Consider the following 54747-nt stretch of genomic DNA (forward strand, 5'->3'; position numbering starts at 1 on the left):
TTTCAGGCTCCGCTACGACGACACGAACGCGACGGCGTCGCGATGGGGTCCGGGAGGACTACGACTCGGTGACCCCGTCTGCGGACGGCGGAACGACGCCGAGTCGTCCCTCCACGAACGCGGCGACGTCGGCGGCGAACGCCTCGACTTCGTCCCAGTCGGTGAACTCGACGTCCTCGGAGCCGTCCACCTCCGGCATCGTCTTCTTCACGATCTGACGCATCAGGAGGCGCTTGAAGAACCCGTACTCGGAGTAGCGCAACGCGCCGCCGAACAGGCCGATTCGGTCCGGATGCCACCCCGTGGCGTCGACGAACTCCTCGACGTACGTCGCCGCCTGTGCCGCCGCCTCCTCGTCGTCGCGGGAGGAGGTCAGCGACACCTGGAAGAACGCGGTCGGTCGCGCCGCCAGCGTGTCGCGAGCGGACTCGACGAAGGTCCGGACCGCCTCCTGGTGTTTGCCGGCGTGGATGGACGCCCCGACGAGGACGGCGTCGTACGCCGACACGTCGAGGTCGGCGGGTGGGTCCCCGGCGTTCACCGTGGTCGCGTCGTGGCCGCGTTCGCGAAGCACCTCGGCGATTCGCGACGCCACTTTCTCCGTCTGTCCTTCACCGGTTCCGTAGACGACGAGGAGGGATATCATGTTTCGAGCGTTCTTCGTTCGGGCGGCTAAAGAAGCTATACTCGCCGTGCCGAGACTGTAACGCGTGACGACGTGTGCGTTCCTCCTCGCGTCGGTGTGTTTAACTCGCCCTGCGAACAACCCGAACTCATGCCGAGCAGTGACGACGGCGTCGGTCGTCCCCGAACGGACGCCCGGCGTCTCGACCGGAGAGGTGGTCTCGTATGAAGGCAGTCGCCGTGACGCGCGAGGGGTCCGGCCCCGAACTCATCGAGGTACCGGACCCGACCCCCGAAGCGGGGGAGGCCCTCTTGCGAACGCTCAGAGTCGGCATCGACGGCACCGACCACGAGGTAATCGCGGGCAATCACGGCGGGTATCCCGAGGGCGACGACCACCAGATTCTGGGTCACGAGGCCGTCGCCGTGGTCGAAGACGCGAACGGGACGGGTCTGGAGGAGGGGTCGCTCGTCGTCCCGACCGTTCGGCGACCCAGCGGTGCCGACGGCGGCCACTTCGAACGCGGCGAACCCGACATGGCGCCCGACGGCGCGTACGTCGAACGCGGTATCGTCGGCGCGCACGGCTACATGTCGGAGTTGTTCACCAGTCCCCCCGAGTTTCTGGTTCCCGTCCCGGACTCGTTCGCCGAGTACGGCTTCCTCGTGGAGCCGATATCGAACTCCGAGAAGGCGTTCGAACACGCGTTCGCCGCCCGGTCGGCGTTCGACTGGCGACCCGAGAGCGCACTCGTCCTCGGCAACGGACCGCTCGGGCTGCTCACCCTCGCGATGCTGGAGACGGAGCGCTCGCCGTTCGACCGGACCTACTGTCTGGGGCGGCGGGACAGACCCGACCCGACCGTCGACATCGTCGACCGTCTCGGCAGCACCTACGTGGACTCCCGACAGACGCCCGTCGACGAGATACCCGAGGCGCACGAGGCGGTCGACTTCGTCTACGAGGCGACGGGGTACGCGAAGCACGCCTTCGAGACGGTGGACGCCCTCGCGCCGAACGGCGTCGGTGCGCTCCTCGGCATCCCCGAGGACTGGACGTTCGAGATCGACGGCGGCCGACTGCACCGCGAACTCGTGCTGGAGAACAAGGCGCTGTTCGGGAGCGTCAACTCCAACGTGGGGCAGTACGAGGCCGCCAAAGACCGCCTCACGGCGTTCCCCGACTGGTTCACCGACGCGTTGGTCACCGGCGTCTACGACCCCGACGACGCCGACGCGGCGTTCGAGACGGGCGACGACGTCATCAAGACGGTGGTCGAGTTCGACACGCCCTGAGTTGCGCTCGCGTCGCGGCGGACGCCGAACGGAGCCGAGCGATTAAGATGCTGGGCGCTGAACCCGGAGTCGATGGACCAGCGTCGCCACTTTAGAGCCTTCTACTTCCTCTACTTCGCGGCGTGGAGCGGGTTCGTCGTGTTCCGGAACGCCTACTTCGAGACCGTCGGCTTGACCGGCGTCCAGATGGGGACCATCGGCTTCCTGCTCAAGGTGGCCGGCATCGCCGCGCTCCCGGGGTGGGGGCTGTTGAGCGACCGGTTCGGCGCGCAGAAGCGAATCCTGCTGTCGAGCGTCGCCGTCTCGGGGGCGCTGGGGCTCCTCTATCCGCAGACTGCGGCCGTGTTCCCGCTTCTGGCGGCCGTCACCGTCGCGTTCGCGGCGTTCCGCGCCCCGGTGAAGCCCGTCGCCAACTCGATGCTGCTCTCGACGGGGTTGTCGTACGGCGGCGTCCGCGCGTTCGGCAGTATCGCGTTCGGCGTCGCAGCGCTCGGAACCGGGCTACTCAGTTCCCGCGTCGGTTCGGTCGTCGTCTTCTACGCCTTCGCCGCCGGGATGGCCGTCCTCGCCGTCATCGTCCTGCGCATCCCCGTCGCGAGTCGGCCGCCGACCGAGAGCGTCGGTCTCCGGGCCGCGTCGCTCGTGAGAGACCGGAACTTCGCCGCCCTGCTGGTCGCCGCGTTCCTCATGGGGACGATGTTCCCCGCCGGGAGCGCGTACCTGTCGGTGTACGTCCGCAGCATCGGCGGGACCGACGCGATAACCGGGCTCTCGGTCGCCGCGAAGACGCTCGCGGAGGCCGTCGTCTTCCTCACCGCCGCGCGGTTCACGACGACGTACCGCAGTTTGCTGGTCGCGGGTGCCGGCTGTCACATCGTCGCGTTCGGGTTCTACGCGTCGGCCCCGGCGCCGGCGTTCGTCGTCGCGATGCAGTTGCTACTCGGCGTCGGCTACGCGGCGTTCATGCTCGCGGCGGTGAACCTCGCGCACGAACTCGCGCCCGCGGCCATCGGTTCGACGGCGCAGACGTTTCTCACCGGGTTCGGCTTCGCCGCCGGCACGGGCGTCGGCGAACTCGCCGCGGGACGCCTGCTCGACGTCGTCGGCGTCCAGTCGATGTACGCGTACGCCGCCGCCGTGGGCTTCGCCGTCGTCGCGGTGAGCGCCCTCCTCGACGGGTCGCTCGGTGCCGACGGCTTCGTTCCCGCCGATGGCTGAGCGTGGTGGGGTGAGCGTCCCGACGCGGTAGCCGTCGCCCGTCGCCGGTGCGGTCGGTCACCCTCCGACCGTCTACGGCGACCACGTCACGTCCTCGTCCAGCGGGTAGCAGGGGCGCGGGACGCGTTCGTACGGGAGCGACGCGAGTCGCTGGTCGGTCTCCCCTCGCGTCAAGGCGAACAGACGCTTGGCGGCGAGGTCCTTCCACGCCGGACTCAGGTAGCCGCTCTTGAGGGCGACGACCCGCCGCGCGGACGGGTCGACGCCGAGGCGACGGAGGAACGCCGGGTCGCGGTGGACGTTGGTCCGGCGGTCCGCGACGACGACGTCGACGCCCTCGTCGAGCGAGACGAGCGCCGTCCTCGCGTCGTCGGTGTCGTGATGCGCGAGGACGGTTCCGGAGACGTCGAGCGGCGTCCCCTCGGGGTAGGCGCGGCCGAGCGAGAGCGAGACGGCGGTACCGCGCTCCGCGGCCCGGCACGTCGCGTGACTGTCGGCGTCGGCGACGACGGCGACGACGGGCCGCCCGAGGTCCGACCGCTCCAGCAGCATCGCGAGGAGGTTCGTCGCGTTCTCGCCCGCCCCCGCGCCGGGGATGTCGCCCGTGTCGGCGACGACGACGGGCCGCGCGTCCGCGGCGGCGGCCTCGTCCAGCGCGGCCGCCGGGTCGTGCGCCTCCGTCGTGAAGTCGAACTCGTCGCGCCGTCGCCAGAACGCCGCCGCGAGGTCCGTCGCCGTCTCTTCGACCGTCGCGGACGCCGAGGCGTCGCCGGTGACGAGCGCGTGACAGCCCGCGTGCGGCGAGTCGGCCCACGGGAACCCGAGGAAGTAGTTGGCGTCGTAGACGCCGTCCGTCTCGTCGGCCTCGCGCAACCGCTCCAGCAGGGTGCGCATCGGTTCGGCCTCCGACTCGGACCGCTCGCCGGCCAACAGCATCGGGAACGGCTCCCACCCGAGTGCGAGCGACGCCTCGCCGGACAGCGACGCGAGCAACAGGTCCGCCGCTCGCGCGCCCGTCTCCTCGACGTCCGTGTGCGGGGCGGTGCGATAGCCCGCGACGCCGTCGAGGTGGGCGACCATGCGCTCGGTAACCGTCGCGTGCATGTCCAGCGCGGCGGTGACGGGCACCTCGGGACCGACCGCCTCGCGAACGGACGCGAGGAGCGCACCTTCGGGGTCCGGTTCGCCCTCGACGGACATCGACCCGTGGAGGTCGAGACAGACGCCGTCGACCGTCTCGCCGTCCAGACGGGCGCGGAACTCCGCTCGGACCCACTCGAACGCCTCGCGCTCGACGGTCGGTCCCGGGAGCGCGCTCGCCCCGGCCGTGGGCAGTATCTCGGCGTCGGCGTCCGCCAGCGTCTCGACGATACCGCCGAGCGACCGGCCGACGCCGTCGGCGTCCGGCAGGTCCGTCCCCGTCGCCGTCGCGAACGACTCGATTCCGGTCGTGCCGTCCGCGAACGTGTTCGTCTCGTGGCTCATCGCGCCGACTGCGACTCTCATGGGGACGACCACGCGACCGACTCACATGAATGGTTCCCCGGCGGCAGTCCGTCCGACGGCCGCCCGGGCGAGCGGTCGCCGAGCGTCGGACTACGGCAGCGAGAGCGCGCGCCGACCCATCGTGGACCGGCGGAGCAGGTAGGCGAACGCGACGGGGGGAAGCAGGGCCGCACTCAGGTAGAGATACCGCGTCGGGCCCCAGTCGAGGCCGTAGTCGCGGAGCGCCTCGACGTCGAGGTGGACCATCGGGAGGAGCGCGAGACCGAACGGGAGCCACAGGAGCGCCGCCAGTCGCCACAGGCCGACCGAGAGGAGGCCCGGCGTGCCGCCGAGGACGACGAACAGCAGGAAGTAGGCGGCCGTCGCGAGGGCGATGCGGCGGTACCACGGCGAGGGGACGGGCTCGACGGGTTCCGCCTCGACGCCGCGGAGTTCGACGGTGTCGGGGTCGCTCGTCTCCGCGAACTCGGCGCGCCGGCGGAGCAGGTACGCTCCGCCGACGAAGACGTTCACCACCGGGACGCTGACGCCGGCCAACCAGAACCGCTTCGACGGGGACCAGTGCGTGTGTCCGCGGACGTGTTCGACGTCGAGATAACAGGCCAACGGGAGGCCGGCGAGGGCGACGAGGACGAGGGGGCCCGCGAAGACGGCGCCGACGACGCCCGTCTCGACCACCGCCGAGAGGAGGTTGACGAGGACGAGAGCGACCCAGAACGCGACGCCGGCGGCGACGCCGTACGCCCACCGTCCGGACGGGACCGTGTTCCGAAGCGCGCTCTCGCGGCGGACGCAGTACGCGGTTCCGGCGGCGACGTTCGCCAACCAGACGACCGAGACGAGGAGCCACGGACCGAGTGCGAGGTCCCAGGCGGCGTCCTCGCGGACGGCGCGCCAGTCGAGGGCGACGAAGACGGGCAACAGGAACCAGAGGGCGAACAGGCCGACGCGGAGTCCGAGACCGACCCCCGCCGTCGAGAGGAGTGCCACGAGGTCCGCAGACCGACCGAGGAAGAGGTAGACGGCCCACGCAACGGCCGTCGTCGCGGCGCCGTACCACCATCGTGCGCTCATGCCAGTCGTGTAGGAGAGAGGGAGATAAAATACCCCGTGAAAGAGTCAGTGCGGCCAGGGGCGACTCGGCCAGAAGTACGACAGGAGCGTCAGGACGAACAGCAGCACCGTCCCGGCCTTCAGCACGATGCCGGCGCCGAACTCCCGTCTGACGAACGAGAGGTAGCCGAGCGCGAGCGTGACGAAGCCGAAGACGAGCACGCCGGCCCACACGCGTTGGTCGAGTCCGGCCGTGCCGATTCGCAGGGGGACGGCCGCGAATGCGGCGAGTGTGGCGAGTGTGGTCATCCTTTCGACCCCGTGAGGGCGATGCCCTCCATGAACGTCTTCTGCGCCAGCAGGTAGGCGGTGATGACCGGGAGCGCGGCGATGATGGCCGCGGCCATCAGCTGCCCCCACTGGGAGCCGTACTGTCCGGTGAGGCCGGCGAGACCGACCTGTAGCGGGTACATCGACGAGTCCGAGAGGACGATGAGCGGCCAGAGGAACGCCCCCCAGATGAACGTGAACGTGAACACGGCCAGCGACGACAGCGCCGGCTTCGCCATGGGGAGCATGATGCGGGTGTATATCTGCAGGGTGCTGCAGCCGTCCATCCGTGCCGCCTCCAGGTAGGAGTCGGGCACCGAGAGGAAGAACTGCCGCATCATGAACACCCCGAACGGGTTGGCGATGTAGAGCAGCATCACCGCCCAGTACGTGTTGACGAGGTCGAACTGCGACATCTCGATGTACAGCGGGACGACGATGGCCTGCGGGGGGACGATGAGCGTCCCGACGACGAGCAGGTAGACGAACCGCTGTCCCTTGAAGTCGCCCTTCGCGAGCGCGTAGCCCGCGAGACTGTCGAGCAGCAGGGTGAAAAAGACGACGCCGGCGGCCAGCAGGAGGCTGTTGAATATCCACCGGTCCAGCGGGTTCTGCATCCAGATGTTGACGTAGTTCATCAGCGTCGGCTCCGCCGGGATGAGCTGTCCCATCGTGCTGAAGATGTTCTCCTCGGGCTTCATCGAGGTCAGGAGCGCGTACGCGAACGGGACGACGGCGAGCGCGCTCGCGACGATGAGGATGCCGTGCGCGAGGGCCTTGACGACGTACTGGCCGGCACCGGCGGCGTGACCCGACTGCGGTCGGTCCTCGCTGCCGAGGTCGAGGTCAGTACTCAACGTCGGACCCCCACGTTTGCTGTTGGAAGATGCTCAACGTGAACACGATGACGAGGAGCACGACGGCCATCGCGCTGGCGTAGCCGTAGTTGAACTGGCCGAAGCCCTGCTCCCAGAAGTAGAACATCAGCGTGTACGTCGAGTTGACCGGACCGCCGTTCGTCATGACGTACACCTGCGTGTAGACGCGGAACGAGAAGATCATCGTCACGGTGACGACGAAGAACGCCGTCGGCTTGAGCAGGGGCAGGGTGATGTACCGGAAGCGCTGCCAGCGGGACGCGCCGTCCACGATGGCGGCCTCGTAGTAGTGGTCGGGAATCCCGCCGAGGCCGGCGAGGAAGATGACCATGTTGAACCCGATGTGCTTCCAGATGCTCATCGCCGTGATGGCCGGCATCGCCAGCGAGCGGTTGCCCAGCCAGTCGTACGTGGGCAGTCCGAGCGACGCCAGCGTGACGTTCAGGATGCCGTTCGTCGGGCTGTATATCCAGGTCCAGATGAGCGAGACGACGACCCAGGAGGTGACGACGGGCAGGAAGATGGCCGCCGAGTAGAAGCGCGTCCCCCGGAGCTTCATGTTGAGCAGGAGCGCCAACCCGAGCGCGATGGGCACGTCGAACAGCAGCAGCATCGCGGCGTAGAAGGCGGTGTTCTGCAGCGACTTCCAGAACACCTCGTCGTTGAGCAACTGCACGTAGTTCTCCAGGCCGACGAAGGGATGCGTCTGCGCGAGCGGTGCCCACTCGTGGAAGCTGACGTAGAACGCCCCGATGAACGGGATGACCATGATGACCCCGAACAGGACCACCTTCGGGACGACGATGAGGTACCACATCGGGTTCGTCTGGCCGTCCACGAGGCCGGTCTCCGTCAGCCACTCGGACACCTGCTTCGGAATCTCCCGTGCTGTGTGTGTGCTCATCGCTGAATGGGAGAGGGGTCTTCAGAGGACACTCTCTATCTCCTGTGCGGCCTTGTCGAGCGCCTGCTTCGGCTCGGTCCCCGTCCAGAGCGCCTCCGCCTGCGTGTGGACCGCCGTCCACATCGTCCCGACTTCGGGGTGGTCCGGGAAGGCGATGGTGTTCGACATCTCCTGCTCTATCGTCTTCAGCTTCGGGTGTTCCTCGATGTAGTTGTTGAAGTAGTCCGTCTCGTACGCCTCCTTCAGTCCGGGGAAGCCGCCGATGGCCTCGACGACCTTCTTCTGCGTCTCGACCGAGGAGATGTACTCGAGGAACCGGAGGCCGGCCTCCTGGTTGGCCCCGCCGCGACTGGGGACCGAGTAGTAGACGCCGGCGCTCCACGTGTGACTGGTGTCTATCTGCGGCCCGCTCGGGTGCGGGACGTACTGCCAGTCGAGTCCGGCGTCCTCCATGCGGCCGTAGTCCCACGACCCGGCGTAGTACATCGGGATGTTCTTCGACTCGAACTGGGCGCCGGCCGTCGTCGCGCCGCCCCCGGTGTACGTCTCTATCTTCCCGTCCGTCACCATCGGCTGGAGGAACTCGGCGGCTTCGAGGGCGACGTCGTTGTTGATGATGGCCTCGCTGGCGTCGTCGTTGATGTAGCCGCCGCCGTTCGAGAGCACGAAGCCGTCGAACCCCTCGCCCGCCGGCATCCCGTACCCGGTCCCGTGTTCCTCCGCGAGCGCGTCGACCCAGGACTTCCACTCCTCCCACGAGGGACGCGTCATCGGGTCCGGAATCTCCAGGCCGGCCGCCTCGAACATCGTCTTGTTGATGGCGAGGGCGCGGCAGTCGGCGTACCACGGGACGCTGTACAGCGAGCCGTTCGTCATGGCGTTTCGCTTGGCACCGCCGACGTAGTTGTCCGAACTGAACCCCTCCTGTTCGAGGTCGAGGATGACGTTCTGGGCGGCGTAGCGGGGCACCCACAGCACCGACAGCGCGGTGGTGTCGGGCGCGTTGCCTCCCTGCAGCGCCGACGTGAACTTGGCCGTGAAGTCGCCGAAGGGGAACGTCTGCCAGTTGATGGACGTCCCCGTCATCTCCTCGAACTCGGCCGCCTGGTCCTCCCTGACGGGCTGGAGCGAGGGGTCGTTCCACGCCCAGTTCGTCATCGAATCCGGCATCTGTCCCGACCCGGAGTCGCTCCCGCCTTCGGTGTCACCGCCACTCGTCGTACTCCCGCCTTCGGTGCCACCGCCGCCGCCGGTGGTCTCCGTACCGGTTCCACCGCTACACCCTGCGAGACCGGCGACGCCGGCCGTTCCGATCGCTCCGAGGAGCGTTCGCCTGTTGACTCTAGTCATGCGTTCCCATGACATATTTCACGCCATTTAATGGTTTTGCATATGGTCAATATGTACGACAATCAGTCGCAGTCTGAGAGCGAGCGTCGGCCGTCGACGGACGACCGCCCGGCGACACAGCCCGGTTCGCTCGGGAGTCAGACGCTCTGGCGGTCCAGCGTCATCTCTTTCGGTGCGGTCCGGTTCTTGATGGCCTCGCCCGTCGCCCCGTCGAACAGGTGTATCTTCTCCTCGGGGAACTCGATGTGGACCGTCGTACCCTCCTCGATGAGCACGTCGCCGCCGACGCTCACGGTGTACGTCACGCCGTCCTCGAGTTCGAAGTAGACGTAGCTGACCTCGCCGAGCGGTTCGACCACCTGCACGGTGACGGGGAACGAGGCGTCCGTCGCCTCCGAGACGACGCGGACGTCCTCCGGTCGGATGCCGAGCGTGAGGGCGTCGCTGGCACCGGCGTCCTCGACCAGCGACTGCGTCTCTCGGCTCAGAGGGTAGGTGAATCGGTCGTGGACGAGTTCGCTCGCGCCGGTCCGGACCGAGACGTCGATGAAGTTCATCGAGGGCGACCCGATGAAGCCGGCGACGAACTCGTTGGCCGGTTCGTGATAACACTCCAGCGGGGTGCCTATCTGCTGGAGTTCGCCGTCGTTCAGGATGGCGACTCGGTCGCCCATCGTCATCGCCTCCGTCTGGTCGTGCGTGACGTAGATAGTCGTGACGCCGAGGCGTTGCTGGAGTTCCTGCAGTTCGGTCCGCATCGTCGTGCGGAGTTTGGCGTCCAGGTTGGAGAGCGGTTCGTCCATCAGGAACACCTCCGGTTCGCGCACGATGGACCGCCCGAGGGCGACACGCTGTTGCTGACCGCCGGACAGTTCGCCGGGCTTCTTCTCCAGGAGGTCCTCGATGCCCATCATCTCGGCCGTCTCCTGCACCCGGTCGCTGATGACCTCCTTCGAGAGGTCGGTCCCCATCCGCAGACCGAACGACATGTTCTCCCGCGCCGTCATGTGGGGGTAGAGCGCGTAGTTCTGGAACACCATCGCCATGTCTCGGTCGGTCGCGCTCTTGTCGGTGATGTCGTCGCCGTTGAGCACGATGGAGCCACTCGACGGGAGTTCGAGACCGGCGATACAGCGGAGCGTCGTCGACTTGCCACAGCCGGACGGGCCGACGAACACGACGAACTCGCCGTCCTCGATGTCGATGTCCAGACCGTCGACGGCGACTATCTCGCCACCGCCGTCCTGAAATACTTTGGTCAACTCTCCCAGGCTAAGCGTTCCCATGTACCGTCAAAATCCTCTCGCGATATAAATTTCTTGCCCCGCGGTGACGGCACGGACCGGTAGCCGTGACATTCGCTCACGTCACACGAACCATTAACTCGGTTCGGGACGCACGTGGGGCCGCATGCAGTTCGCACTGAACCAGATGGGATTCCCAGCGGACGGGCTCGGTCGGAACGCCGAACTCGTCGCCGACGCCGGGTACGACGGCATCGAACCGAACCTGACCGCGGACGGACCGCTCTGGGACGACGACTCGGTCGCCGCGTTCGCCGACCGACTTGACGAACTCGGACTCGCCGTCCCCGCCGTCGCGACGACGCTCCACTGGGACCGCCAGTTGGCGAGCGACGACGACGCCACGCGCGCGGCCGGCATCGACGTGGGCGAACGGATGATCGAACTCGCGGCCGAACTCGGCGCGGGTGCCGTCCTCGTCGTCCCCGGCGTCGTCGGCGAGTCCGAACCGTACGACGAGGTGTACGACCGGGCGCTGAACTCCGTTCGCGCGCTGGCGACCGTCGGCGCCGAACACGGCGTAACCGTCTGCGTCGAGAACGTCTGGAACGACTTCCTGCTCTCGCCGATGGAGTTCGCCGAGTTCGTCGACCGAGCCTCCGCGTCGGGCCCCGTCGGGGCGTACTTCGACGTGGGCAACGTCAGGCGGTTCGGCCACCCCGAGCAGTGGATTCGTATCCTCGGCGACCGCATCGAACGCGTCCACGTGAAGGACTACCGGACCGACGTGGACACGATGGAGGCGTTCACCTATCCGCTGGAGGGCGACGTGGACTGGCCCGCCGTCGAGGCGGCGTTGCGCGACGCCGGCTACGACGGCTGGGTGACCGCGGAGGTTCCGCCGTACCGGACGGCGGCGGAGCGGATGCTCCCGCGCGTGCAGTCGGACCTCTCGTACCTCTTCTCGTGACGCCGCGTCGCTTCCGACGCCGTTCGCGCGCGCTCCCCGACTCGCTCGCCGCGTCGCCGGGCACGCGTCTCGCCCGGCGCAACGCTTATTAGCGGTTTCTCTCACTATCGTGTGTATGCATCTCACAGCAGTAGTCGCGCATCCCGACGACGCAGACATCTTCTGCGGCGGGACGCTCGCAAAGCACGCTGACCGTGGCGACGACGTGACTATCGTGTACATGACCCGCGGCGAGTACGGCGGGTTCGACACCACCGAGGCGGAACTGGCCGCGACGCGCGAGGCAGAGGCGGAGGCGGCCGCCGAGACACTCGGCGCGGAGGCGTCGTTCCTCGACTTCCAGGACGGCCGGGTGACGTACTCGCTGGAGAACCGACTCACCCTCGTCGAAGAACTCCGCGAACTGCGACCGGACGTCGTCCTCACGCACTTCCGCGACGACATGCATCCCGACCACCGCGTCACCTCCCGACTCGTCACCGACGCCTACTACATGTGTTCGCTGCCGCTGTTGGAGACGGACGCGGACCCGTGCGAACCGGACAACGTCTACTACTTCGGCAAGCCGACGTCGTCGTTCGAACCGGAGGTTCACATCGACGTGACCGACCACCACTCGACGAAAGAGGAGGCGATTCTCCAACACGAGTCACAGGTCGAGTGGCTGGAGGAACACGGCGGCATCGACGCGGAGTTCGACGGCCTCGTCGAGGGCGTCCGCGCCGAGGCGCGCGTCCTCGGGCGGACCAGAGGCGTCGAGTTCGCCGAGGGGTTCGTCCCCCTGCACAAAGGGGCCGACGAGTACCTCGGCTGACGGCTTCGGCCAGTCGGCCCCCGTAGTCCCTTCTGTCGACTTCACTCGCTACGAACGCCCGCAGCGACTGCGAACGCCGTTCACGTGAACTCCTTCGGTAGTAAACGACTCACACGGCATTACGATAGTAGGTCTGTAATGCGATACAGGTGAAACGAGGGGAGGGGGTGGTGTTCGGAGACGGGAACGGCCGGCCCTTGCCTGCGACTGCCCGGTGCGTTTATGGAGCGCGTCGGCGTATTGTCAACTCATGACACGGCAGGGCGGACCGGTCGAGAACGCCAGCGGCCTCGGGGACGCGTTCAGCGCGCAGGACCACGTCTTCTCGAAGAAGGAACTCCTCGACGTGGGGTACGTCCCCGACCCGTCCCACATCGTCGCGCGGAACGAGGAGATCCGCCGTCTCGCGACCGCTCTCAACCCCGCCATCACCGGCGACGACCCGAGTAACGTCTTCCTGTACGGGAAGACCGGGACGGGCAAGTCGCTCTGCGCCCGCTACACCACGAACCGCATCGTCGCCGCCGCGAGCGAGAACGACGTCACGGTCGGTCGCGTCATCGTCGACTGTTCGCAGGAGAACACGGAGACGCGCGCCGTGCGAGCGACCGCCCGCGGATTGAACGACCCCGAGGAGACGGACGTCACCGTCCCGGAGAGCGGCTACGGTCGTTCTCGGTACTACAGCCTCCTGTGGGAGGTTCTCGACGACCGCTTCGACGTCGCCTTCGTCGTCCTCGACGAGATAGACTGCCTCGACGGGACGGACTTTCTCATGCAGTTGTCGCGGGCGACGGAGGCGAAGAAACTCCGGCACTGTTCGGTCGGCATCGTCGGCATCAGTAACAAGATCAAGTACCGCGACCGACTGGAGGAACGGGTCAAGAGCAGCCTCCAGGAGCGCGAACTGGTCTTCACCCCGTACGACCGCGAAGCGCTCCGCGAGATAGTCCGCAGTCGATTGGACGCGTTCGACAGCGGCGTGCTCTCTGACGACGCGGTGTCCGAGTGCGCGTCGCTCGCCGCCGAGGAACACGGCGACGCCCGGAAGGCCATCAACCTGCTCCGCCACACCGGCGAACTCGCCGCGAACGAGGGGGCCGACACCATCACCGCCGACCACGTGCGGGAGGCGCGGACCCTCGCCGAACGCGACCGGGTCAGAGCGCTCCTCGCGGGCGCGACGGCCCAACAGAAGGCGGCGCTGCTCTCGGTCGTCTCGCTCGCCCTCGTCGAGAAGACGCGGACGTTCAAGACCGCGGAGGTGTACGCGGCCTACGAGGACATCTGCGCGGACGCGGGACTCGAGACGCTCTCGAAGCGACGCGTCCACGACCTGCTGCGCGAGTGGGAGTTCCTCGAAGTCCTCGAAATCGAACGGACGGGCGACGGACGCGCCCGCGGGAGCTACCTCCAGCACCGGCTCTTAGAGGACCCGTCGGTCGTCCGGTCGGTGTTCGATCAGAGCGACCGATTCGCCGGCGTCGGGTTCACGTCCGGGACGGTCACGACGACGTGGTCGAACATCTAACCGTCGTCCGCGGCTGCACAAACTTTAATACCTCCAGTTCCGCACGATAAATCCGATGCAACGAATTGGACTAGTGGGGAGTGGCTTCATGGCCGAGACCCATGCGAATTGTTACCAAGAGATACCCGGCGCGGAGGTCGTCGCCGTCGCGTCTCTCGAAGACGACAAGGAGGCGTTCGCCGCGGCGCACACGCCGGACGCGGACACGTACGACGACGCCGAACAGATGATGGACGAGGCGGACCTCACCGCCGTCGACATCTGCTCGCCGACGCCGACACACCGACCGTTCATCGAGGCCGCCGTCGACCGCGGGCTCTCGGCGTTCTGCGAGAAACCGCTCGCTCGCACCGCGGCGGACGCGGACGCCATCGTCGACGCCGTCGCGGACGCCGACGTCACCTTCATGACGGGACACGTGTTGCGGTACTTCCCCGAGTACGTCGAGGCGAAGCGACGAATCGACGCCGGCGAAATCGGCGCGCCGGGGACGATGACCACCGAACGGCTCTCGTCGCCGCCGCGCTACGGCACGAACTCGTGGTTCGGCGACAAGGAGCAGAGCGGCGGCGTCCTGCTCGACATGGCCATCCACGACTTCGACTATCTCCGGTGGGTCGTCGGCGAAGTCGACCGCGTGTTCGCCCGGACCGCCGAGTGGGACGACGGCCACTTGCACCAGCACTCGTCGGTCGTCCTCCGCTTCGAGGACGGGACGGTCGGCCACGTCGAAGCCTCCTGGGCCTACCCGGAGGGGTCGCCGTTCGTCACGAGCTACGAGTTCGCGGGGGACGAGGGCTTGCTGGAGTTCGACGCCCGAGACGAGAACGCCGTCCGCGTCTCCGGCGGCGCGGAGGGGGCGAACGCGCCGGCCAGTCCGCTGGCGGTGAGTCCATACACGAAGGAACTCGAACACTTCGTCGAGTGCGCCGAGACCGGTCGGGAGCCGGAAATCACTCCCGACGACGCCCGGCAGGCGGTCAAAATCGCCCTCGCGGCCATCGAGTCGAGCGAGCGCGGTGAACCCGTCGCGCCCGCGGAGGTGGGCACGTGACCGTCCGTCTCGGCATCTGTTCGACCGCGCACCTGCACGCCGACTCCTACGCCGCCGCTCTCGACGACCACCCCGACGCCGAGTTCGTCGGCGTCACCGACGCCGCGGCGGACGCCGACCGGGGTCGCTCGAAGGCCGCGGAGTACGGCGTCGAGTACCGGGACGCCGACGCGTTGCTCGCCGACGCCGACGGCGTCGTCGTCTGCTCGACGAACGTCGACCACCTCGACTGGGTCGAACGCGCCGCCGACGCCGGCGCGGACGTCCTCTGCGAGAAACCCCTCGCGCCGACGGTGGCGGAGGCCGAGGAGATGGTCGAGACCTGTCGGGACGCCGGCGTCAACCTCGGCGTGGCGATGCCGCTCCGCTTCAGCCAACCCGTCCTGAACGCGAAGACGGCGATGGACAACGGCGCGCTGGGCGACCTGCAGTTCCTCCGCGGGACGAACCGCGGGAAGATGCCCGGCGGGTGGTTCGTCGAGAGCGACGCCTCCGGCGGCGGCGCCGTCGTCGACCACTCGGTCCACCTCCTCGACGTGGTCCGATGGATAACCGGTGAGGAGGTCGAGGAAGTGTACGCGGAGGCGGACACGCGCTTCCACGACATCGAGGTCGAAGACGTGAACCTGCTGTCGATGACGCTCACCGACGGCACCGAGTTCGTCCTCGACGGGTCGTGGAGCAAACCCGACGAGTGGGACTTCTGGGGCGACGCGACGCTCCGACTCGTCGGCACCGAGGGCGTCGTCTCCATCGACTGCTTCGACCAGACGATAAAGCAGACGCGCGACGCCGGCGACCCCGGCATCAAGTCGCTCTACTGGGGGTCGAACCCCGACGAGGGACTCGTCGACGACTTCGTGGAGGCCGTCGCGGAGGACCGCCCTCCGTCGAAGACGGGGGCGGACGCCGTCGAGGACGTCGCCGTGGTCGAAGCCGCCTACGAGTCGATAGCCGAGACCGAACCGGTCGCCGTCGAGAAATCGGAACTCACTGCGCCGTCCAACTGAGTCGAACCGCCCGTCGACAGCGCGGAGAACGGAGAGTCAGTACGTCACTTCGACCGGTTCGCCGCGTTCGGCGGACTCGTACGCCGCGGCGATGACGGCGGCGGTCCGGACCGCGTCGTCCATGGACGTGGCCGGGGTCGCCTCGCCGCGAATCGCCGCGACGAACTCGCGCAACAGCGCGTTGTTCGGGTCCGCGCCCCAGAATATCGACTCGTTGCTCCGGTCCTTGCTCGTGTCGCTGACGTGCGTGTACCGTCGGCCGAAGCAGTCCCCGGACAGCGTCGTCTCGGTGCCGACGAGTTCGACGCTCGCGTCCCCCCAGAACGGGTTCTTCTGCGGCGTACTCCACGACCCGTCGAGGAAGAACGACGCGCCGTTCGAGAGCGTCATCGACAGCAGGTTCACGTCCTCGACCGGCAGTTCGTAGAACCGCGTTCCGGTCTCGGCGTACACCTCCTCGACCTCCTCGCTCGTTATCCACCGGACCACGTCGACGATGTGGTCGGTGTGGTCCGCGACGGCTCCCCCGCCGGCGAGTTCGGGGTCGACGAACCAGCCGCCCGGCATCCGACCGCGGTTGGTGCCGGAGACGGAGACGAGTTCGCCGATTGACCCCGCCTCGTAGCGCTCCTTGAGCCGTGCCATCGGTCGGCTGTGCCGAATCGGCATCGCCATTCCCGTCGGCAGGCCGCGCTTCGCACAGCGGTCCCGGATGGCCTTCGCCGTCGAGAGCGACGTCGCGAGCGGTTTCTCGCAGAGGACGGCCACGTCGTGGCGGAGCGCGAGGTCCACCAGTTCCTCGTGGACGGCCGTCGGCGAGCAGACGACGACGCCGTCTGCGGCGCGGACGAGTTCGCGGTGCGTCATCGCCGCGGTACCGACCGTCCCCGCCAGCTTGTGCGCCTGCTCTCTGGTCTGCTCGGAGACGCCGACGAGGTCCACGTCGGGGAGTTTCGCCAGGAGTGCCGCGTACACCTCGGCGTTGACGTGCGCCGTCGAACAGATGCCGACGCGGACGGTCATCGCGACGCCTCCGCGAGGGTCCGCGGTTCACCGGCCGCGATGGACCGCCGCATCGCGACGGCGACTCGCGACGGTCCCGTCGGTTCGACGCCGGCAGGGGGTCTGTCACCGCCGCGGAGGGACTCGACGAACTGGTGCAGGCAGCGTCCCCGGCAGTCGTCCTCCGGTGGGTCCACGTCGACCGGCGTCCCGGCCGCGTGCAACGTCGAGGAGACGTCGCCGTCGTCGAAGTCGAGTCGGCCGTGCGACCCGCTGTACTCCACTTCGACTCGCGGCGCCGGGGGCGAGTCGGCACACCACGTCGTCTCGACGGTGCCGCGCCCGCCCTCTCGGAACGCGAGGACGGCGTGAACGTGGTCGCAGCGGTCACCCTCGCGGGCCCGCGCGAACGCTCGCTCGACCGGACCGAACGTCCACTCGAACACGTCGACGTCGTGTGCGACGACGGCGCAGAGGGCGTCCTCGAACGACTCGACGGCGCGGACGCCGTCGTACGACGCGTTCCAGTCGCCGGCGTCGAACGGCGCGGTCCGTTTGACTCGCGCCACGCCGACGTCGCCGATGCTGCCCGCCTCGACGGCCGAGCGAAGCTGTTCGTACAGTCGGGAGAACCGGTGCGGCGAGTGCGCCGCCACCCACCCGTCGCCGTCCGACGCGAGCGAGACGACGTCGTCGAACCGCGACTCCGAGAGCGCGAACGGCGGGTCGCACCGGACCGGCACTCCGGCGTCGAGTGCGCCCGTCAGCGCGCCCGGGTGCGCGAACCCGGGACCGCAGACGTCGACGCCGTCGACGTCCGTCTCCGCGAGAGCGTCCGCGACCGACTCGTACCGCAGTCCGTCGACCGTCTGGTCCGAGTCGCCTCCGGTGACGACGCCCCTGACGGCCGCGCCGTCCAATCGCGCGTAGCGCGTAGCGTGCGCTTGCACCGCCGCATCGTGCCCGACCACGACGATGCCTTCCATGCGAATCTGTACCGTATCGCCTCTGATAAGCATTGTGACCTGTCGCGTCTCCGGCGTCGCAGAACGGCGGACCGTATCGGGAGACTGCGACGGGGTTGGCGTCACCGACGGCCTCCCCACCGGCGACGCTCGTCCGCCAGTCGCGCCGCGGCGACTCAGGTCTCGTCGAGGAGCGCCGCCACCCGGTCCGTGCTCGACGCGAGCGTCGCCGCCGGGTCGGTCGTCAACCCGTTCTCGTGGACGACCCACGCCGCGTCGGCGTCGACGGCCGCCCGGGCGCACGCCGGGAGGTCAACCACTCCCTCGCCGAGTTCGACGTGCAGGGTGTCGTCGTCGCCGGGGACCGTATCGGTCAGGTGGACCAGCGAGATGCGGTCGGCGTAGCGGTCGAGATACGCCGTCGGGTCGACGCCGCCGTGCCGCGCCAGTCCCACGTCGAACTCCAGTCCCAGTCGGTCGTCGGTCCGCGTCGCGAACGCGTCGTACGCCGTCTCGCCGTCGCCGTCCACGGCGGCGAACTCGTAGGCGTGGTTGTGGTAGTGCGTCTCGAAGCCGTCCTCGCGGAGTCGGTCGGCGAGCGAGGAGAGTTCATCGGCCGTCGCCTCAACCGCGGCCACCGACGCGAACCCCTCCTCGCCGTACGTCGGGACGACGATGCGCTCGCAGCCGACGGTCCGGTACGCCCCGACCGTCTCGTCGTACTCCGTCCGGAGCGTTTCGAGGGGGACGTGCGCGCCGACGGCTTCGAGTCCGGTTTCGGCGAGTACGTCGGCGACCGCTTCGGGCGTCTGCTCGCCGAGGCCGGCGAACTCGACGCCCTCGTAGGCGGTGTCGGCGACGCGGTGCAGCGTCTCCGTCAGCGACGCGTCGAGTCCTCTGAGCGTGTACAGCTGAATCGCTGGGCGGACCATCTCACCGGCGAGACGCGTGCCACTCACAAAGTCGTTCCCCCGCCGTACTCTCGCGGACCGGTCGCGGGCCGCGCGGGAGTAACGACTAAGCCCGCCGCCGTACACGACACGGACGACGCATGGAAGAGATTCAGACCGACGCAGCACCCGCCAGCATCGGCCCCTTCTCGCAGGGAATCAGGGACGGCGACCGCATCTTCGTCTCCGGACAGGGCCCGGTCGACCCGGACTCCGGCGACGTGGTGAGCGAGGACATTCGCGAGCAGACCGCGCGGACGCTCGAAAACGTCGCGGCCGTCCTCGAAGCGGGCGGCAGTTCGCTCGACGGCGTCGTGAAGACGACGGTGTTCGTCACGGACATGTCGGACTACGACGCCATCAACGAGGTGTACGAGGAGTACGTGTCGGAGCCGTACCCGGCGCGGAGCGCCGTCGAAGTCGCCGACCTGCCGATAGACATCGGCGTCGAGATAGAAGTCGTCGCCTCGGCGGAGTGAGGCTCAGAGGTAGCTTCGGATTCGCTCGGCGACGTACGCGGCCTCCTCGTCGTCGAGACACATCGGGTTGACGGCGAACAGGTCGTCCTGTAACTCGTCGGACCCGACGAATATTCGCGGGTCCTCTTTTCGGAGCGACCCCACCAGTTCCACCGCGTCGACACCGGCGGCGTCGGGATGGACCTCGACCCGGAGTTCGGGCGCGACCATCAGTTTCCCGCCCGGTTCCCGTCGCAGCGAGAGCCCCTCGCAGTCCGCGAGTTCGTCGGCGACGACGTCGAGTCGGCGCTCCCACTCGGCGTCGAGGGCCGCCTGATCCTCCTCGACGAACGCCTCCAACGCCGCGATGAGTCCGACGAGTTCCTCCTTGCCCACCTTCAGCGTCCGTCCGATGCCCTGCCGCGGGACGCCGGCGAGCGACTCCTTGTCGAACAGTTCGCTCGGGGGGTCCCAGACGGACTCGGCGACGTGCATGTCCAGATGCTGGAGTGCGGCCGAGCGGACGTACTCTCGCTTCCCCGCGAGGATGCCCGTCGTCTGCGGGCCGCGGATGGCTTTCCCGCCGCTGAAGACGACCATGTCCGCGCCCGCCTCGACGAACGCCGAGAGGTTCTCCCGCGGCGGCACCTCGGCGGCAGCGTCCACGATGACCGGCACGTCGTGGTCGTGCGCGACGTCGACCACCGTCTCCAGCGACGGCGCGCTGAACGCCTTCTCCATGTAGCCGACGGCGGCCGTCTCCTCGGTGATTGCCTCGGCCAGTTCCCACGGTTCGGTGCCGTTCGACCCCGTCCCGAGGTAGTTGTCGTTGTTGCCGACGTCGACGATGGTCGCGCCCGCGGCGCGGAACGCGTGGTCGTAGCCGTTGCGGTGGGTTCGCGGCATCACTATCTCGCTCGGGACGCCCTCCGTGTCGGGCAGGCGGGACATCGCCCCCAGGTCGTCGCCGGCGATTGCGGCCGCCGCGGCCAGCGTCATACACGCCGCCGCGCCGCTACCGACGTACCCCGCCTCCGCGCCCGTCACCTCGGAGACGAGTTCGCCCGCGCGCACCTGCAGGTCCGAGAGTCGCACGAACGACTCGGCAGCCCGGCTCATCGCCTCGACCGCCTCCGGTCGGATGAGACTCCCGCCGATGCGCGTCTTCGTCCCGGCGGCGTTGACCACGCGCGGGACGCCCAACTCGTCGTAGACGGTGGTTTCCTCGTCCATGACTACCGGGACGTGCGCGGCCGGAGGTTAAGAAACGTGGGTCTCTCGCACCTCCCGCCGCGCGCCGGCCTACGCCGCGTCGTCGTCCCTCGTGCCGTCTCCTCTCGTTCCGTCTCTCGCCGCGCCGTCTCTCGCCGCGCCGTCTCTCGCCGCGCCGTCTCCCGCCGTGTCGTCGCCGCGTTCGGTCCCGCGCACCTCGCCGTCGGGCGTGACGGATTCGACCGACGAGAGGCCGCCGTACGTCGTCGCGACGAACTCGGCCGACACCGTCTCGCCCGGAGACAGCGTCTTCACCGTCCCCGTCGCTCGCTGGCCGTCCGTGTCGCCGGGGTAGGCGGTGGTCGGTTCGAGACCGACGTTGTACGTGCGGTTCCAGAACGGCGCCTCCTCGTACCCGCCGAACGGCTGCCAGTACCACAGCGTCTCGAACGGGTCAGTCGGGAAGCGGAGGGCGAACCCGAGGTCCACGTCCGGATTCGTGAGCGCGTACCAGCCGTCTTCGAGGTCCACTGCGTACGCCAAGTCGTGAATCACGGCGTCTGCGTCGGGGAAGTCGGACGAGAGGTCGACTTCGCCGCCGTCGTCCGCGGGCGCGTCCGGCCAGTCGAACGCCGCTCCGCTCTCCAGTCGCCTGTTCGGGTACGCGTCGCCGTACTCCTCGACGACGCCTCGCCGCGCCGGCACGTCCAACCGGGCCTCCGGCCCGAGCAACGGGCGGCCGAGGGCGAGGTGCTGTTGCCACACGTAGTCGAGTTCGACGCCGCCTTCGTTCGTCACGCGCTCCTCCACTCGGAGTCGCGACTCCCCGGCCCGCATCGTCAGTTCTCGCTCGACGGTGAACGGGTAGCGCACGAGTTCGACGTCGAGGCGGACGGTCACGGCGTCGCCGTCGGCGCGGGTGACCGTCGCGTCCCACGGCAGCAACGCGCTCTCGCCGTGCAGACCGTACTCGCTGCCGGCGATGTCGTGCCCGCCGCCGGCGTTCGGCAGGTTCGTCTGCCACCCGCCCGGGTAGTGGTCGTTCCACGTCGAGTTCGCGTCCGACGGGAGGTACCGGTCCGCCGGTGCACTCCAGTTGTGCGGCGCGTGCCACAGTACGTCCACGTCGGTTCGCTTGTCGCGGAACGAGACGACGTCGCCGCCCTTCTCGGCGAGGACGACGACGCGCAGGTGACTGTTCTCCAAGAGGACGGCGTCGAGTCCGCGGTACGCGTAGTCCGTGGTGACGCGGACGTCGCTGTTCCAGTCGGGGCGCATACGCCGCCCGGTTCGTGCCACGAGGTAACAGTGTTGTGGGTGCCGGCGGGGCGACGGCCGAACGGCGACCGGTTCGCCTCCCGCTTCGAGCGAGCATCCGCGTCGACGGCCGAAAAATCGGCGACGTAACGCCACCTATATTCTGCTTTCGACTTCCGTAGATGTATTTCGGAATTCGACTTACAGATACGCGGATATTTATTTAGAACAGGAGATAATGAAGGCGGATGCTTCTTTTTCTCCCTGAAAGTTGTCATCCACCGACGAACTGTTTTCAGACGGCTCTAATACCGGAGATACGAACGCCGCGAGGTGATAGTCACCCGAGTAGAGCGTGCCGACGGCGTCGCCGAGCAGGTGGGTGAACACGCCGACGGCGAACGCGGATACGACCGACACCCCGCCGAATCGTCGCGCGACGGCGAACGCGACGGCGCAGACGAACACGGCCACGAACAGCGAGTGACCGATAGCTCGCCCGTCGAAGACGCCGAACCACCAGTTGAGCGGTTTGTCGACCAGGTCCGGCAACTGCGTCCCCACGGCGAGTGCGAGCACCGGTAACTCCCGCGGTGCCCTCCGGTGTCGTATCCTCGTCGCCACCGTGTAGACGAGGTAGCCGACGGCCAGGTGACCCCACGGCATCATCGTGACTACATCACCGTTCGACTTCGAACTCGGGCGGCTCACTGATAGAAATGGTGACACGTATCCGTCCACCTCCGGCGCTGAAGGTGGTCGACCAACGGTCTCCGGGGGTCCGTTCGGTCGTCTCGTCCGCCCCTCGATGATGGCGACAATCCCCGTCACGTCGGCGACTATTCGTCGCCTAACACGACGAAACACTTCGTATCGGTCGGCTCTCGGGACTTTGCAACGCCCTAAGACTCGCCTCGGCGCGGACGGCAGAGCGGTAGTGAGAGGATAACAATACTTCGCAGCGACGTGGCACCTCACTGATGAAAGCAGTCGTACTCGCCGCAGGGAAGGGGACCCGACTTCGTCCGCTCACCGAAGACAAACCGAAGGGGATGGTCGAGGTGGACGGCGAACCCATCCTGACGCACTGCTTCGACAAACTCACCGAGTTGGGCGCCGACGAGTTGGTCGTCGTCGTCGGCTACCTGAAGGAGCGGATAATCGAACACTACGGCGACGAGTACGAGGGGACCCCGATAACCTACGCGCACCAGCGCGAACAGAAGGGCCTCGCTCACGCGTTGCTCAGCGTCGAGGAGCACATCGACGACGATTTCATGCTCATTCTCGGCGACAACATCTTCGACGCGAACCTCGCGGACGTGGTCAAGCGCCAGCGAGAGGACCGCGCGGACGCCGCGTTCCTGGTCGAGGAGGTGCCGTACGAGGAGGCCAGTCGCTACGGCGTCTGCGACACCAACGCCTACGGCGAGATTACGGACGTCATCGAGAAACCGGACGACCCGCCGTCGAACCTCGTGATGACGGGGTTCTACACGTTCTCGCCCGCCATCTTCCACGCCTGCCACCTCGTCCAACCCTCCAACCGCGGCGAGTACGAGATAAGCGAGGCCATCGACCTCCTGATTCGCAGCGGTCGAACCATCGACGCGATCGGCCTCGACGGCTGGCGCATCGACGTCGGCTACCCGGAGGACAGAGACGAGGCGGAACGGCGGTTACAGGGGAAAGAAGTCGAACAGACGCCGGAGGCGTAGGCGTCGGACTATCGAACTCCGGACCGCTACCGCCTGTCGCGCCTTCCCGACGCGTTCTCCGCCGCGTCCCCCTCTGACCGCCGAGTCCGCGACGAACCGCCCGACGACCGGAAGGCGAGACTGTACATCTCGCCCGCCGACTCCGACCCGATTTCCGCGCCCGTCCGCTCCGCCGCCGTCGCCAACCGCGTTCCCACCTCCCCGTCTATCCGCTCTGCGGCACGTCGAGCGACGCCGACGTGCGCCCGGACGTGGCTCTCGGTCCACGGAACCGGGTCCAACAGCGTCGCCCGTCGGTCGAACGTCCACCCGCTTCCGACGAACAGACGCCGGAGAACGTCGGCCGGGTAGAACGTCACCGCGGGCCGGCCGTCGGCGGCCTCCGTCGCCGCGTTCTCCAGTGCGAACAGCCGTCGCATCTCGGCGTCCTCGGGGAGGGGTTCGTAGTCGTCGACGACGAGGTGACTCCCCGGCGACGCCACGCGGGTCACCTCGGCGACGATGGCCTCCAGTTCGGCGGGTGCGACGAGGTTGAACAGTCCGTGTGCGGTGACGAGTTCGACCGAATCGGTCGGGAGGGGAAGGGCGCGACCGTCCGCCTCCAGAACGCTCGCCCGCGACTGCTGGTTGGTTCCGAGGCGGTCACGGACGAGACGCGCGTGTTCGGGGTCGTTCGTGACCGCGTAGACGCGTTCGGCGCCCGCGTCGAGGAGCCCACAGGTGGCGTTGCCGACGCCGGCCCCGGCTTCGAGGCAGACGGCTCCCTCCACGGGGCGGTCCGCGAGTGCGGCCCGAACCGTCCGCGGGACGTCCATGCGACGGCGGACGCGTTCGGACGACATAGTTCGAACGGTGTCCCGCGAGCGAGGGACAGGCCCCTCAGTCGTCGCCGTTGACGTTCACCGTCAACACGGGGACGGGCGCGTCGGCGACGACGCGGGCCGAGACGCTCCCGACCATGTTCTCCTGATAGTTCGACCCGTGGGTCCCCATGGTCACGACGTCGACGCCGGCCGTCTCGATGTAGTCGATGATCTCTTCGGCGGGGTTGCCGCGTCGCAGGACGGTGGTGGCCTCGACGCCCTCGGCTTCGAGTCGGTCGAGCGCTGCGGTCGTCGCCTCCTTCCCCTTCCCTTCGAGTTCGCCGACCACGTCGTCGACGAGGTCGGACGCCAGCGTGATGAACGCGCGGTCGTCGACGACGTAGAGGACGTGGACGGTCGCGTCGTGCTTCCGCGCGAGGTCGATAGTGTGCGCGTAGACGGGTTCCATCGAGTCGGTCCCATCCGTGGGCAGCAGGATATCGTCGTACATCGGGTTCGTTCGAAGGTCTGCGTTCAGACGGTAAGAACACTTTCATACGTTCTTGCGGGTCGAGAACTGGCGAAATCCGCCCCCGACAGACGCCCGACGAGTGAGAGAGACTTTTGATTCGGGCGCCCCAACGGCCGCGCATGGCAGCAATCGACGCCGACGACCTGCTCCCGAACGACCGCGTCCAGCAATCGGTTCTGGACGGCGACGTGACGCAACTCACCCGCGGGGCGAGTAACCGGTACGCGGAGGAGGGCGACACGTTCGAAGTCGACGGCGAGACGTTCGCCGTCGTCAGCGTGGAACGACGAACGCTCGGCGACTTCACCGACGCCGACGCCCGACGCGAGGGCTCGGAGTCGCTCGAGGCGTACAAACGGCGCATGAAACGCGTCCACCCGGGCGACTTCGAGTGGGACGACGGGAGCGAGGTGCTGACGTACCGCTTCGAGCGTCGCTGACGAATCCAACTACGGCGCTCCCTCTCGCCGCCGCTTCCTCCCTTCTCGACCGCGGCCCCGTCCCCGACCGCTCGACGACCGACAGTCCGAACCGGTCGTGCGAACCGGTCGGTACTTACGCGGCCGGCGTGTGCAGGTCACGCCCTTTCGACCGTCCGCCCCGAACCGAGCGCCGATGAGCGACAGTTCGAAACACGGGTCGCTGCTCGGTTCGGGCGGCCGCGCCGCGTCCGACGGCGTGACCCTTCGGGCCCTCCTGGCCGCCGGCGTCTTCGGCTTCGGGTTCAGCGGCCTCGTCGACGTCCTCGTGTTGCACCACGTCCTCCAGTGGCACCACCTCGTCTCGGGTATCTATCCGACGGACACCCTCGCCGGCCTGCGGACGAACATTTTCGCGGACGGCGCGTTCTCGCTCGCGATGCTCGTCATCACGTGCGTCGGCGGCGGACTCCTGTGGCAGTCCGAACGCCGTGCGGACGCGCCGTTGGCGATTCGCCCCGTCGCGGGCGCGGCGGTGATGGGTCTCGGGGCGTTCGACCTGTACGACGTCGTCGTGGACCACATGCTGTTGGGGCTCCACCAGCCCCTGTCCGCGGGCGGACGGTACAACCCGCACTGGACCGTGGTCAGCCTCCTGCTCGTCGCCGCCGGGTACTACGTCTATCGTACCGGGACGCGCGACGCGTCGGGAGAGACGGCCGAATCGACCTGAATGCGCCGCCCCTCGACGCCGAATCACGACCGAGACGGACCGATGCCAGGCGACCAACACCACCCCTCGACGGCCGTCGCTCCGCCGGGCGTCCTACTGACGGCCGTCTCCACACTGCTCGCCCCGCCCCCGGTCATCCTCTCGGCGGCCGTCCACCCCGCGACCGTCCCCTTGCACGGCGCGGTGCGGACGCCGGTTCCGCACTGGGTAGTGCTCCTCGGCTCCGTCCCCGCACTCTGGCTCCTCGCTGCCGCCGTCGTCGTCGCGGTGGACCGACTACACCGGCGGTTCCGTCGGTCCGATGGTGCGGACTGACACGCCGGAGGGACGCGTCGTCGCCGTCGCGCGTCGACTCCCGCCGACAGTCGCCGCGGCGTCCGAGGTTCGGGCGCGAGACGACGGCCGGTGCGTTCGACCCACCCTTCACGCTCCGCTCAGTGGTGTAGCTGCTCGGGCACCGGACTCCCCTCGTGGCGGAGCCGTTCGACCAGCGAGCGTTGCGCGGCGTCGTCCATGCCGTCGTACCGGGCGGCGGCGTCGAGCACCATCGAGACGAGTTTCGGGTCGCCCGGGGAGACGACGCTCGTGACGCCCTGCGCGGCCGCGAAGTCGAATCGCTCGCGAATCTCGTCGGGGCGGCTGACCGGTTCGTACCAGTTCGCGAACGGTCGGTCCGCCTCCGGCAGTTCGTCGGTGGACGGCCACGACCCCTTGGCGAACGCCTTGATGCAGAGCGTGCCGATGTCCTCCTCCTCGCAGCGTTCGAGGACGCGTTCGTAGTCGTACTCGTCGCCGTCCTTCCCGACGACGACGGGGTTCAGCGGGAACATCAGCGATTCGAGGTCGTCGATTCGGTCGATGGCGTCGAGAATCAGTTGGGGCGACCCGTGACTCGTCAGGCCGATGTGGTCTACGAGCCCCTCTTCCTTGGCGTCGCGGAACGCCGCCAGCGCGCCGTCGTCGGCCGTAATCGCGTCGAGTTCCTCCTCGTACTCCAGCCCGTGGACCTGGTAGAGGTCGATTTTCTCCACGCCGAGGCGGTTCAGCGACCGTTCGAGCTTCCGTCTCGCCCCGTCGTAGTCGCGTTCCTGCGTCTTGCAGCCGAGGAAGACGTCCTCGCGGTGCTGTCGGAGTTTCGGTCCGAGTTTGAGTTCGGCGTCGCCGTACGTCGGAGCGACGTCGAAGTGGTTCACGCCGTGGTCGAGGACGTGTTCGACCATCTGGTTCGCCCCCTCCTGTTCGAGCCAGTTGAGCGCGATGGTGCCGAACGTCGCTATCGTGCTGTCGTGACCCGTCTCGCCGAGTGTGCGCGTCTCCATGTTCGGTTGTACTCCCCACCGTCGAATAAAGGATAGCCTACCCGCGCCGCTGAAGGAACGCCCGAGTTCTGGCGGCGACGGCCGACCGGAACGCCGCCGGGTCCACGTCGCTCTCGTGGTGGTGCAGTCGCGCGTGCGACTCCCTGAAGGCCGCTTCGAGGGCGCGTTCGTACACCGAATCGACCGTGACCGGTCGCCCCCGCGCCTCGAGTTCCGCCGCGATACGCTCGAACCGCTCCCGGGGAACGAGTTCCGCTGCGACGCCGTCGGCGTCACCCTCGACCGGTTTGACGGCCGTTTTCTCGCGAAAGTCGGGGTGTCCGAGCGTCGCACGCTGACCCCCCTTGCCCCGTTTGTTCCGGACGACGACGCCCTTGGCAGGCCCGTCGTACCACGCCGAGTCCGGGACTTCGTAGCCGTCGGGGTCGAAATCGCGCGTGTTCCGCTCCTTCTCGAACGCGTTGACCGGGTGGAGTCCCAGCCGGTCGAAAATCTGCTCGGCGGCGTCGGGCGGCCGGAACTCCCCCGCGTCGGCCGACCAGACGTCGTACCCGAGGAACGACGGCGTCCGCGTCCAGTCGTACGCTATCGACCGCCGCGTGGTGGCCACGCCGAAGAAGACGACGTCCTCGACGTTCGGGACGGCCGCTCGGAGCGCGTCCCTGTCGAGGTTCTCGCGGACGTGCCTGACGGCGTGTCGGTACGACTCGGGGACGGAATCGGGGTCGCCGTACACCCGTCGCTCGTCGCCGAACCGGACGATTCCGGCGTCGTCGAGACCGAAGCGGAACCACGCCCCGTCCACGAGTTCGAGAATCCACAGGTGACCGCTGGAGAGCAGTTCGTCGGGGGCGTCGGAGAGCGACGGGAGTGCGGGAAAGTCCTTCATGCGTGAGAGAGACGGCCGTCGGTCGGAGTTCTCTCTCGGAGCTGATAAGTCCGGGGTACGCCGGGTTCGCCCGTCAGGGCGACCGGACGCGACCCGTCGTCCTCACTCGACGGGGAACCGGAGCAGCGCGCCGACGCCGTCGAACGCCGCTTCGAGTCGGTCGGTCCGGTCGAGTCCCGTCGGGGCGACGACGCTCTCGCCGCCCTGCTGTTCGGCGCGTTCGACCAGCGACTGCACCTCCGCCTCGGGGAGCGAGTCCGCGACGAGCAGCGTCTCGACGGCCTCCAGTTCGAGCGCTTCCTCGACGCCCTCGCGGCCCGTCGCGACGGGCGTCTCGTCGCCGTCGAGCGCGTCGAACAACCGGTCGAGCGTCTCCCGGGCGTCGGTCGTGCCGAGTTCGCCCGCCGACTCGGCCGCGTCGACGAGTTGTCTGAGGCCCTGTTCGGAGGCGTACTCCACCTCGAACGACCCGGTGACGGCGTCCCCGACCGGTTCGGGCAGGTGGTCGCCGTCCCGGAACTGCTCGACGACGACGTCGCTGCCGCCCAGGAGGAGCCCCGATGCCTCGAACTCGGCCTCGGGACTCGCCTCGTCGGCACCCTCGACGGGCGCGTCGTCGAGGAAGACGCGCGCGGCCGCCGAGCCGATTTCGTCGAAGAACTCCTCGGTCCGCTCCTCGCTTCGGCCCTCGAAGCGGTTCTCGTTCCGCCCCTCGGCCGCCTGCTTGCTCGGCACGTCGCTCTCGACGGTGTCGACGTGGGTGATGGTCTCGCCGTCGTACCGCCCGAACGCCGCGCTCTCGCGAGCGACGACCAGGAGGCCGTGGGTGTCGGTTCGCTCCGTCGCGGGTTCCAGCGGGTCCGTGTCGAACTCGTTGGCGTGCCCGTACGCCGACTCGGAGACGGGTGCCGGCAGGTCGTCGAAGACGTACTGGACGAGGTCGGTGTCCGAGACGCCGACGTAGGCGGCGAACCCGTTCTCGGGCGTCTCCTCGTAGTCGTGGAGGAGACGCCGCGTCTCCTCCAGCGCCCGTTCGAGGGGTCGTCGGACCTCCTCGCGGACGTCGAGGTACTCCGCCTCGGCGTGTTCCGATTCGACGCGTCGCTGCATCGCCTGCATCGACTCGTCGGGCGGGACCGCGACGGTGACGAGTTGTTCGCCGTCCGCTTCGGTGGCCGAGACCGCTTCGATTCGGTCGTGGAGGGAGTCGTGTGTAGACATGCGTTCTGAGTGTTCGTTTCTCCCCTCGCCGAATGGAAGAATCTTGTCGCCGGTGTGTTGGCACGTCTCGTGCGACCTACGCTCCGTCCAGCGGGCCGAACCGCTCCGGCGGCGTTCGGGGGTCGGTCGCGCGCTCGAACCCGTAGCCCAACTCGAACAGGTGCGGTTCGGCGAACCGCCGTCCGAGCAGTTCGACGCCGACCGGGAGTCCGTCGTCCGTGAAGCCGGCCGGCAGCACCATCGCGGGCAGTCCCGTGTGGGCGGCGAGTTCGCAGTTCATCTCCGAGAACGGCTGGTGTTCGGGAATCTCGACCGGGGGGACGCGCGACGGCGGGTACAGCAACGCGTCCAGGTCGTCCTCGACCATCCGGGCGAGGACCGCCTCCCGGAGTTCCGTCCGCCGTCGGAGTCGCCGGAGGTAGTCGGCGTCCTCCTCCAGCGTGTCGGCGTCGACGTCGAGGATGCCCGCGGCTTCGAACCGCGACTCGACCGAGGGCGTAATCGTCCCCGTCTCGTAGACGGCGGCCAGCGAGTCGTGCGGTGCCGCGCCGCCGAGGCGCGCGAGGTAGCGGTCGAAGTCGCGAGCGAACTCGTGCGGGATGACGCGCGCGCTCCCGAGGGCGTCCGCGTCGACGACGTCCACCGGGTCGACTACCGTCGCGCCGGCCGCGGCCATCGCCTCGATGGCGTCGTCGACGACGGCCGTCACGGCCGCGGCGTCGGCTTCGGACGCGCTGGTCTCGTCGTGGACGCCGAAGAACTCCCGGGCGACGCCGATTCGCGCCCCGTCGAGCCCGTCGGGGTCGAGATGCGAGACGTAGCCGTCCGCCGGAACCTCGTCCGCGCCGGTCGCCGTGACCGGGTCCTCGGGGTCGTAGCCGGCCATCGCGTCCAGCATCCGCGCGGCGTCTTCGACGGTCCTCGTGACGGGCCCCGCGGTGTCCTGCGTCTCGCTCAGCGGGACGATTCCCGTCCGGCTCACCAGCCCTCGCGTCGGACGGACGCCCACGAGGGCGTTGAACGCGGGCGGCGACCGGACCGACGAGCAGGTGTCCGACCCGGTGCCGACGGTGGCGAGGTTGGCGGCGACGGCCGCGGCCGTCCCACCGCTGGACCCCGAGGGCCGCCGGCCGAGGTCGTATGCGTTCCGCGTCGCGCCGCCGAGCGAACTCACGGTGTCGACGCCGAACGACAGTTCCTGCAGGTTCGCCTTCGCGAGAATCACCGCGCCCGCCTCGCGAAGTCGTTCGACGACGAACGCGTCGCGCGGCGGCCGCGAGTCCGCGAGCGCCACCGATCCCGCCGTCGTCGGCATGTCGTGGGTGTCCTGATTGTCCTTGAGAAGTACGGGGACGCCGTGGAGCGGTCCCACCGGGCCGTCCTCGGCGAACCGCGCGTCGAGGTCACGGGCGCGTCGCCGCGCGTCGTCGTTCACGGTCAGAATCGCGTTCAGGTCGTCGTCGTAGGCGTCGATGCGGGCCAGATAGCGCTCGACCAGCGCTTCGGCGGTGATTCGTCCGTCGGTCATGGCGGCGTGAACCTCGGCGACGGTCGTCTCGACGAACTCGAAGGAGTCGGGTGGCGCGGTGGACATCGTCGGGAGTCAACTCGTGTGTGCGGACTCGGACCACGGACCTGAACGTTTCCCTCGTGTGCCCGGGTGGTCGCGGGCCGCGCCGACTGGGGGTCGTCGCCGACCCGGAGTCGCCGGCGCGCGACCCCTCAGGCCGACTGCCGAGGCTCCCCGCCCGCCGGCGGCCGTCCCCCGTCCATCGCCAGCACGTACCGCACGGCCAGCACCGCGGCGACGGCCACCGGGAAGAACGTGAAGACGGCCGCGACGGGCGTGATAGTGACCGCGTCGCCGAGCGCGAACACGACCGTCGCCGCGGAGATGGACGCGGCGAGCGTCGCGCCGAGCACCAGCACCACGCCGGCGAAGACGTAGCCCCAGGTGCGCCGTCGGTAGAGCCACGCGGCGGACAGCAGTATCGACGGTACGACGACGCCGAGGTCGAGGACGTGCGAGGCCATCGCCTGCGGGCCCGCCTCCAGGACGACGAGCGGAACCGTCCCGCTCGCCAGCGCGAGCGCTACGTCCGAGAGCCACAGCGCCGCGAGTCCGAGTCCGACGACGACCAGCGCCCCGGCGTACAGCGAGGTGCGGATGCGTCCCTCCAGCGCCTCCCGGACGGCCGCCGCGTCGGTCGTCACGAGGCCGCCGACGAGCGTGAACAGCGAGAGGGAGAACAGCGCGACGTACGCGAGGAACAGGTCGTTGAACGAGACCTGAACCGCGACGCTCAGCCACGTGTACGTCGAGTACGCCAGCGCGCCGAGCCAGACGATACGGCCGCGGGGAGAGCCCCGCATCGCGTACCGGAGGCCGACCGCGAGGACGGGGAGACCGACGAGGAGAACCGTGAGGTCCTGCAGCTGATACTGTGCGACGAGGGCGGGGGCGTCCCGGTAGTGACCCGGTCGGAGGAGACCGAGGAGCGACGAGACGGCGGCGAGCGCGAGTATCGCCACCGTCGAGAGGACGTGCCACCGACGGAGTTGACTGGTCATGTCGTTCACCGGCAGAGAGTACGTCTGAGACGGAGTTAACTGACGACGATGGTTCTCAGCGGGTAGTACCCGCGGTCGGAGGGTCCAGCAGGTAGAAGACGCGGCGGCGAGTACCGGCGCGTGGCACCGGAGCCATCGAATGAACGTACACGAACTCGTCGACGTCGGTACCGTGGGACTGAGCGCCCTCCTCGTCCGCGACGCGAAGTTCTTCGCTCGCTCGCTCGCGGCCCCGTCGCTCCTCGACGCCGCGGCCGGCGCGGACGCCGACGTCGCCGCCGCCGCCCTCTCGAAAGCCGGCCGTCGGACGGTGACCGTCGACACCCCGTGCGGTGCGTTCGAGGCGGCGTACGTGCCGTGGCGGTGGCGCGGCCCGGAGTATCCGACGCTCCTCTACCACCACGGCAGCGGCGAGCGACCGTTCGACTTCGGCCGCTTCGGGACGAACTCGTTCCGTCGGCTGTTCGTCACCGCAGACTCGGAGATTCCGGCCAACGTCGTCGCCGTCAGGGCCCCGTTCCACGGCGGGACGAACGCGGCGTACGCCCGGGCGATGGGTGACCTCGAGAACTTCGTCGGGATGCTCGCCGCGTCGGTCGGTCTGATGGAGGCGCTGACGGTCCGAGCGCGCGAGCGGACGGACGCGTCCGTCCACCTCGCCGGCATCAGCCTCGGCGGGTGGGCGACCAACCTCCACCGGGCCTGTTTCGACACCGCCGACGGTTACGTCCCGATGTTCGCGGGCGCCGCGCTCGGCGAGATGTTCGTCTCCTCGGCCTACCGGAAACTGACGGGTGCCCCGGCCCGCCGGAACCCGGACCGTCTCCGGGAGGTGCTCGACTTCGAGGAAGCGTTCGCGGCCGTCGACGCCGACGACTGTCGCCCGCTACTCGGACGGTACGACCGCATCATCGAGTACGAAGCGCAGCGACCGGGGTACGGCGAGATGGCTCCGGTCGTTCTAAACAGGGGCCACGTCACCGGGTCGCTCGCGACGGCGCGACTGCGCGAACACGTCCTCGACGGGCTCTCGAACGGACGAGGCCGCGAAACTGCGGATGGCCGGATGTGACGCTCGCGCCTCAGGACCGCCAGAACGCGGGCGTCAGTAGCACTAGCACCGGGATTATCTCGATGCGGCCGACCCACATCAGGAACGTCATCAACAGTTTCGTCGGCGCGGAGAACGGCTCGTAACTGGCGAACGGCCCGGCGATGCCGAACGCGGGTCCGACGTTGAAGAACGTGGAGGCGGCGGCGCCCATCGCCTCGAACTCGGTTATCGAGAGCGCCCCACGAGAGGCGTCGACGGCGACGAAGACGGTGGCGGCGATGAAGAACAGGAGGCTCACGAGCGTGTAGGCGTAGATGTCGCGAATCGTCTCCTCCTCGACGACGCTCCCGCTGAGTCGGACCGGGCGGACCGCCCGCGGGTTCGACGCCGTGAACAGGTCGCGGCGGAACGCCTTCAGGACGACCAGCCACCGGAGCGTCTTTATCGAACAGGTGGTGCTGCCCGCCATCCCGCCGACGAACATGCAGACGAACAGCAGGTGCTTCGCGCCCGACGACCAGAGGTCGAAGTTCGTACTCGCGTACCCCGTCGTCGTGACGATGGAGACGACCTGAAACAGCGAGTGGCGAGCCACCTCCTCGACGCCAGCGGGCGGCCCGCCGTCCGCGAACAGGATGCCCGCCACGCCGGCGGCGAACAGGAGGAGGAGACCGACGTAGAAGCGGAACTCCTCGTTCTCGTACAACCGGTCGAGGCTCCCGGTGACGACGAAGTAGACGAGGAAAAAGTTCGTCGCGCCGACGACCATGAACGGGACGACGGCCCACTGGACCGCCGGCGAGAAGGCGGCGACGCTCTCCGGGCGCGGAGAGAAGCCGGCGGTCGAGATGGTGGTGAACGCGTGCGCGACGGCGTCGTACAGCGTCATCGCGGGTGCCAGTCCGCCGAGGTGGAGGCCGTAGAGGACGGCGACCTGCAGTGCGGTGAGACCGAGGTACAGCCGTCCCAACAGCCCCGCAGTCTGCGAAATCTTCGGCGTGAGTTTGTTGACGTCGCGGGTCTGGCTCTCCGTCTCCATCAGTTGCGCGCCCCCGACGGACAGTTGCGAGAGGATGGCCGTCGCGAGGACGAGGATGCCCAGTCCGCCCATCCACTGGAGGACGGCGCGCCAGAGGAGCACCGCCCGCGAGTGTGCGCCGAAGTCGACGACCACCGTCGCACCCGTGGTGGTGATACCGCTCATGCTCTCGAACAGGGCGTTCACCGGATTGGCGAGCGTTCCGGCGCCGGCGACGACGAACGGCACGGCCCCCACGACGGAGACGGCCAACCACGTCGCCGACACCATCAGGAACGCCTCCCGTTCGCCGAGGCTGTCCTCGTCGGTCAGTCGTTCGAGAGCGGCACCGACGGCGACGGTTCCGACCGTCGGGACGAGGAACGGGAGGAGCGCCGTCCCGTCGTACAGGGCGAGTCCGAGAGGAAGCGCGAGCGGAACCCACAGCCACTTGAGCACGGTCCCGACGAGTCGGAGGCTCACTCGCCACTCGACTCGCGTCAACATCTGGCGGTCACGTCGGTCGATGAACTCCCCGGAGGACGAAAAGTGTGGCGCGACGGCCGCGGACCGACCGCCCGCGTGCGTCGAGGCGGCGGCTCAGTCGTCGCCGCGGAACTCGCGGTGGACCGCCAGCCCCTCGGCTTCGAGGACGCCGCCGACAACGTCGACGTCGCACCCGCGCCGGTCGAAAATCTCGCCGCACGGGACGCCCTCGCTGCCGCCGAACTCCGCGGCCGCCCGTGCGCCGGAGACGCTGTAGACGACGGCGCCGAGGCTCGAAATCGAGATACCGCCCGCGCACATCGGGCACGGTTCGGTGCTCGTGTACATCACGGCTCGCTCGCGTTCCGCCGGCGCGAGTTCTCGCGCCGCCCGCCGGGCGAGCGTCAGTTCCGGGTGGAGCGCGATGTCGTCGTCCGTGCGCTCCCGGTTCGTCTCCTCCATCACGACGGCGTCGTCGAGGACGAGCAACGACCCGTACGGGCCGTCGCCGCGGTCACCGGCCGCGCGCGCGAGTTCGATGGCTCGTTCGACGTACGCCTCGTGGTCGAGTGCGTGTAGGTCGGGCATCGCCCGGGAGTTCGTCGGCCGAGCGAAGGAGTGTTGCGGTCGCGGTACGGTCGCAGCATCGAAGCGACCCCACGACGCGACTGCACCGTCGCTACCCGCCTCGGCCCCTCGCGGCGACGCGTTCGGGACCCGTCGGGTCCGGCGTCTCCGACTCGGGGGCGCTAATTTGGAGGCTGAACAGCCACTCTCGGAGTCCGAGACGGCGGCGCTTCCCGTCGCCGTCCGGGAAGGGGTCCGCCGTCTGCCCGTAGTTGAGCAGCGTCACCAGGAACACACCGCCGATGGTGTTTCCGACGAGGACGGGTACGGCGAACTCCCAGAGGCCGACGAACAGGTCGACGTTCCCGGTGAAGACGAGATAGAACGTGTCGGCCGAACTGACGACGATGTGGTAGAGCCCCGTCGCCGGGATGGTGAAGATGATGAGGTAGATGAGTACCACGCGCGAGATGGAGTCGCGGACGGCGTGTTCCAGCCACACCAGTCCGGCGACCAGCCACCCCGCGAAGACGGCCTTGAACACGAGGTCCCACCACGGCGTCTCGACGCCGCGAGCGCCGATTTCGACCGCTGCGGCGGCGGCAGCCGGCGAGAACACGCCGGTGTTCGCGAGAACGAACGCGCCGACGAGGGCGCCGGTGAGGTTCCCCGCCAGCACGGCGACCCAGACGCGGAACAGCGAGGGGACGCTGGCGACGCGGGTCAACACGAGCGTCACCGGGGTCAGCGTGTTCTCGGTGTAGAGCTGATACCGGCCCATGATGATGTAGACGAACCCGAGCGGGTAGAGCAACGGCGCGACGAGGCCCGCCGTGTCGTCGGGGAAGGCGGCCTTCGTCGTCGCGTAGACGAAGAAGGTGAGCGTGATGGCGAACCCCGCCGCGAGACCGCTGAGGTACAGACGCAGGCTCTCGCTACCGACCTCCTCGTCGGCCGTCGCGACGACTCGCTGGAATATCTCGTCGGTCGAGAACCGGTCTCCGACCGCCTTTCCCGCCGCGGGCGCGCCGCTTCTGGCCCGGTCACCGTCAGGGTGGCCGTTCGCCGGACGGGGGGCGGCCGCCCCGGGAGCGCTCATCGGGAGTCGGCCTCTCCCTCCGTTCGCTCGCTGGGCTTGACGGCGGCGTCCGCGGACTCTCCCGCCGAGCCTTTCTGTCGATTGACGGTGTACATCGTGACTCTGTAGAGCAGGTAACTGAACGCTGTGAACGCCACCAGTTCGACGAGGTACAACTCGACGGCCTCGACGAGCGTTATCTGCTCGATGATGACGCTCCGGGTCGCCGCGAGTGCGACGTAGGCGACGAGCAGCGTGAGCGCGGGCATCACGACCAGCAACGCCGCCGTCAGGACCAGCCAGAACCGGTCGGTCAGGGGGGAGTCGTCGCTCATCTCAGCCACCCGGACGAGTCGTGCTGGCGGTCACGCTCGGCCCGTCTTCTCCACTCTTCGGGCCGGTGCAGGGTGTGCTGGTCCGTCTCTCGCTTCGCCGCCGTCGTCTCGGTTCGTGACCCATACCGAGCATCCGTCACGGAGCAACATAAACTATTCTACGAATTTACCGACATGGTAAAGTATATGTGGATATATTACCAGAATGTGAAAAAACAAGCCGCGTTCCGCGACGGTTGGGTTGCCGGGAGGGCCCCGTGAGCCGACTGACGGCCGCCGCGGCCGACGGACTTCGGGACGCCGCGGTCCGCTACGGGGCGACGGGCCTCGTCGCGTACGGTTTCTACCTGGCGCTCGGGGATCCGACGGACCCGTTCGACCTCGTGACCGGGTTCGTGAGTGCGGTGGTCGTCGCCGCCGTCCTCGGCGCCGTCGTCTTCGAGACCGCGCCCTCGCGCGGGAGCCTCGGCGTCGTCGCTCGCGCCGTCGTGTTCCTCCCCCGACTCCTCGCCGCCGTCGTCCGCGCGAACCTGTCGCTCGCGCGGGTCGTCCTCGACCCGCGACTCCCGATAGCGCCGTCGGTGGTCCGCGTCCCGGCGCCCGAGGGGAACCTCGCTCGGGCGCTGTTGGCCAACAGCATCACGCTGACGCCGGGGACGGTGACGCTCGACGTCACGGACGACGAACTGGTGGTCCACGCGCTGACCGAAGCCAGCCGGACCGAACTGCTGGCGGGGTCGCTGGCGCGGTCCGTCGCCTTCGTCACCGGCGACCCCGTCACCGAGACGACCGACGACGAGACGGAGGGCACCTGATGACGACGCCCGTCGCGACGACCGGACTGTTGCTCGGCGGTGTCGCCCTCGTCGCCCTCGCGACTGCGCTCCTCTGGCGAGTCGTCGTCGGCCCCACGACGGCCGACCGCGTCGTCGCGGTCAACGTCGTCGGGACGACCACCGTCGTCGTCATCGCCCTCCTGAGCGCGGCGCTCGACGAACCGGGTTTCCTCGACGTTGCGCTCGTCTACGCGCTGTTGAACTTCCTGCTCTCGCTCGGCCTCTCGCGGTTCTCCGTCGAACGGGGTGGGTTGTTGTGACCCCCGTCGACGCCGCCGTCGTGGCGCTGGTCGCCGGGAGCGTCTTCTTCTCTCTCGTCGCCGTCGTCGGGTTCGTCCGCCTCCCCGACGTGTTCGCCCGGGCGCACGCCGCCTCCAAGAGCGAGACGCTCGGAGCGCTTCTCGGCCTCCTCGCCGCGGGCGTCGCCTTCGGCCCGGGTGCCGAGTCGGTGAAACTGCTCATGCTGGCGCTGTTCGTCCTCGTCACGGGCCCCACCGCCGCCCACGCCATCGTCAGAGCGGCCGCGAGAGCGGGCGACACGCCGACGACCGTCGCGGACGACGCCGGAGGCGAGCGATGACTCCCGAGACGGCGGTGCTGTACGCGCTGCTCGGCTTCACGCTGGCCACCGCCGTCGTGACCGCACTCGCGCGCACGGTGCTCACGGCCATCGTCGCGTTCGGGGCGTACAGCCTCGGTCTCGCGATGGTGTGGGTCGTCCTCCGCGCCCCCGACGTGGGCCTCACGGAGGCGGCCGTCGGCGCGGGCGTGACGACCGGACTGTTCCTCCTCGTCGCGCGGCGAGCGACGCCCTCGCGCGGTTCGCCGGTGGTCGGGTCGTCAGCGTCGCCCGCGACGGCGGTGGAGCGTCCCCCGGAGTCCGATTCGAGCACGACCGACCTTCGCGCCGCCGCCGTCGCAGGCGTCGTGACCGCCGGACTCCTCCTCACGGTGCCCGCGCTCCCGGCCGTCGGCGCGGCGGACGCGCCGGCGTTCGGTCCCGTCACGGAGTTCTACCTGACCGACGCCGCCGACCGCGGCATCGACAACGCGGTGACGGCCGTGCTGGTCGTCTACCGCGGGTTCGACACGTTCGGCGAGATAGCCGTCGTCTTCACGGCCGCCGTCGCCGTCTTGGCCGTCCTCGGCCGGGAGGTGCTGGTGTGAGCCCCCCATCGCGCGTCGAGAGTACGGTCGTCACGACGACGGTCAGACTGCTCTCGCCGTTCGTGCTGACGTTCGCGCTGTTCACGCTGTTCCACGGCACGTCCTCGGTCGGCGGCGGCTTCCAGGGCGGCGTCGTCGCCGCCGCCGTCGTGGTGTCGTTCGCCTTCGCGTTCGGCGTTCAGGAGACGGCGGCGTGGCTCTCGCCGCGGACGCTTCTGGCACTCGTCGCCGCCGGTCCCCTCGTCTTCGGCGTCGTCTCGATGGCCGGGCTGGTCTTCGGCGGGGCGTTCATGCAGTTCGACGTGCTGCCGATTCCGAAGCCGTCGGTCTACGCGACGGAGGCGATAGAACTCGGCATCGGCGCGACAGTCGGCGCCGTCGTCTCTGTGCTGTTCGTCCGTCTCGCCGCGGACCCCGCCGGAGGTGAGCGGTAGTGGTGGACGTGCCGACGATACTGGCGACGCGGGCGGCGTACGTGGCGTACGCGCTCCTCGTGGGCGTCGGTCTGTACGTCCTCGTCGCCGAGGACAACCTCGTGAAGCGCGTCATCGGGCTGAACCTGTTCCAGACGGGCGTCTTCCTGTTCTTCGTCGCGAGCGCGTTCCGCGCGGGCGGCCGCGTGCCGTTGCTCTCGGCGCCCGGCCCGTACGTCAACCCCCTGCCGCACGTGCTCATCCTGACGGCCATCGTCGTCGGGGTGAGCGTCACCGCCGTCGCCCTCGCCCTCGTCGTCCGCCTGCACGACGAGTACGGGACGTTCAGCGAGCGCGCGATTCGGGAGGTGCGGCGATGAGCGACCTGCTCCCCTTCCTCGTCGCGGTGCCGTTGCTCGGCGCCCTCGCTCCCCTCGTCGTCGGCGTCGGCCGACCGGACGCGGTGGGGCGGGTGACGGCGGCCGTCCTCCTCGTCCACCTCGGTGTGGCCGCCGCGGCCGTCTGGGGAGTCGTCACGGGCGGCGCCCTCTCGTACGTCGTCGGCGGACTGCCGGCCGCGTACGGCATCGGCCTCCGCCTCGACGCGGTGTCGAGCGCGTTCGTCCTCCTCGTCGCCGTCGTGTCCGCGGCCGCCCACCTCGCGGTCCGAACCGACCCGACGGGACCGACTGACAGCCTCTGGTTGCTCCTCGTCGCCGGCCTGACCGGCGTCTGCGTCACCGCGGACGTGTTCAACCTCTACGTCTTCCTCGAAATTTCGGGGCTGGCCGCGTACGCCCTCGTCGCGAGTCGCCGCGGGGCGACGGCGGCGCTCGCCGCCCTGAACTACCTGCTCGCCGGCACCGTCGGGGCGACGCTGTACCTCCTCGGCGTCGGGTACGCCTACGTCGCCACCGGGACGCTCTCGATGGCGACCCTGCGAGTCGAACTGGCCGGCGCGGGCTACGACTCGCCCCTCGTCGTCGCCGCGTTCGTCCTCGTGACGCTCGGACTGGGCGTGAAAATCGCGCTGTTCCCGGTCCACGGCTGGAAGCCCGACGCCTACCGGGCGGCGCCGGCCGACGTCAGCGTCCTGCTGGCCGCGCTCGGGTCCACCGTCGCCGGCTACGCCCTCGTCCGCGTCACGTTCGACGTGTTCACCGCGTCGTTCCTCGCGGCCGTCCCCCTCGTCGGGGCGTCGCTGACCGTTATCGGCCTCGTGAGCGTCGTCGTCGGCGGCTACCTGACGCTCCGGCAGGCGAACCTCCAGCGCCTGTTCGCGTTCTCGTCGGTGCTCCAGTTCGGCCTCGTCGTGGCCGGCGTGGGACTCGCGACGCCCGCCGCCGTGACCGGTGCGCTGGTCCTCCTCCTCGCCCACGCCGTCGCGAAGGGGTCGCTGTTCGCCGCCGCGGGTGTGTTCGAGCGGCGGTACGGCGCGAAGACGCTCGCCGACTACGCCGGACTCGGGCGCGAGAGCCCGGTTCTCGGGGTGTCGGTGGCCGTCCTGTTCGCCTCGCTGGTCGGCCTGCCGCCGACGGCCGGGTTCGCGGGCAAGTGGTACGTCGCGCTCGGCGCCGTCGCGTCCGCGTCGTGGGTCGCCGCCGCCGTCGTCGTCCTCAGCACCCTCCTGTCGCTGGCCTACGCCGGCCGCATCGTCGAACGCCTGTTCCTCGCAGAGAGCGACTCGGCCGGGGTCGCCGTCGCAGACGGCGGACCCGACGACCTGTCCGTCCGGCGGGCCGTGGCGCTCGTCGCCGTCGCGGCGGGGTTCGTCGTCGTCGCGGGACTGACCTCGACGGCGCTCTCGGCGTGGTTCGCGCCGGTCGTGGGGGGATGGCTGTGACCGACGCGGCGTCGCTCCTGCCGTTCGCGGCGGTGGTCCTGCCCGCGGTGTCGATTCCGCTCCTGTACCTCGCCCGGACCCGCCCGAACGTCCGGGAGGCGGTGACGCTGGCGGCGGCGGCGGCGACGCTGGTCGTCGTCTGGTTCATGACCGAGTCGGCGACGACGCACGTCGCCGCGCTGGGGTCCGTCGCGGGCGTCGCCTTCGAACTCAGGGCCGACGCCGCGGGGTTGCTGTTCGCGCTCCTCGCCGCGACGCTGTGGGTGGTGACGAGCGTCTACAGCATCGGCTACGTTCGTACGCTCGACGAACACGCCCAGACGCGCTACTTCGCCTCGTTCGCCGCCAGCGTCGCGGCGACGATGGGCGTCGCCTTCGCCGCGAACCTGTTCACGCTGTTCGTGTTCTACGAACTGCTGACGCTCGCGACGTACCCGCTGGTCGCTCACGCGGAGACGCGCGAGGCACGAATCGCCGCCCGGAAGTACGTCGCGTACACGCTCGGCGGCGGCGTCGTCGCCCTCGGCGGCGTCCTCCTCGTCGCCGTCCTCGCGGGGACGGTGACGTTCGACGCGGGCGGCCTCTCGTCGCTCGCGGCCGCCGACCCGACGCTGGCACGCGTCGCGTTCGCGCTCCTCGTCGTCGGCTTCGGCGTGAAGACGGCCGTGATGCCCCTGCACGGGTGGCTGCCGGCCGCGATGGTCGCGCCGACGCCCGTCTCGGGGCTGTTGCACGCCGTCGCCGTCGTCAAGAGCGGCGTGTTCGCCCTGGGCCGGACGGTCCTGTACGTGTTCGGCCCGGAGACGACGTGGGACCTCGGGATGGGACTCCCGCTGGCCGTCGCCGCCGCCGTCACGATGGTGCTGGCGGGCGTCGTCGGCCTCCGGCAGGACAACCTCAAGCGGGGGCTGGCGTACTCGACGGTGAGCCAACTGTCGTACGTCGCGCTGGGTCTGGCCCTCGCGACGCCGCTGTCGGTGTTCGGGGCGTTCGTCCACGTCGTCGCCCACGCGTTCATGAAGATAACGCTGTTCTTCGTCGCGGGCGTCGTCGCCGCCGAGACGGGCGTGAAGTACGTCTCGGACCTCGCGGGCATCGGCCGGCGACTCCCGCTGACGATGGCCGCCTTCGGCGTCGCCGCGGCGGGCCTCATCGGCTTCCCCCTCGTCGCCGGCTTCGTCAGCAAGTTCCACCTCGTCCTCGGCGCGGCGGCGAGTCCGTACCCCGTCTTCGTCGCCGCGTACCTGCTGGCGGGCCTGCTGAAGTTGCTCTACTTCTGGCCCGTCGTCTACGTCGCCTTCTTCGGACGGCGCGGGTCCGACGGCTCCGAGAGCGAACACGCGTTCGCACCGCCGCACGCCACCGACGGCGGATACGCGGCGGCGGCGACGTGGGAGCGTCGCACGCTCGGTGCCGAGACGACGCCGTTCATGCTGCTCCCGGTGCTGTTCACCGTCGGCGCCGCGGTGGCTCTCGGCGTCGCGCCGACCGCGTTCCCGTTCTGGGACCTGGCGAACGCGGTAGTCGCGGAGGTGTTCGGATGACCGACGTTCTGACGCTCGTCCCCCCGTGGGTCGCGTTCGTCGCCGCCGCCCTCGCCGTCGTCGCCCTGCCGCGGCGCGCCGGCACCGCCGCCGCGGTGTCGCTCACCGCGGTCACGATACCGTGGGTGCTGGTCGCGCCCGCCGGGGCCGCGCCGTCCGTCGCCCCGTTCGGCTTCGAGCAGGTGCTGGTCCGCGTGGACGCGTTCAGTCGGCCGGTGGCCGTCCTGTTCGGCTTCGTCGCCGCGCTGAACGTCCTCTACGGGCACGCGACGGGGGCCGACGCCCGGCAGACGGCGTACTCGCTGTGCTACATGGGCGCGGGCGTCGCCGCCGTCCTCGCGGGCGACTGGCTGACGCTCCTCGTCGCGTGGGAACTGCTCGCCGTCAGCGCGACGGTCCTGGTGTGGCACCACGGGGGCGACGCCGTCCGTCCGGCGTTCCGCTACGCCGTCTACCACCTCGTCGGCGGGGCGTTCCTCGTCGCGGCCGTCGCCCTCCACTACGCCGCCGCGGGGACGTTCGTCTATGACGGCGGTTTCACGCGTGGACTGGCGACGACGCTCGCTCTCGTGAGCGTCGGCGTCAACCTTGGGTTCGTCGGCCTCCACGCGTGGCTGCCAGAGACCTACTCCCGGCCGCACGTCGCCGCCAGCGTCGTGCTGGCCGGCTTCACCACGAAAGTCGCCGTCTACGTCCTCGCCCGCCTCGCGCCCGACGGGCACGCGTTCGTCGTCTGGATGGGCGCGGCGATGGTCCTGTACGGCGTGACGCAGGCCGTCCTCCAGACGGACATGCGCCGACTGCTCTCGTACCACATCGTCTCGCAGGTGGGGTACATGACCGTCGCCGTCGGTATCGGAACCGCGGCCGGTCTCACGGGCGCGTTCGCCCACCTGACGGCGAACGTCCTCTACAAGGGCCTGCTGTTCATGGTCGCCGGCGCGATTATCGCCCGAACCGGCGAGGCGTCGCTGAAGCGCCTCGGCGGACTCGGTCGCCGGATGCCCGTGACGTTCGCGACGTTCCTCGTCGCAGCGCTCGCCATCACCGGTGTCCCCGGGTTCTCCGGCTTCGTGAGCAAGGGGCTCGTGACGAAGGCCGTCGAGAGCGCCGGTCCGGACCTCGTCTGGTGGGTCGTCGTCGTCGGGGGCGTCGGCACGGTGCTCTCGTTCGTCAAGTTCGGGTACTACGCCTTCGTCCGCCGCGCGCCCGAACCGCTCACGGTCGCCCCCGGGTCCACGGCTCTCAGAGTAGCGCTCGTCGTCGTCGCGATACCGTCGGTGGTCTTCGGCGTCCTGCCGGAGGCGTTCCTCGGCGCGTTCCCCGGCGACCCCGGGAGCTTCGACCCCTACGCGGCGAGCGAACTGCTGAAGGCCGCCGCGGTGGCCGCCGCCGGCGTCGCCGCCTTCGCCCTCCTCCGGACGCCGATTTCGCGCGTCCACCCGGCCGACGTCGACCGCGTACTGCACCCCTCGGCCGCGAGACTCGCGACGGGAGTCTCGTCGCTCGCCGTTCGGACCGGCGAGGCGGCCACCGAGGCGGGAATAACCCTGTCCGACCGCCTCGGGTCACACGTCGGTCGTGACCCGGCGGACGCCGAGACGACGCTCCGAACGGCGTTGCTCGCACTCGCCGCGACGACGGGTCTCGCGCTCCTCGTCGCGGCACTCGCCTGACCGACGCATCCACCATCATGACATCCACAGATACGTACGACTCGAAGCCCGACTACGACAGCCTCCTCGCGTTCCTCAGAGACCGGTTCGGCGAGGACCTCCGCTGGGTGGCCTCGTTCGACGCGACGACGTACGACTACCAGATGCGCTACATCAGACCGGACCTCAAGACGGAACTGTCCAGCCACGAGTTCGACGTCGTCGTCCACCGCTCGATTGCGCTGTTCCGTCGCCCGTACGTCGAGGAGGTGTACTCGCACCTCGGTCCGGCGCAGATGCTCGTCATCCAACACGAGCGCGCGACGGCGGTCCACCTGTACATCTCGGACACCGAGGGCGTCATCGTGAAGGTGAAGGCCGGGAACGAGATCGCGGTTCCGACGCTCACCGACGACTGTCTGGACGCCCTGTACCCGACGGAGCGAGGCGAATGACCCGGAACGACCGCCGTCGGGCCGGCTGTTCGGAGGGCGTGGGATGACGCTGCAGGGACTCGACGAACTCGACCGGCGAATCATCTACGAGTTGCAGCGAGACGCGCGACACGTCTCCTCGCGGGACATCGCGGCCGACGTCTCGGCGTCGCCCAGCACGGTCCGAAAGCGCATCCAGCGACTCGAAGACGAGGGCATCGTCCGCCGGTACGGGGCCGACGTGGACTACGGCCGGGCGGGCTACCAACTGTTCGTCCAGATAGTCTGCACCGCGCCGATACCCGAGCGTGACCGCCTCTGTGAGGAGGCGTCGGGCGTGGACGGCGTCGTCGGCGTCCGCGAACTCGCCACCGGCGAACGGAACGTCGTCGTCACCGTCGTCGGCGAGGACGGCGACGACCTGACGCGCATCGCCCGCGAGTTGAGTGCGCTCGGGTTGACCATCGCCGAGGAGCAGTTGATTCGGAACGACGCCTCGCTCCCGTACGCCGGTTTCGACTCGCCCACGACTCCGGACAGAGTCCGCCGCTGAGCGGCGTCGTGACGACCGTCTACCGCGACGGTCCGGCGCGGCGGCGCGTCGCTCGGGGCTACACCGTCTCGCGGCCGACCCCGGTGTCGATGCGGCGGTAGAACGCGACGGAGAAGACGCCGAAGAAGCTGCCGAACAGCGACCCGACGACAGCGAGGAGGGCGGCCACCACGACGGCACCGAGCAACGTTCCCTGCGGCGCCGCGACGAGGTGCGGCGACTGCGGGGTGGCGAGCGACGCCCCGAGGACGAAGACGCCGCCGGCCACCGCACCGAAGACGCCCACGAGCACCGAGTACCCGAACGCGCTCAGGAGGTGGTTCCGCACCACCGAGACGCTGTGTTTCAGCGCCGCGACGGCGTCGAGGCCGCTGACGACGATGGCCTGTCCGTAGAACTGCACGAAGAAGACGAACAGGAGGTACGCGAGGACGCCGACGGCGGCGACGACGCCGACGACGGCGAGGACGGCGAGGCCCGGGCCGCCACTCGCGTCGCCGAAGAGCGCCACGCCGCCGAAGATGGCGCCGACGAAGCCGACGAAACCGACGGCGAAGTTGACGGCGACGAGGACGAGGTACGCGACGAGGACGGAGACGTAGTTCGCCTTCCCCGCGCTGAGGAAGCGTCCAATCGACGTGGGGCCGTCGAGGGCTTCGTCCGCCATGCCGATGAGTCCCGCCTGGAAGAACGGCGTCACGAAGATGAAGAGCAGCGAGAGCGCCAGCGAGACGACGCTGCCGAGGAGCGGGTTCACCGTCTGCAACACCATCTGGGGCGCTTGAAACAGCATCAGTACGAGTACGGGGACGAAGACGACCGGATTGCGCAGGAGAGCGCCGGGCGTCTCGCGGAGGGCATTCAGGACTGCCATGGGCGGGGATTCATCCAGACTCCTGTTAACTATTTCTCACTACTCGCGTTACAGGCCCGCTCACGCGTGCGCCCCTCTCTCTCCGTGCGCGTCCCTGCCTCCTCGACGCGGTCGGACGATTTCTCGAACTATTTTGAGCTACCGGGTTCGTGTCGGACGTATGACCGGCCGTCCAGCGTCCCTCCTCACCAAGACGCAGCGTCGCCGCATCCGCGACGAGTTCGAGGAGTTGAACGAGCAGCAACGCCGTCGCGACCAACGGCAGATACGCGAGCGCATCCGCGCCGGTGCGTTCGACTTCGAACCGCTCGCGGCGTACCCCAACCGACAGCTCGACCTCGCGTTCGAGGACGTCCCCGACGACGAGGTGGAGGCCGCACTCGCGAACGCGACGCTGTTCGTCGAACGCCTCCGGGTACTCGAGGGAATCGAACGGGACGCGGTAGTGAGGCGTGCCCGCGAGGCCGGGGCCGACGCGGCGGCGTCCGACGGAACGCCGAGCCTCGACGAACTGGACCTCCACACCGAGACGGAGATACGGCGCGACGCCGAACAGACCGTCGCGGAACGACTCGCGCCCAACCGATGGGACGAACGGGCGGACGTCCTGCTCAAACTCGCCGCCGCCGGGGCGCTCCCGCTGTTCGTCGTGACGCTGGCGAACGCGGCGACGGCGCGGGGCCTCATCGGCGAGAACACGTTCGTCGGGATTTCGGTGTACCTCTGCGTCCTCGTCGTCGCGTTCGCGCTCACGGGGGTGTTCCTCGTCAAGGGGGCGCAGACGCTGAAGCACGACGTCCTGCCGTGGGTCCGGTTGCTTCGACGGACGCCCGCCGGCGCGTTCCGCGGCGTCGTCGAGTGGGTGCGTCGTCCGGGGGCGAAGCTTCGACAGGTGTGGGACGAACTGTGAAACCCGCCCGCGGACGCCACCGTCGGCTCCTCGCCGCCGCGGGCGGGTCACACCGGCAGGAACTGGAGGGCGATCTCGTGGACGGCTATCGTCCACGACATCGCGTGGGTGACGGCGGTCACCGCGAGGTTCTCGGTCCGCTCGTAGGCGTACCCCCACACAAGCCCCGGAATCGTGGTCGAGAGGCCCCAGTAGACGCTCCCGCCGAGGGCGACTCCCCACGTCAGCAGGCCGACGAGGAAGTGCATGAACCCGAACAGCAGGCCGCCGAAGAGGACGACGCCCACGGTGTCGAACGACTCCCGGAGCCGACCCTGGACGATACCGCGGTACACCAGTTCCTCGGCCGGCGCGGCGAACAGGTACAGGCCGACGAACGCGACGGGCCACAGCAGCGGTCGCGTCTCCAGCGCCAACTGCTCGCTTCCGGTGGTCGGGTTCGGATGCGGGAGACCGACCGCCGCCAGAATCGGTGGGAGGACGACGCTCTGGGCCGCGAAGACGACCGGGATGACGAGTATCCACCCGGCGTCCTCGACTGTCGGCCTGCGGACCTTGACGTATCGCTCCCAGTCGCCTCGCCACAGGAGGTAGGCGACGGCGAACGCCGCGAATCCGATTTGGATGTAGTTGCCGTCGAGGACGCGGACGACGGCGGTGTCGCCGACGCCGAGGAGTGACTCCACGGCCCCGGTGACGACGATTCCGACGACGCCGACGGCGAGGGCCGCGACGGTGATGGCGAGTGCCGCGACGACTGTGCGTCCCCGCGGAAACCGGCTCGGACCGGTGCCGCCGAGGCGGTCCCTCACGAGGCTCATCGTCCCTCCGGATTCGCGACTCGGACGCCGCGCGCAGTCGGAGTCGATGCCGTCCGCGTCCGGACGCGTCGTTCGTTCGCCGTTCGATACCTCGTCCGCGTGGGTCGGCGCTGTCTGCTGGGCGACATCACGGTTCGACGTACCGACCGGTCGCCCCATAAGTCGCCGAGACCGTTCGCGCCAGTTTTCGGCCGTGTACGGCCGTACACCTGTCGTTCGCGAGATTCAGAAGAACGGGTGTACGTGCGTACAGGAACCCGTTCGCCGTCGTCCGTGCGTTCGCCGCCGCACGCTCTCCGACCGCTCGGCGCCCGTCGCGGCCTTCTCCCGTGGCGGCCATCGCCGGCCGCTTCTCGTCCGGCGGCAATCGGGACGAACCGTTTTTTGACTCGTTGACGTATCGCACGGTATGGCCCGCGGCGCTCACGCCGACGACCGGCCGGAGGGGCGGTGAGTTCCGATGCCCGACGACGCGTCGGACTCCTCGTTCGCTCGCGACGCCGAATCCGTCCGCAGGAAGCGAGCGGTGGCCGAAGAGGACGCCGCGCTGCGAGCGTTCGGCCTCTTTCTGGCGGGGACGCTGGCGTTCTCGTGGGGGCTCTGGTCGCTGCTGCTCACGGACGCGGTGCCCGCGTCGGCGACGGGACTGCTCGCGAGGGTCGGCGGGTTCGGTCCGTTCGTCGGGTCGGTCCTCGCCCTGTGGGCGTCGGGGTGGCGCGTCCGCGACTGGCTCCGCGCGAACGTTCGACTCCGCCTTCCCCTCCGCTGGTACGGGTTCGCACTCGTGCTCCCGCCGGTGTTCGTCGCGCTCGCCGGTCTCGTCCACGCGACGGCGTTCGGTGCCAGCTTCGACCTCGACGCCGTCAACCCGCTGTGGTTCTACCCCGTCGCCGTCGTCGTCGTGTTCTTCGTCGGCGGCGGGCAGGAGGAACTGGGCTGGCGCGCCTTCGCGGTACCGGCGCTTCAGCAGCGCTTCTCGGCGGCGACGGCGAGTCTCGGCGTCGGTGCCGTCTGGGCGCTCTGGCACCTCCCCCTGTTCTTGCTCCCGGTCAGTCCCCAGAGCGACCTTCCGCTCGGTCCCTACGTCGTCGCGGTGCTGGCCGTCTCGGTCGTCTTCACGTGGCTCTACAACGCCTCCGGGAGCGTGTTCGTCCCCATGCTCCTCCACGCCGGCATCAACCCCATCGGCGGCTACTTCCCGACGGGCGGCGTCGAGGCGATACGGACGGTCACCGGCTACGGCTCCTACGCCCTCGTCGTCGCCTGCGCCGCCGCCGTCGTCCTCGCCGTGTACGGGCCGGCCCGACTGTCGAACGGCCCCCGCGTGCGGTTGCTCGATATCGTCGCGCGCGCTCCCGAGGAGGAGCGATAGCCGGTCCGGGCCGCCGCCGTTACGGCCGACGAGCGGTACTCTCGGAACCTGATTCTCGGTCGATAGGAATCAGCTGTGAAGCCATCCTCGCTCGGGCCGTACTCTCGGACGGAGGACACCGAGATGACGACAGCGACCGAGGAGAGACGATTCAGACCGACCGACTCGCGACGGCTCGCGCTCTGGCTCTACGTCGTCGGCGCGTTCGGACTGGGCGTGACCGCCCTGTTCGGGGGCGGAAACCTGCTCTTTGACCCGTCGGGGTCGCGGATGAACATGCCCGCGGAGTGGCTGGCCGGGACGCCGTTCCCGGACTACTTCCTCCCCGGACTGTTCCTGTTCACCGTGTTCGGCGTCGGGTCGTTCGCCGTCCTGTACGGAGTCGTTCGCCGGCGCGTCTGGGCGTGGCACGCGGCCCTCGGCCTCGGGATACTCTTGGTCGGGTGGATTCTCGCCCAGATGTACCTGCTGCAGATGGTGAACGTGCTGCACTTCGTCTACGGGGGGCTGGGCCTCCTCTTGGCCGGCCTCGCCCTCCTGCCGTCGGTCCGGACCGAACTCCGGGGGTGAGTCGCGCGACTCACCGGGGACTCGACGACGGCCTCCCCTCCTCGTACCGGTGCGGGTCGGCTTCGCTCTCGTGCTGGCCGCCGCTCGGCGGCGGGAGGAGGACGCGCCGCACCACTCCCGGACGCAACAGCGACGACGGCGGCCGTTCCATCGTGAGGACGCGCACGAACGCGTCCGTCAGTGCGCCGTCGGTGTGCGCGTGGCGGAGCAGGCGTCCGAGATACCAGCCGAAGAAGGCCGTGCCGCGGGGCTTCGGGCCGGTCGTCTCCGTGAAACCGAAGTCGGCCCCGACAGCGAGCGACCACGCGCCGTCGACGACGCCCTCGACGCGGTCGAAGAACCGCGGTGCGAGGTTCTCGCGGCCGTCTGCGAGCACGTGATGTAGCACCAACGCTTCGAGCGCGGCGACGGACATCCCCTGCGCGTACACCGGGTTGAAACTGGCGACGGCGTCGCCGACGACGAGCAACCCGTCGGGGAAGCGGTCGAGGTCCTCGTAGCGGTGTCGCCTGTTCGTCGGGAACGGGTAGTGGTCGATACCGTCGGCCGCCCAGTCGTGGCGCTCCAGCAGTCTAGCAATCTCGGGGACCGGGAGGCTCGCGGCGTACTCGGCGAACGCGTCGCGGTCGGTCGGCGGGACGGTGCCGTGGACGCCCTGCAGGTTCACCACCCAGCGATTTCCCTCGACGGGGGCGGCCATCCCGCCGCGCGTGCGTGGTGCAGACGCCGGGACGAGGAACGTCCGTCGGTCGCTCGGGGGCCGGTCCACGAAGGTGGTGCTGTACGTCATCTCGATTCGGACTTCGTCCGTCGGCGGCGACTCGTAGCCGTGCGTTTCGAGCCAGTTCGGCGTCTTGCTCGCTCGACCGGTGGCGTCCACGACCAGGTCGGCCGGCAACTCCACCGCGTCCCGGCCGGTCCCTTCTCGGAGCACGACACCTCGGACCGTCGTCCCCGCGTCGTCGAGGAGGTAGTCGCCGCCCCGGCAGTTCGTGCGTATCTCGACGCCGTCGCGCGCGGCGACGTGGCGGCGAATCACGTGCTCGAACAGCGGTCTGGTCGCCGAGACAGTCTCCATCCGGGCGGGGCCGTCCGCGAGGAACGCGCCCTCGTCGTAGAACCGGACGTCGCCCGCGAAGTCGGTCACGACGCCGCCGGCCGAAATCACGTCCTCGGCGTAGCCGGGGAGCAGGTCAGCCATCGTCGCGCGCCCGGCCTCCAGAAGCGCGTGGGGATGCCGCCCCTGCGGCACGCCGCGGCGGGCGACCGGGTCGTCCGGCAGTGAGTCGCGTTCGACGACGGTCACCTCGGCGAACGCGTCGGCGAGGACGCGGGCCGCGAGCAGTCCGGCCACGCCCCCGCCGACGACCACCGCGCGGTCACCGCACTCGGCCACGCGCGCGCCGTCGTATCGCGGTATCGTCGCCAGCGTCATCGTCTTCACCTCCCGCGTCCTCGTCTTCGTCTCCCGGTTCGGTCGCGCCGGCGGCGGGCGTCGCGGCGACGTGCGAGTCGGTCTTGGTCTGTGTCTCCATCGCGTGCTAACTGCTCGTGGCAGTCGATATAGTCGTACTCAGCAGGCGTTTACTGTTGGCTAACCGACCGTTCGGTGACGCTGGCGACGGACCCGGCCGCGTCCACGACGAACGCGAGTCGGTCCCGCCCGTGGGCGGCGGTGACCCGGACGGCGGGCGGGTCAGTCGTCAGGACCTCCTCGTGCCAGTCGAGTCCGCGGCGGAGTCCGTCCCACGTGGCCGGGACGTGTTCGACCCCTCGGTCGAAGTAGAAGGCGACGAGCGCCGGGTGGTGGGAGACGGCGGCGTACGACGGACTGCGCCAGTCGAACTTGCAGGCGGTGCAGGCGAACGTCAGGACGGCCGCGAAACGGGAATCGCACGCGTCGCAGACGCTACCGTCCGCGTCGTGGTCCGCGCACACCGCGAGCGACGAGTCCACCGCGCTCCCGCACTCCGGACAGACCCCGTCGCACATCGCCTCGAACCGGTGGATGGAGTAGGCGATGGTCGCGTCCAGCACCCCGTCGGCGTCGCGGCCACGGAGGCCCGCGGGCGGGAGGCTGAACCCGAATATCTCCCCGCCTCTCCGGGGCCAGTATCCCTCGCACGCCGTGCATCGGGCCCACGTGGTCCCGTCCTCGTGCGTTATCTCGACCGGACTCCCGCACAGGGGGCAGTCGGCGTCGACTGGGGACGGACCGACCGTCGGGTCGCCGGTGACGCCGCCCGCGACGACGGCGCGCACGACTCTGAACCCTGGGGCGGCCAGTCGGTAGCCGTCCGCCGTCCGCCGGACGAAGTGACCGGTCAGCCTTCCGAGGTGGTAGTTGAAGTTCCCCGAGTCGTCGACGTCGACCCGGTCGAACAGGTCCGAGAACGAGACGGAACCGTCCGCCTCGTGCGGGTCGTACGCGTCCCAGAGCGCCCGCAGGATGGCGATTCGCGTCTCGTTTCCCAACAGCGTGAACGCGTCGTCGGGCGAGAGCGGTGCCGCGCCTCCCCCGCCCCGGTCCCGTGTCATATGTCATCGTACGACGCTGTGCTGTATAAGTCGACGCTCGTTTTCGGTAGATGAGTACACTTATGCTACTATTCGTCCAACGCAGAATGTCTCTGTAATTCCCCGCTCGTATGACGTGGCAACACACTCTCTACGCCTATCCGACCCTCTTCGCAGCCGTTCTCGCGGCTGCGCTCGGGGCGTACGGACTCGCGTACATCGACCGGAACGGCCGGACGCCGGTCCTCGTGACGTTCGTGTTCGCGACGGCGGCGCTCTCGCTGTGGTCCGGCTTCTCGGCGCTCAAACTCCTCAGCACCGACCCCGCGGTCAAACTGCTCGCCTATCGCCTGCTCTACCTCGGCGCGGCCCCGATAGGCGCGTTCAGCCTGTTGTTCGCGCTGGCGTACACCGACCGCGACGAGTGGCTCCGACCCGCCGTCGTCGCCGCCCTCCTGAGCGTGCCCGTCGTCTATCTGCTACTTCTGTTCACGAACCCCGGCGGCCTCGCGGTCGAGGGGACACGCCTCGTCGAGACGGGCGGTCTCCTCGTCCTGCGAGTGGACGTCGGGCCCGCGCACGTCCCGCTTCAACTGCTCTACAACGCCCTGCTGTCGCTGGTCGCGGTGGCCATCGTCGGGGTGGAGGCGGTCAGGCTCGGGCGAGCGTACCTGCCGCAGGCGGCGCTTCTCGGCCTCGGCATCGGAGCGCCTATCCTCGTCGTCGCGGCGACGTACGCGGGCGTCCCGCCCTTCACCGCGGACAGCGTCAACTTCGTCCCCACGTCGACCGCGGTCACGACGGTTGCGCTCGGGGTCGCCCTGTTCAGATACCGCCTGCTGGACCTCCCACCGATAGCCTACACGACCGCGATGGCGGCCTCGCCCGACGGCGTCCTCGTCGTCGATACGGACCGTCGAGTCGTCCACGCGAACGACCGCGGTGAACGCCTCTTCGCCGGTCTGAACGGCACGATGGGCGACTCCTTCGACGAGGCGTTCCCGGACGTGGCTCTCGAAGACGCGTCCGCCGCCGAGGTCCGAATCGACGGCGAGGACGAGACGCCGACGTTCCTCAGCGTCCGAACGCAACGCCTCCGGCGCCGCGGGAAACGCGTCGGCTGGGTCGTCGTCCTCCGCGACGTGACGGCCCTGCAGGAGCAGAAGCGCGCGATTGAGGAGCAGAACGAGCGGCTCAGACTCCTCAACCAGATAGTCCGCCACGACGTCAGAAACGACATGTCCGTCGTCCTCGGCAACGCGAACCTCCTCGAATCGCTCGTCGAGGACGAGGAGGCCCGGCGCCGACTCGCGACCATCGTCCGGAACGGCGAACACGCCGTCGAACTCACGGAGACCATGCGCGGCCTGATGCGCACGATGCTGGAGGACGCGCCGGAACTCGAACCGGTGTCCCTGCGGCGCGTCGTGAACGACGAGGTGGCGGCGATGCAGGCCGACGACGGCGACTGCGAGGTGACCGTCTCCGGCGAGATTCCGGACGTCCGCGTCGTCGCCGACGACACCCTCGGAACCGTCTTCCGGAACCTCCTCACGAACGGCGTCCGGCACAACGACTCCGACGTTCCGACGGTGACGGTGTCGGCGACCGAGGCGGACGACAGCGTCGTCGTCAGCGTCGCGGACGACGGCCGCGGGATTCCGGCGGACAGACGCGAAGCGATATTCGGCCGCGGGAACAAGGGGCTGGAGAGTCCCGGGACCGGCGTCGGTCTCTACCTCGTCCAGGCGCTCGTCGACGGCTACGGCGGCGAAGTCTGGATAGCGGACAACGAACCCCGCGGCTCCGTCTTCTCCGTGCGACTGCGGACGGCCGCCGACCGGACGTAGCGACCGTCGCCGGTCACGGTCGGCCGCGGAGTGCGCCGGGTCTTCCTGCGCCGTGGGAACCGCGCCGTATCTATATCAAACGATAGTGATAATCTACGGACGTGATGTACGCCGCACTCGTACCAGTCGACAGAGACAGGGACCGCGCGTTCCACCAGGCGAAGTACGTCGAACGACTCGCGAGTTCGGGCGGCGACGTTGCGGCGACGGTGCTGTACGTGGTGCCGCCGAAGGAGTTCGAGAGGGCCGACGACGTGGCGTTCGAGTCTGTCGAGTCGGCCGTTGAGGCCGCCGACTACCTCGAAGACGCCGGGATACCCGTGACGCGGGCCGTCGGCGACGGGAGTCCCGCGGACGAAATCGTCCGCACCGCCGACGAACTCGACGCGGACGAAATCGTCGCGGGCGGCCGGAAACGCTCGGGCGTGACGCCGTTACTGCTGGGGAGTACGGTCCACGACGTGATGCTCTCGGCGGACCGGCCGGTCACCATCACCGGCGAGCGGTCGGTGTTCGGGGAGGGGACGCAGACGCTCCTCGTCGCCGTCGACCGGGACGTCGAACGCGCCACTCGACAAGCCGACTACGTCGCCGCCCGCCCGAACGCCGAGGACGTCGAGGCCGTCGTCTACTACGTGTTCCCGCACCAGGACTACAAGGGGGCGCCCCCGCACGAGTTCGAAGAGGTCGAGGCCGCCGTCGAGGCGGCCGACCGTCTCGAGGCCGCGGGCGTGTCTGTCGAACGCCTGTCGGAGGGCGGCGAAGTCGAACGGAAGATTCTCCGCACGGCCGACGAACGCGACGCGGACGGCATCGTGATGGGCGGGCGGAAACGCTCGGGCGTCCAAAAGGTCCTCCTCGGAAGCGTCGCCCTCGACGTGATGCTCTCGGCGGACCGGCCGGTCACGCTCACCGGATAACGGGGTCGACGGCGGTCACGCCGTCACCAGTCCATCTTCTCGTCCGCCTCGTCGCGTTCGCTGTCCGCCTCGGCGCGTTCCGCGGGGTCGCCGTGCCCG

Annotated in this window: 59 protein-coding genes (1 of these 59 cut by a window edge); 29 read left to right on the top strand and 30 right to left on the bottom strand. The window is 69.2% G+C overall.

Going from position 1 to position 54747, the window contains the following annotated elements; all coding sequences use genetic code 11:
- Positions 1–58: 58 nt before the first annotated feature.
- Positions 59–646 (bottom strand): flavodoxin domain-containing protein, encoded by a 588-nt coding sequence (locus tag BM310_RS16460; protein ID WP_089809757.1) that lies wholly within the window; start codon positions 644–646, stop codon positions 59–61.
- A 203-nt stretch (positions 647–849) separates the two neighbouring features.
- On the opposite strand from BM310_RS16460, the gene BM310_RS16465 reads away from it, so the two are divergent.
- On the top strand, positions 850–1920 hold the full coding sequence (locus BM310_RS16465) for a glucose 1-dehydrogenase (protein ID WP_089809759.1): 1071 nt from the start codon (positions 850–852) through the stop codon (positions 1918–1920).
- Between the two features lie 72 nt (positions 1921–1992).
- The gene (locus BM310_RS16470) at positions 1993–3138 is read left to right on the top strand and encodes an MFS transporter (protein WP_089809761.1); all 1146 of its coding nucleotides are present in this window, start codon (positions 1993–1995) and stop codon (positions 3136–3138) included.
- Positions 3139–3210: 72 nt separating this feature from the next.
- Here the strand turns inward: BM310_RS16470 and BM310_RS16475 are convergent, their stop codons facing one another.
- From BM310_RS16475 to BM310_RS16505, 7 genes are all read right to left on the bottom strand, one after another.
- On the bottom strand, positions 3211–4644 hold the full coding sequence (locus tag BM310_RS16475) for a M81 family metallopeptidase (protein ID WP_089809763.1): 1434 nt from the start codon (positions 4642–4644) through the stop codon (positions 3211–3213).
- A 90-nt stretch (positions 4645–4734) separates the two neighbouring features.
- On the bottom strand, positions 4735–5718 hold the full coding sequence (locus BM310_RS16480; RefSeq protein ID WP_089809765.1) for a hypothetical protein: 984 nt from the start codon (positions 5716–5718) through the stop codon (positions 4735–4737).
- 45 nt (positions 5719–5763) lie between these two features.
- On the bottom strand, positions 5764–6006 hold the full coding sequence (locus BM310_RS16485) for a hypothetical protein (RefSeq protein WP_089809767.1): 243 nt from the start codon (positions 6004–6006) through the stop codon (positions 5764–5766).
- Positions 6003–6884, bottom strand: coding sequence for a carbohydrate ABC transporter permease (locus tag BM310_RS16490; RefSeq protein ID WP_089809769.1), 882 nt, complete (start codon positions 6882–6884; stop codon positions 6003–6005). Before BM310_RS16490 ends, BM310_RS16485 begins: the two co-directional genes overlap by 4 nt.
- Positions 6874–7809 carry a carbohydrate ABC transporter permease gene (locus BM310_RS16495; RefSeq protein ID WP_089809771.1) on the bottom strand — a complete coding sequence of 312 codons (936 nt, stop codon included), beginning with the start codon at positions 7807–7809 and terminating at the stop codon, positions 6874–6876. The genes BM310_RS16490 and BM310_RS16495 overlap by 11 nt, the downstream gene beginning before the upstream one ends.
- 21 nt (positions 7810–7830) lie before the next feature.
- Complete coding sequence (locus tag BM310_RS16500; RefSeq protein ID WP_245778527.1) at positions 7831–9159, bottom strand: extracellular solute-binding protein; 1329 nt, start codon at positions 9157–9159, stop codon at positions 7831–7833.
- Between the two features lie 137 nt (positions 9160–9296).
- Positions 9297–10445, bottom strand: a complete 1149-nt coding sequence (locus BM310_RS16505) for an ABC transporter ATP-binding protein (RefSeq protein ID WP_089809774.1) — start codon at positions 10443–10445, stop codon at positions 9297–9299.
- A 124-nt stretch (positions 10446–10569) separates the two neighbouring features.
- On the opposite strand from BM310_RS16505, the gene BM310_RS16510 reads away from it, so the two are divergent.
- The 5 genes from BM310_RS16510 to BM310_RS16530 all read left to right on the top strand — a co-directional run bounded on the left by BM310_RS16510 (position 10570) and on the right by BM310_RS16530 (position 15782).
- Positions 10570–11373: a sugar phosphate isomerase/epimerase family protein gene (locus BM310_RS16510; RefSeq protein ID WP_089809777.1), complete on the top strand. Its 804-nt coding sequence runs from the start codon at positions 10570–10572 to the stop codon at positions 11371–11373.
- 115 nt (positions 11374–11488) lie between these two features.
- Positions 11489–12187, top strand: a complete 699-nt coding sequence (locus tag BM310_RS16515) for a PIG-L deacetylase family protein (protein WP_089809779.1) — start codon at positions 11489–11491, stop codon at positions 12185–12187.
- A gap of 250 nt (positions 12188–12437) precedes the next feature.
- Positions 12438–13718 carry a Cdc6/Cdc18 family protein gene (locus BM310_RS16520; protein ID WP_089809780.1) on the top strand — a complete coding sequence of 427 codons (1281 nt, stop codon included), beginning with the start codon at positions 12438–12440 and terminating at the stop codon, positions 13716–13718.
- A 55-nt stretch (positions 13719–13773) separates the two neighbouring features.
- Positions 13774–14772: a Gfo/Idh/MocA family protein gene (locus tag BM310_RS16525; RefSeq protein WP_089809782.1), complete on the top strand. Its 999-nt coding sequence runs from the start codon at positions 13774–13776 to the stop codon at positions 14770–14772.
- The gene (locus BM310_RS16530; RefSeq protein ID WP_089809785.1) at positions 14769–15782 is read left to right on the top strand and encodes a Gfo/Idh/MocA family protein; all 1014 of its coding nucleotides are present in this window, start codon (positions 14769–14771) and stop codon (positions 15780–15782) included. The genes BM310_RS16525 and BM310_RS16530 overlap by 4 nt, the downstream gene beginning before the upstream one ends.
- A gap of 36 nt (positions 15783–15818) precedes the next feature.
- Here BM310_RS16530 and BM310_RS16535 read toward each other — a convergent pair whose 3' ends face one another.
- From BM310_RS16535 to BM310_RS16545, 3 genes are all read right to left on the bottom strand, one after another.
- The gene (locus BM310_RS16535) at positions 15819–16805 is read right to left on the bottom strand and encodes a Gfo/Idh/MocA family protein (RefSeq protein ID WP_089809787.1); all 987 of its coding nucleotides are present in this window, start codon (positions 16803–16805) and stop codon (positions 15819–15821) included.
- Entirely contained in the window at positions 16802–17770 is a 969-nt protein-coding gene (locus BM310_RS16540; protein ID WP_089809789.1) for a Gfo/Idh/MocA family protein, read from the bottom strand. Before BM310_RS16540 ends, BM310_RS16535 begins: the two co-directional genes overlap by 4 nt.
- 155 nt (positions 17771–17925) lie before the next feature.
- On the bottom strand, positions 17926–18681 hold the full coding sequence (locus tag BM310_RS16545; protein WP_089809790.1) for a sugar phosphate isomerase/epimerase family protein: 756 nt from the start codon (positions 18679–18681) through the stop codon (positions 17926–17928).
- Between the two features lie 119 nt (positions 18682–18800).
- Between BM310_RS16545 and BM310_RS16550 the strand changes: the two genes are divergently transcribed.
- Complete coding sequence (locus tag BM310_RS16550; RefSeq protein WP_089809792.1) at positions 18801–19178, top strand: Rid family detoxifying hydrolase; 378 nt, start codon at positions 18801–18803, stop codon at positions 19176–19178.
- Between the two features lie 3 nt (positions 19179–19181).
- On the opposite strand, the gene BM310_RS16555 is transcribed toward BM310_RS16550, so the two are convergent.
- The 3 genes from BM310_RS16555 to BM310_RS16565 form a co-directional block, all read right to left on the bottom strand.
- Positions 19182–20390 carry an aminotransferase class V-fold PLP-dependent enzyme gene (locus tag BM310_RS16555; protein ID WP_089809794.1) on the bottom strand — a complete coding sequence of 403 codons (1209 nt, stop codon included), beginning with the start codon at positions 20388–20390 and terminating at the stop codon, positions 19182–19184.
- A 69-nt stretch (positions 20391–20459) separates the two neighbouring features.
- Entirely contained in the window at positions 20460–21647 is a 1188-nt protein-coding gene (locus BM310_RS16560) for an aldose 1-epimerase (RefSeq protein ID WP_089809796.1), read from the bottom strand.
- 198 nt (positions 21648–21845) lie between these two features.
- The gene (locus tag BM310_RS16565; RefSeq protein WP_089809798.1) at positions 21846–22295 is read right to left on the bottom strand and encodes a metal-dependent hydrolase; all 450 of its coding nucleotides are present in this window, start codon (positions 22293–22295) and stop codon (positions 21846–21848) included.
- Positions 22296–22606: 311 nt separating this feature from the next.
- On the opposite strand from BM310_RS16565, the gene aglF reads away from it, so the two are divergent.
- A complete protein-coding gene (aglF, locus tag BM310_RS16570) occupies positions 22607–23344 on the top strand; it encodes a UTP--glucose-1-phosphate uridylyltransferase AglF (protein WP_089809800.1) in 738 nt (245 codons plus the stop codon).
- 26 nt (positions 23345–23370) lie between these two features.
- Here aglF and BM310_RS16575 read toward each other — a convergent pair whose 3' ends face one another.
- Together BM310_RS16575 and BM310_RS16580 are read right to left on the bottom strand one after the other, a co-directional pair.
- On the bottom strand, positions 23371–24159 hold the full coding sequence (locus BM310_RS16575) for a class I SAM-dependent methyltransferase (RefSeq protein WP_089809939.1): 789 nt from the start codon (positions 24157–24159) through the stop codon (positions 23371–23373).
- Between the two features lie 64 nt (positions 24160–24223).
- Positions 24224–24658 (bottom strand): universal stress protein, encoded by a 435-nt coding sequence (locus BM310_RS16580; protein ID WP_089809802.1) that lies wholly within the window; start codon positions 24656–24658, stop codon positions 24224–24226.
- 140 nt (positions 24659–24798) lie between these two features.
- On the opposite strand from BM310_RS16580, the gene BM310_RS16585 reads away from it, so the two are divergent.
- The 3 genes from BM310_RS16585 (at position 24799) to BM310_RS21060 (ending at position 26146) form a co-directional block, all read left to right on the top strand.
- Positions 24799–25119, top strand: a complete 321-nt coding sequence (locus tag BM310_RS16585; protein ID WP_089809804.1) for an ASCH domain-containing protein — start codon at positions 24799–24801, stop codon at positions 25117–25119.
- A gap of 175 nt (positions 25120–25294) precedes the next feature.
- Positions 25295–25831 (top strand): DUF2243 domain-containing protein, encoded by a 537-nt coding sequence (locus BM310_RS16590; protein WP_089809807.1) that lies wholly within the window; start codon positions 25295–25297, stop codon positions 25829–25831.
- A gap of 42 nt (positions 25832–25873) precedes the next feature.
- Positions 25874–26146, top strand: a complete 273-nt coding sequence (locus BM310_RS21060; protein WP_218156467.1) for a hypothetical protein — start codon at positions 25874–25876, stop codon at positions 26144–26146.
- 119 nt (positions 26147–26265) lie between these two features.
- Here the strand turns inward: BM310_RS21060 and BM310_RS16600 are convergent, their stop codons facing one another.
- The 5 genes from BM310_RS16600 to BM310_RS16620 form a co-directional block, all read right to left on the bottom strand.
- The gene (locus BM310_RS16600) at positions 26266–27150 is read right to left on the bottom strand and encodes an aldo/keto reductase (protein WP_089809811.1); all 885 of its coding nucleotides are present in this window, start codon (positions 27148–27150) and stop codon (positions 26266–26268) included.
- A gap of 37 nt (positions 27151–27187) precedes the next feature.
- The gene (locus tag BM310_RS16605; protein WP_089809813.1) at positions 27188–28039 is read right to left on the bottom strand and encodes an RNA ligase family protein; all 852 of its coding nucleotides are present in this window, start codon (positions 28037–28039) and stop codon (positions 27188–27190) included.
- 102 nt (positions 28040–28141) lie between these two features.
- Positions 28142–29260 carry a baeRF10 domain-containing protein gene (locus tag BM310_RS16610; RefSeq protein WP_089809815.1) on the bottom strand — a complete coding sequence of 373 codons (1119 nt, stop codon included), beginning with the start codon at positions 29258–29260 and terminating at the stop codon, positions 28142–28144.
- A 76-nt stretch (positions 29261–29336) separates the two neighbouring features.
- Positions 29337–30854, bottom strand: a complete 1518-nt coding sequence (locus tag BM310_RS16615) for an amidase (RefSeq protein ID WP_089809817.1) — start codon at positions 30852–30854, stop codon at positions 29337–29339.
- Between the two features lie 128 nt (positions 30855–30982).
- Positions 30983–31831 carry a hypothetical protein gene (locus tag BM310_RS16620; protein WP_089809942.1) on the bottom strand — a complete coding sequence of 283 codons (849 nt, stop codon included), beginning with the start codon at positions 31829–31831 and terminating at the stop codon, positions 30983–30985.
- Between the two features lie 139 nt (positions 31832–31970).
- On the opposite strand from BM310_RS16620, the gene BM310_RS16625 reads away from it, so the two are divergent.
- Positions 31971–32903 carry an alpha/beta fold hydrolase gene (locus BM310_RS16625; RefSeq protein WP_089809819.1) on the top strand — a complete coding sequence of 311 codons (933 nt, stop codon included), beginning with the start codon at positions 31971–31973 and terminating at the stop codon, positions 32901–32903.
- Positions 32904–32913: 10 nt separating this feature from the next.
- Here BM310_RS16625 and BM310_RS16630 read toward each other — a convergent pair whose 3' ends face one another.
- From BM310_RS16630 to BM310_RS16645, 4 genes are all read right to left on the bottom strand, one after another.
- Positions 32914–34410 (bottom strand): TrkH family potassium uptake protein, encoded by a 1497-nt coding sequence (locus BM310_RS16630; protein WP_089809821.1) that lies wholly within the window; start codon positions 34408–34410, stop codon positions 32914–32916.
- A gap of 93 nt (positions 34411–34503) precedes the next feature.
- A complete protein-coding gene (locus BM310_RS16635) occupies positions 34504–34977 on the bottom strand; it encodes a nucleoside deaminase (protein ID WP_089809823.1) in 474 nt (157 codons plus the stop codon).
- A 91-nt stretch (positions 34978–35068) separates the two neighbouring features.
- A complete protein-coding gene (locus tag BM310_RS16640; RefSeq protein WP_089809825.1) occupies positions 35069–36055 on the bottom strand; it encodes a formate/nitrite transporter family protein in 987 nt (328 codons plus the stop codon).
- On the bottom strand, positions 36052–36369 hold the full coding sequence (locus BM310_RS16645; protein ID WP_089809827.1) for a hypothetical protein: 318 nt from the start codon (positions 36367–36369) through the stop codon (positions 36052–36054). The genes BM310_RS16640 and BM310_RS16645 overlap by 4 nt, the downstream gene beginning before the upstream one ends.
- A gap of 257 nt (positions 36370–36626) precedes the next feature.
- On the opposite strand from BM310_RS16645, the gene BM310_RS16650 reads away from it, so the two are divergent.
- From BM310_RS16650 to BM310_RS16700, 11 genes are read left to right on the top strand one after another with little or no spacing between them, the layout of a single operon-like run.
- A complete protein-coding gene (locus BM310_RS16650; RefSeq protein ID WP_197428039.1) occupies positions 36627–37184 on the top strand; it encodes a Na+/H+ antiporter subunit E in 558 nt (185 codons plus the stop codon).
- Entirely contained in the window at positions 37184–37465 is a 282-nt protein-coding gene (locus BM310_RS16655; RefSeq protein WP_089809829.1) for a monovalent cation/H+ antiporter complex subunit F, read from the top strand. Before BM310_RS16650 ends, BM310_RS16655 begins: the two co-directional genes overlap by 1 nt.
- Positions 37462–37785, top strand: a complete 324-nt coding sequence (gene mnhG, locus BM310_RS16660) for a monovalent cation/H(+) antiporter subunit G (RefSeq protein ID WP_089809830.1) — start codon at positions 37462–37464, stop codon at positions 37783–37785. Before BM310_RS16655 ends, mnhG begins: the two co-directional genes overlap by 4 nt.
- Positions 37782–38372 (top strand): DUF4040 domain-containing protein, encoded by a 591-nt coding sequence (locus BM310_RS16665; RefSeq protein WP_089809831.1) that lies wholly within the window; start codon positions 37782–37784, stop codon positions 38370–38372. The genes mnhG and BM310_RS16665 overlap by 4 nt, the downstream gene beginning before the upstream one ends.
- Positions 38369–38806 (top strand): MnhB domain-containing protein, encoded by a 438-nt coding sequence (locus BM310_RS16670; RefSeq protein WP_089809833.1) that lies wholly within the window; start codon positions 38369–38371, stop codon positions 38804–38806. Before BM310_RS16665 ends, BM310_RS16670 begins: the two co-directional genes overlap by 4 nt.
- Positions 38806–39165, top strand: a complete 360-nt coding sequence (locus tag BM310_RS16675) for a cation:proton antiporter subunit C (protein WP_218156468.1) — start codon at positions 38806–38808, stop codon at positions 39163–39165. The genes BM310_RS16670 and BM310_RS16675 overlap by 1 nt, the downstream gene beginning before the upstream one ends.
- The gene (locus tag BM310_RS16680; protein WP_089809835.1) at positions 39162–40628 is read left to right on the top strand and encodes a complex I subunit 5 family protein; all 1467 of its coding nucleotides are present in this window, start codon (positions 39162–39164) and stop codon (positions 40626–40628) included. The genes BM310_RS16675 and BM310_RS16680 overlap by 4 nt, the downstream gene beginning before the upstream one ends.
- Positions 40619–42172, top strand: a complete 1554-nt coding sequence (locus BM310_RS16685; protein ID WP_089809838.1) for a proton-conducting transporter transmembrane domain-containing protein — start codon at positions 40619–40621, stop codon at positions 42170–42172. Before BM310_RS16680 ends, BM310_RS16685 begins: the two co-directional genes overlap by 10 nt.
- Entirely contained in the window at positions 42169–43848 is a 1680-nt protein-coding gene (locus tag BM310_RS16690) for a proton-conducting transporter transmembrane domain-containing protein (RefSeq protein WP_089809840.1), read from the top strand. Before BM310_RS16685 ends, BM310_RS16690 begins: the two co-directional genes overlap by 4 nt.
- A gap of 17 nt (positions 43849–43865) precedes the next feature.
- A complete protein-coding gene (locus tag BM310_RS16695; protein WP_089809842.1) occupies positions 43866–44282 on the top strand; it encodes a hypothetical protein in 417 nt (138 codons plus the stop codon).
- 43 nt (positions 44283–44325) lie between these two features.
- Positions 44326–44814, top strand: coding sequence for an Lrp/AsnC family transcriptional regulator (locus BM310_RS16700; protein ID WP_089809844.1), 489 nt, complete (start codon positions 44326–44328; stop codon positions 44812–44814).
- Between the two features lie 58 nt (positions 44815–44872).
- Here the strand turns inward: BM310_RS16700 and BM310_RS16705 are convergent, their stop codons facing one another.
- The gene (locus BM310_RS16705; protein WP_089809847.1) at positions 44873–45688 is read right to left on the bottom strand and encodes a DUF7847 domain-containing protein; all 816 of its coding nucleotides are present in this window, start codon (positions 45686–45688) and stop codon (positions 44873–44875) included.
- A 160-nt stretch (positions 45689–45848) separates the two neighbouring features.
- Between BM310_RS16705 and BM310_RS16710 the strand changes: the two genes are divergently transcribed.
- Positions 45849–46598 carry a hypothetical protein gene (locus BM310_RS16710; RefSeq protein ID WP_089809849.1) on the top strand — a complete coding sequence of 250 codons (750 nt, stop codon included), beginning with the start codon at positions 45849–45851 and terminating at the stop codon, positions 46596–46598.
- 47 nt (positions 46599–46645) lie between these two features.
- On the opposite strand, the gene BM310_RS16715 is transcribed toward BM310_RS16710, so the two are convergent.
- Entirely contained in the window at positions 46646–47419 is a 774-nt protein-coding gene (locus BM310_RS16715) for a CPBP family intramembrane glutamic endopeptidase (RefSeq protein WP_143105180.1), read from the bottom strand.
- A 460-nt stretch (positions 47420–47879) separates the two neighbouring features.
- Between BM310_RS16715 and BM310_RS16720 the strand changes: the two genes are divergently transcribed.
- Positions 47880–48791 (top strand): CPBP family intramembrane glutamic endopeptidase, encoded by a 912-nt coding sequence (locus tag BM310_RS16720; RefSeq protein ID WP_089809853.1) that lies wholly within the window; start codon positions 47880–47882, stop codon positions 48789–48791.
- 123 nt (positions 48792–48914) lie between these two features.
- Positions 48915–49361, top strand: a complete 447-nt coding sequence (locus BM310_RS16725) for a hypothetical protein (RefSeq protein ID WP_089809854.1) — start codon at positions 48915–48917, stop codon at positions 49359–49361.
- Between the two features lie 10 nt (positions 49362–49371).
- Here BM310_RS16725 and BM310_RS16730 read toward each other — a convergent pair whose 3' ends face one another.
- Positions 49372–50796: an FAD-dependent oxidoreductase gene (locus BM310_RS16730; RefSeq protein ID WP_089809855.1), complete on the bottom strand. Its 1425-nt coding sequence runs from the start codon at positions 50794–50796 to the stop codon at positions 49372–49374.
- Positions 50797–50945: 149 nt separating this feature from the next.
- Positions 50946–51899: an ArsR/SmtB family transcription factor gene (locus tag BM310_RS16735; RefSeq protein ID WP_089809856.1), complete on the bottom strand. Its 954-nt coding sequence runs from the start codon at positions 51897–51899 to the stop codon at positions 50946–50948.
- Positions 51900–52009: 110 nt separating this feature from the next.
- Between BM310_RS16735 and BM310_RS16740 the strand changes: the two genes are divergently transcribed.
- Together BM310_RS16740 and BM310_RS16745 are read left to right on the top strand one after the other, a co-directional pair.
- Positions 52010–53728 carry a sensor histidine kinase gene (locus BM310_RS16740; protein WP_089809857.1) on the top strand — a complete coding sequence of 573 codons (1719 nt, stop codon included), beginning with the start codon at positions 52010–52012 and terminating at the stop codon, positions 53726–53728.
- Between the two features lie 104 nt (positions 53729–53832).
- The gene (locus tag BM310_RS16745; protein ID WP_089809858.1) at positions 53833–54648 is read left to right on the top strand and encodes a universal stress protein; all 816 of its coding nucleotides are present in this window, start codon (positions 53833–53835) and stop codon (positions 54646–54648) included.
- Between the two features lie 23 nt (positions 54649–54671).
- Here the strand turns inward: BM310_RS16745 and BM310_RS16750 are convergent, their stop codons facing one another.
- A protein-coding gene (locus BM310_RS16750) for a hydantoinase B/oxoprolinase family protein (protein ID WP_089809859.1) crosses the window boundary here: on the bottom strand, positions 54672–54747 show its final stretch. Its footprint extends 1574 nt past the window's final position; the window shows 76 of its 1650 coding nt (coding positions 1575–1650); its start codon lies beyond the right edge, outside the window — the gene reads right to left on this strand; its stop codon occupies positions 54672–54674.

The sequence above is a fragment of the Halogeometricum rufum genome, from assembly GCF_900112175.1.
GTDB lineage: Archaea > Halobacteriota > Halobacteria > Halobacteriales > Haloferacaceae > Halogeometricum > Halogeometricum rufum.

Coding starts and splice junctions, on each gene's coding strand:
- BM310_RS16460 (WP_089809757.1), bottom strand. CDS start 646: ATGATATCCCTCCTCGTCGTCTACGGAACCGGTGAAGGACAGACGGAG.
- BM310_RS16465 (WP_089809759.1), top strand. CDS start 850: ATGAAGGCAGTCGCCGTGACGCGCGAGGGGTCCGGCCCCGAACTCATC.
- BM310_RS16470 (WP_089809761.1), top strand. CDS start 1,993: ATGGACCAGCGTCGCCACTTTAGAGCCTTCTACTTCCTCTACTTCGCG.
- BM310_RS16475 (WP_089809763.1), bottom strand. CDS start 4,644: ATGAGAGTCGCAGTCGGCGCGATGAGCCACGAGACGAACACGTTCGCG.
- BM310_RS16480 (WP_089809765.1), bottom strand. CDS start 5,718: ATGAGCGCACGATGGTGGTACGGCGCCGCGACGACGGCCGTTGCGTGG.
- BM310_RS16485 (WP_089809767.1), bottom strand. CDS start 6,006: ATGACCACACTCGCCACACTCGCCGCATTCGCGGCCGTCCCCCTGCGA.
- BM310_RS16495 (WP_089809771.1), bottom strand. CDS start 7,809: ATGAGCACACACACAGCACGGGAGATTCCGAAGCAGGTGTCCGAGTGG.
- BM310_RS16500 (WP_245778527.1), bottom strand. CDS start 9,159: ATGACTAGAGTCAACAGGCGAACGCTCCTCGGAGCGATCGGAACGGCC.
- BM310_RS16505 (WP_089809774.1), bottom strand. CDS start 10,445: ATGGGAACGCTTAGCCTGGGAGAGTTGACCAAAGTATTTCAGGACGGC.
- BM310_RS16510 (WP_089809777.1), top strand. CDS start 10,570: ATGCAGTTCGCACTGAACCAGATGGGATTCCCAGCGGACGGGCTCGGT.
- BM310_RS16515 (WP_089809779.1), top strand. CDS start 11,489: ATGCATCTCACAGCAGTAGTCGCGCATCCCGACGACGCAGACATCTTC.
- BM310_RS16520 (WP_089809780.1), top strand. CDS start 12,438: ATGACACGGCAGGGCGGACCGGTCGAGAACGCCAGCGGCCTCGGGGAC.
- BM310_RS16525 (WP_089809782.1), top strand. CDS start 13,774: ATGCAACGAATTGGACTAGTGGGGAGTGGCTTCATGGCCGAGACCCAT.
- BM310_RS16535 (WP_089809787.1), bottom strand. CDS start 16,805: ATGACCGTCCGCGTCGGCATCTGTTCGACGGCGCACGTCAACGCCGAG.
- BM310_RS16540 (WP_089809789.1), bottom strand. CDS start 17,770: ATGGAAGGCATCGTCGTGGTCGGGCACGATGCGGCGGTGCAAGCGCAC.
- BM310_RS16545 (WP_089809790.1), bottom strand. CDS start 18,681: ATGGTCCGCCCAGCGATTCAGCTGTACACGCTCAGAGGACTCGACGCG.
- BM310_RS16550 (WP_089809792.1), top strand. CDS start 18,801: ATGGAAGAGATTCAGACCGACGCAGCACCCGCCAGCATCGGCCCCTTC.
- BM310_RS16555 (WP_089809794.1), bottom strand. CDS start 20,390: ATGGACGAGGAAACCACCGTCTACGACGAGTTGGGCGTCCCGCGCGTG.
- BM310_RS16560 (WP_089809796.1), bottom strand. CDS start 21,647: ATGCGCCCCGACTGGAACAGCGACGTCCGCGTCACCACGGACTACGCG.
- BM310_RS16565 (WP_089809798.1), bottom strand. CDS start 22,295: ATGATGCCGTGGGGTCACCTGGCCGTCGGCTACCTCGTCTACACGGTG.
- aglF (WP_089809800.1), top strand. CDS start 22,607: ATGAAAGCAGTCGTACTCGCCGCAGGGAAGGGGACCCGACTTCGTCCG.
- BM310_RS16575 (WP_089809939.1), bottom strand. CDS start 24,159: ATGGACGTCCCGCGGACGGTTCGGGCCGCACTCGCGGACCGCCCCGTG.
- BM310_RS16580 (WP_089809802.1), bottom strand. CDS start 24,658: ATGTACGACGATATCCTGCTGCCCACGGATGGGACCGACTCGATGGAA.
- BM310_RS16585 (WP_089809804.1), top strand. CDS start 24,799: ATGGCAGCAATCGACGCCGACGACCTGCTCCCGAACGACCGCGTCCAG.
- BM310_RS16590 (WP_089809807.1), top strand. CDS start 25,295: ATGAGCGACAGTTCGAAACACGGGTCGCTGCTCGGTTCGGGCGGCCGC.
- BM310_RS21060 (WP_218156467.1), top strand. CDS start 25,874: ATGCCAGGCGACCAACACCACCCCTCGACGGCCGTCGCTCCGCCGGGC.
- BM310_RS16600 (WP_089809811.1), bottom strand. CDS start 27,150: ATGGAGACGCGCACACTCGGCGAGACGGGTCACGACAGCACGATAGCG.
- BM310_RS16605 (WP_089809813.1), bottom strand. CDS start 28,039: ATGAAGGACTTTCCCGCACTCCCGTCGCTCTCCGACGCCCCCGACGAA.
- BM310_RS16610 (WP_089809815.1), bottom strand. CDS start 29,260: ATGTCTACACACGACTCCCTCCACGACCGAATCGAAGCGGTCTCGGCC.
- BM310_RS16615 (WP_089809817.1), bottom strand. CDS start 30,854: ATGTCCACCGCGCCACCCGACTCCTTCGAGTTCGTCGAGACGACCGTC.
- BM310_RS16620 (WP_089809942.1), bottom strand. CDS start 31,831: ATGACCAGTCAACTCCGTCGGTGGCACGTCCTCTCGACGGTGGCGATA.
- BM310_RS16625 (WP_089809819.1), top strand. CDS start 31,971: ATGAACGTACACGAACTCGTCGACGTCGGTACCGTGGGACTGAGCGCC.
- BM310_RS16630 (WP_089809821.1), bottom strand. CDS start 34,410: ATGTTGACGCGAGTCGAGTGGCGAGTGAGCCTCCGACTCGTCGGGACC.
- BM310_RS16635 (WP_089809823.1), bottom strand. CDS start 34,977: ATGCCCGACCTACACGCACTCGACCACGAGGCGTACGTCGAACGAGCC.
- BM310_RS16640 (WP_089809825.1), bottom strand. CDS start 36,055: ATGAGCGCTCCCGGGGCGGCCGCCCCCCGTCCGGCGAACGGCCACCCT.
- BM310_RS16645 (WP_089809827.1), bottom strand. CDS start 36,369: ATGAGCGACGACTCCCCCCTGACCGACCGGTTCTGGCTGGTCCTGACG.
- BM310_RS16655 (WP_089809829.1), top strand. CDS start 37,184: ATGACGACGCCCGTCGCGACGACCGGACTGTTGCTCGGCGGTGTCGCC.
- BM310_RS16665 (WP_089809831.1), top strand. CDS start 37,782: ATGACTCCCGAGACGGCGGTGCTGTACGCGCTGCTCGGCTTCACGCTG.
- BM310_RS16680 (WP_089809835.1), top strand. CDS start 39,162: ATGAGCGACCTGCTCCCCTTCCTCGTCGCGGTGCCGTTGCTCGGCGCC.
- BM310_RS16685 (WP_089809838.1), top strand. CDS start 40,619: ATGGCTGTGACCGACGCGGCGTCGCTCCTGCCGTTCGCGGCGGTGGTC.
- BM310_RS16690 (WP_089809840.1), top strand. CDS start 42,169: ATGACCGACGTTCTGACGCTCGTCCCCCCGTGGGTCGCGTTCGTCGCC.
- BM310_RS16695 (WP_089809842.1), top strand. CDS start 43,866: ATGACATCCACAGATACGTACGACTCGAAGCCCGACTACGACAGCCTC.
- BM310_RS16700 (WP_089809844.1), top strand. CDS start 44,326: ATGACGCTGCAGGGACTCGACGAACTCGACCGGCGAATCATCTACGAG.
- BM310_RS16705 (WP_089809847.1), bottom strand. CDS start 45,688: ATGGCAGTCCTGAATGCCCTCCGCGAGACGCCCGGCGCTCTCCTGCGC.
- BM310_RS16710 (WP_089809849.1), top strand. CDS start 45,849: ATGACCGGCCGTCCAGCGTCCCTCCTCACCAAGACGCAGCGTCGCCGC.
- BM310_RS16715 (WP_143105180.1), bottom strand. CDS start 47,419: ATGAGCCTCGTGAGGGACCGCCTCGGCGGCACCGGTCCGAGCCGGTTT.
- BM310_RS16720 (WP_089809853.1), top strand. CDS start 47,880: ATGCCCGACGACGCGTCGGACTCCTCGTTCGCTCGCGACGCCGAATCC.
- BM310_RS16725 (WP_089809854.1), top strand. CDS start 48,915: ATGACGACAGCGACCGAGGAGAGACGATTCAGACCGACCGACTCGCGA.
- BM310_RS16730 (WP_089809855.1), bottom strand. CDS start 50,796: ATGACGCTGGCGACGATACCGCGATACGACGGCGCGCGCGTGGCCGAG.
- BM310_RS16735 (WP_089809856.1), bottom strand. CDS start 51,899: ATGACACGGGACCGGGGCGGGGGAGGCGCGGCACCGCTCTCGCCCGAC.
- BM310_RS16740 (WP_089809857.1), top strand. CDS start 52,010: ATGACGTGGCAACACACTCTCTACGCCTATCCGACCCTCTTCGCAGCC.
- BM310_RS16745 (WP_089809858.1), top strand. CDS start 53,833: ATGTACGCCGCACTCGTACCAGTCGACAGAGACAGGGACCGCGCGTTC.